Origin of the sequence: Rhizobium sp. Leaf321 (genome assembly GCF_001423215.1) — a bacterium.
In the GTDB taxonomy this organism is placed as follows: domain Bacteria; phylum Pseudomonadota; class Alphaproteobacteria; order Rhizobiales; family Rhizobiaceae; genus Neorhizobium; species Neorhizobium soli.
Window position 1 is genome coordinate 222 of sequence record NZ_LMOF01000001.1, and the last position, 56661, is coordinate 56882.

At 60.0% G+C, this 56661-nt stretch carries 55 protein-coding genes (1 of these 55 cut by a window edge); 27 read left to right on the top strand and 28 right to left on the bottom strand.

The features are described from left to right. Positions 1–96: 96 nt before the first annotated feature. Positions 97–1446, bottom strand: coding sequence for an LLM class flavin-dependent oxidoreductase (locus ASF70_RS00005; RefSeq protein WP_062576387.1), 1350 nt, complete (start codon positions 1444–1446; stop codon positions 97–99). 211 nt (positions 1447–1657) lie between these two features. Next, complete coding sequence (locus tag ASF70_RS00010) at positions 1658–2761, bottom strand: aldo/keto reductase (RefSeq protein WP_062576389.1); 1104 nt, start codon at positions 2759–2761, stop codon at positions 1658–1660. Positions 2762–2859: 98 nt separating this feature from the next. Here ASF70_RS00010 and ASF70_RS00015 point away from each other — a divergent pair, with 98 nt between their 5' ends. The 17 genes from ASF70_RS00015 (at position 2860) to ASF70_RS00090 (ending at position 21620) form a co-directional block, all read left to right on the top strand. Continuing rightward, positions 2860–3750, top strand: coding sequence for a LysR family transcriptional regulator (locus ASF70_RS00015; protein ID WP_062576391.1), 891 nt, complete (start codon positions 2860–2862; stop codon positions 3748–3750). A gap of 91 nt (positions 3751–3841) precedes the next feature. Then, entirely contained in the window at positions 3842–4630 is a 789-nt protein-coding gene (locus tag ASF70_RS00020; protein ID WP_062576393.1) for a potassium channel family protein, read from the top strand. A gap of 158 nt (positions 4631–4788) precedes the next feature. Then, positions 4789–5934, top strand: coding sequence for an ABC transporter ATP-binding protein (locus ASF70_RS00025; protein ID WP_062576829.1), 1146 nt, complete (start codon positions 4789–4791; stop codon positions 5932–5934). A gap of 2 nt (positions 5935–5936) precedes the next feature. Continuing rightward, positions 5937–6857, top strand: coding sequence for a sugar ABC transporter permease (locus ASF70_RS00030; RefSeq protein WP_062459086.1), 921 nt, complete (start codon positions 5937–5939; stop codon positions 6855–6857). Further along, on the top strand, positions 6857–7678 hold the full coding sequence (locus ASF70_RS00035; RefSeq protein WP_062576395.1) for a carbohydrate ABC transporter permease: 822 nt from the start codon (positions 6857–6859) through the stop codon (positions 7676–7678). Before ASF70_RS00030 ends, ASF70_RS00035 begins: the two co-directional genes overlap by 1 nt. Before the next feature lie 44 nt (positions 7679–7722). Then, positions 7723–9015 carry an ABC transporter substrate-binding protein gene (locus ASF70_RS00040; protein WP_062576397.1) on the top strand — a complete coding sequence of 431 codons (1293 nt, stop codon included), beginning with the start codon at positions 7723–7725 and terminating at the stop codon, positions 9013–9015. Positions 9016–9081: 66 nt separating this feature from the next. Then, a complete protein-coding gene (locus ASF70_RS00045; protein WP_062576400.1) occupies positions 9082–9882 on the top strand; it encodes a phosphodiesterase in 801 nt (266 codons plus the stop codon). 239 nt (positions 9883–10121) lie between these two features. Beyond that, complete coding sequence (locus ASF70_RS00050; protein ID WP_244473904.1) at positions 10122–11126, top strand: TRAP transporter substrate-binding protein; 1005 nt, start codon at positions 10122–10124, stop codon at positions 11124–11126. 90 nt (positions 11127–11216) lie between these two features. Then, the gene (locus ASF70_RS00055; RefSeq protein ID WP_062576401.1) at positions 11217–11726 is read left to right on the top strand and encodes a TRAP transporter small permease; all 510 of its coding nucleotides are present in this window, start codon (positions 11217–11219) and stop codon (positions 11724–11726) included. 2 nt (positions 11727–11728) lie between these two features. Next, on the top strand, positions 11729–13015 hold the full coding sequence (locus ASF70_RS00060; protein WP_244473905.1) for a TRAP transporter large permease: 1287 nt from the start codon (positions 11729–11731) through the stop codon (positions 13013–13015). 152 nt (positions 13016–13167) lie between these two features. Continuing rightward, positions 13168–13776 carry a J domain-containing protein gene (locus tag ASF70_RS00065; protein ID WP_062459068.1) on the top strand — a complete coding sequence of 203 codons (609 nt, stop codon included), beginning with the start codon at positions 13168–13170 and terminating at the stop codon, positions 13774–13776. A gap of 237 nt (positions 13777–14013) precedes the next feature. After that, the gene (locus ASF70_RS00070) at positions 14014–14493 is read left to right on the top strand and encodes a formate dehydrogenase subunit gamma (RefSeq protein WP_062576402.1); all 480 of its coding nucleotides are present in this window, start codon (positions 14014–14016) and stop codon (positions 14491–14493) included. After that, complete coding sequence (locus ASF70_RS00075; protein ID WP_062576404.1) at positions 14490–16046, top strand: NADH-quinone oxidoreductase subunit NuoF; 1557 nt, start codon at positions 14490–14492, stop codon at positions 16044–16046. Before ASF70_RS00070 ends, ASF70_RS00075 begins: the two co-directional genes overlap by 4 nt. A 288-nt stretch (positions 16047–16334) precedes the next feature. After that, complete coding sequence (gene fdhF, locus ASF70_RS00080) at positions 16335–19214, top strand: formate dehydrogenase subunit alpha (protein WP_062576407.1); 2880 nt, start codon at positions 16335–16337, stop codon at positions 19212–19214. Positions 19215–19317: 103 nt separating this feature from the next. Further along, a complete protein-coding gene (locus tag ASF70_RS23820) occupies positions 19318–19530 on the top strand; it encodes a hypothetical protein (protein ID WP_156461707.1) in 213 nt (70 codons plus the stop codon). A 55-nt stretch (positions 19531–19585) separates the two neighbouring features. Beyond that, positions 19586–19837 (top strand): formate dehydrogenase subunit delta, encoded by a 252-nt coding sequence (locus ASF70_RS00085; RefSeq protein ID WP_244473916.1) that lies wholly within the window; start codon positions 19586–19588, stop codon positions 19835–19837. A gap of 127 nt (positions 19838–19964) precedes the next feature. Beyond that, positions 19965–21620 carry an OFA family MFS transporter gene (locus ASF70_RS00090; RefSeq protein ID WP_062576409.1) on the top strand — a complete coding sequence of 552 codons (1656 nt, stop codon included), beginning with the start codon at positions 19965–19967 and terminating at the stop codon, positions 21618–21620. Positions 21621–21685: 65 nt separating this feature from the next. On the opposite strand, the gene ASF70_RS00095 is transcribed toward ASF70_RS00090, so the two are convergent. The 9 genes from ASF70_RS00095 to ASF70_RS00135 form a co-directional block, all read right to left on the bottom strand. Then, positions 21686–23575, bottom strand: coding sequence for a sugar phosphate isomerase/epimerase and 4-hydroxyphenylpyruvate domain-containing protein (locus ASF70_RS00095; RefSeq protein ID WP_062576410.1), 1890 nt, complete (start codon positions 23573–23575; stop codon positions 21686–21688). An 81-nt stretch (positions 23576–23656) separates the two neighbouring features. Then, positions 23657–24436, bottom strand: coding sequence for an amino acid ABC transporter ATP-binding protein (locus tag ASF70_RS00100; RefSeq protein ID WP_280136580.1), 780 nt, complete (start codon positions 24434–24436; stop codon positions 23657–23659). 16 nt (positions 24437–24452) lie between these two features. Next, on the bottom strand, positions 24453–25097 hold the full coding sequence (locus ASF70_RS00105) for an amino acid ABC transporter permease (RefSeq protein WP_062459043.1): 645 nt from the start codon (positions 25095–25097) through the stop codon (positions 24453–24455). 13 nt (positions 25098–25110) lie between these two features. Then, positions 25111–25773 carry an amino acid ABC transporter permease gene (locus tag ASF70_RS00110; protein WP_062576412.1) on the bottom strand — a complete coding sequence of 221 codons (663 nt, stop codon included), beginning with the start codon at positions 25771–25773 and terminating at the stop codon, positions 25111–25113. 37 nt (positions 25774–25810) lie between these two features. Next, on the bottom strand, positions 25811–26638 hold the full coding sequence (locus ASF70_RS00115) for an aldo/keto reductase (RefSeq protein WP_062576414.1): 828 nt from the start codon (positions 26636–26638) through the stop codon (positions 25811–25813). Next, complete coding sequence (locus ASF70_RS00120) at positions 26635–27459, bottom strand: TIM barrel protein (RefSeq protein WP_062576415.1); 825 nt, start codon at positions 27457–27459, stop codon at positions 26635–26637. The genes ASF70_RS00115 and ASF70_RS00120 overlap by 4 nt, the downstream gene beginning before the upstream one ends. Further along, positions 27456–28517, bottom strand: a complete 1062-nt coding sequence (locus ASF70_RS00125) for a Gfo/Idh/MocA family oxidoreductase (protein WP_062576417.1) — start codon at positions 28515–28517, stop codon at positions 27456–27458. Before ASF70_RS00125 ends, ASF70_RS00120 begins: the two co-directional genes overlap by 4 nt. After that, a complete protein-coding gene (gene aroQ, locus ASF70_RS00130; protein WP_174197518.1) occupies positions 28514–28954 on the bottom strand; it encodes a type II 3-dehydroquinate dehydratase in 441 nt (146 codons plus the stop codon). The genes ASF70_RS00125 and aroQ overlap by 4 nt, the downstream gene beginning before the upstream one ends. Before the next feature lie 87 nt (positions 28955–29041). Beyond that, positions 29042–29875 (bottom strand): transporter substrate-binding domain-containing protein, encoded by an 834-nt coding sequence (locus ASF70_RS00135; protein WP_082471667.1) that lies wholly within the window; start codon positions 29873–29875, stop codon positions 29042–29044. Between the two features lie 288 nt (positions 29876–30163). Between ASF70_RS00135 and ASF70_RS00140 the strand changes: the two genes are divergently transcribed. Then, positions 30164–30775, top strand: a complete 612-nt coding sequence (locus tag ASF70_RS00140; protein ID WP_162237931.1) for a TetR family transcriptional regulator — start codon at positions 30164–30166, stop codon at positions 30773–30775. On the opposite strand, the gene ASF70_RS00145 is transcribed toward ASF70_RS00140, so the two are convergent. Further along, on the bottom strand, positions 30748–31653 hold the full coding sequence (locus ASF70_RS00145) for an NAD(P)-dependent oxidoreductase (RefSeq protein WP_062576419.1): 906 nt from the start codon (positions 31651–31653) through the stop codon (positions 30748–30750). The genes ASF70_RS00140 and ASF70_RS00145 overlap by 28 nt on opposite strands. Next, positions 31650–32348 (bottom strand): hypothetical protein, encoded by a 699-nt coding sequence (locus ASF70_RS00150; RefSeq protein ID WP_062576421.1) that lies wholly within the window; start codon positions 32346–32348, stop codon positions 31650–31652. The genes ASF70_RS00145 and ASF70_RS00150 overlap by 4 nt, the downstream gene beginning before the upstream one ends. Positions 32349–32546: 198 nt before the next feature. Here ASF70_RS00150 and ASF70_RS00155 point away from each other — a divergent pair, with 198 nt between their 5' ends. The 3 genes from ASF70_RS00155 (at position 32547) to ASF70_RS00165 (ending at position 34935) form a co-directional block, all read left to right on the top strand. Beyond that, complete coding sequence (locus ASF70_RS00155) at positions 32547–33287, top strand: SDR family NAD(P)-dependent oxidoreductase (protein WP_062576423.1); 741 nt, start codon at positions 32547–32549, stop codon at positions 33285–33287. A gap of 9 nt (positions 33288–33296) precedes the next feature. Next, complete coding sequence (locus ASF70_RS00160; RefSeq protein ID WP_062576425.1) at positions 33297–34115, top strand: TIM barrel protein; 819 nt, start codon at positions 33297–33299, stop codon at positions 34113–34115. Positions 34116–34221: 106 nt separating this feature from the next. Continuing rightward, on the top strand, positions 34222–34935 hold the full coding sequence (locus ASF70_RS00165) for a GntR family transcriptional regulator (RefSeq protein ID WP_062576427.1): 714 nt from the start codon (positions 34222–34224) through the stop codon (positions 34933–34935). Between the two features lie 36 nt (positions 34936–34971). Here ASF70_RS00165 and mnhG read toward each other — a convergent pair whose 3' ends face one another. From mnhG to ASF70_RS00195, 6 genes are read right to left on the bottom strand one after another with little or no spacing between them, the layout of a single operon-like run. Beyond that, complete coding sequence (gene mnhG, locus ASF70_RS00170) at positions 34972–35340, bottom strand: monovalent cation/H(+) antiporter subunit G (RefSeq protein WP_062459008.1); 369 nt, start codon at positions 35338–35340, stop codon at positions 34972–34974. Next, positions 35337–35618, bottom strand: coding sequence for a K+/H+ antiporter subunit F (locus ASF70_RS00175; RefSeq protein ID WP_062459005.1), 282 nt, complete (start codon positions 35616–35618; stop codon positions 35337–35339). The genes mnhG and ASF70_RS00175 overlap by 4 nt, the downstream gene beginning before the upstream one ends. Continuing rightward, complete coding sequence (locus ASF70_RS00180) at positions 35615–36091, bottom strand: Na+/H+ antiporter subunit E (RefSeq protein ID WP_062459002.1); 477 nt, start codon at positions 36089–36091, stop codon at positions 35615–35617. The genes ASF70_RS00175 and ASF70_RS00180 overlap by 4 nt, the downstream gene beginning before the upstream one ends. After that, a complete protein-coding gene (locus tag ASF70_RS00185) occupies positions 36091–37716 on the bottom strand; it encodes a monovalent cation/H+ antiporter subunit D (RefSeq protein WP_062576429.1) in 1626 nt (541 codons plus the stop codon). Before ASF70_RS00185 ends, ASF70_RS00180 begins: the two co-directional genes overlap by 1 nt. Continuing rightward, positions 37713–38051, bottom strand: a complete 339-nt coding sequence (locus tag ASF70_RS00190; protein WP_062458996.1) for a Na+/H+ antiporter subunit C — start codon at positions 38049–38051, stop codon at positions 37713–37715. Before ASF70_RS00190 ends, ASF70_RS00185 begins: the two co-directional genes overlap by 4 nt. Then, positions 38051–40972 (bottom strand): monovalent cation/H+ antiporter subunit A, encoded by a 2922-nt coding sequence (locus ASF70_RS00195; protein ID WP_062576836.1) that lies wholly within the window; start codon positions 40970–40972, stop codon positions 38051–38053. Before ASF70_RS00195 ends, ASF70_RS00190 begins: the two co-directional genes overlap by 1 nt. A gap of 75 nt (positions 40973–41047) precedes the next feature. Here ASF70_RS00195 and ASF70_RS00200 point away from each other — a divergent pair, with 75 nt between their 5' ends. Further along, positions 41048–41356: a helix-turn-helix transcriptional regulator gene (locus ASF70_RS00200; RefSeq protein ID WP_062458994.1), complete on the top strand. Its 309-nt coding sequence runs from the start codon at positions 41048–41050 to the stop codon at positions 41354–41356. Positions 41357–41448: 92 nt separating this feature from the next. Then, positions 41449–41574 carry a hypothetical protein gene (locus ASF70_RS24705; protein WP_256413830.1) on the top strand — a complete coding sequence of 42 codons (126 nt, stop codon included), beginning with the start codon at positions 41449–41451 and terminating at the stop codon, positions 41572–41574. A gap of 104 nt (positions 41575–41678) precedes the next feature. On the opposite strand, the gene ASF70_RS00205 is transcribed toward ASF70_RS24705, so the two are convergent. The 5 genes from ASF70_RS00205 to ASF70_RS00225 form a co-directional block, all read right to left on the bottom strand. Further along, positions 41679–42716, bottom strand: coding sequence for a dipeptidase (locus ASF70_RS00205; RefSeq protein ID WP_062576431.1), 1038 nt, complete (start codon positions 42714–42716; stop codon positions 41679–41681). Between the two features lie 109 nt (positions 42717–42825). After that, the gene (locus tag ASF70_RS00210) at positions 42826–44184 is read right to left on the bottom strand and encodes a lipopolysaccharide biosynthesis protein (protein WP_062576432.1); all 1359 of its coding nucleotides are present in this window, start codon (positions 44182–44184) and stop codon (positions 42826–42828) included. Then, positions 44174–45253, bottom strand: coding sequence for a GNAT family N-acetyltransferase (locus ASF70_RS00215; protein ID WP_062576434.1), 1080 nt, complete (start codon positions 45251–45253; stop codon positions 44174–44176). Before ASF70_RS00215 ends, ASF70_RS00210 begins: the two co-directional genes overlap by 11 nt. Before the next feature lie 63 nt (positions 45254–45316). Beyond that, positions 45317–46252: a hypothetical protein gene (locus tag ASF70_RS00220; protein ID WP_062576436.1), complete on the bottom strand. Its 936-nt coding sequence runs from the start codon at positions 46250–46252 to the stop codon at positions 45317–45319. A 229-nt stretch (positions 46253–46481) separates the two neighbouring features. Continuing rightward, a complete protein-coding gene (locus ASF70_RS00225) occupies positions 46482–48017 on the bottom strand; it encodes a GumC family protein (RefSeq protein WP_062458979.1) in 1536 nt (511 codons plus the stop codon). Between the two features lie 208 nt (positions 48018–48225). Here ASF70_RS00225 and ASF70_RS00230 point away from each other — a divergent pair, with 208 nt between their 5' ends. From ASF70_RS00230 to ASF70_RS00245, 4 genes are all read left to right on the top strand, one after another. Further along, positions 48226–49521, top strand: coding sequence for an O-antigen ligase family protein (locus ASF70_RS00230; protein ID WP_062576437.1), 1296 nt, complete (start codon positions 48226–48228; stop codon positions 49519–49521). 148 nt (positions 49522–49669) lie between these two features. Further along, positions 49670–50824: a glycosyltransferase family 4 protein gene (locus ASF70_RS00235; RefSeq protein ID WP_244473906.1), complete on the top strand. Its 1155-nt coding sequence runs from the start codon at positions 49670–49672 to the stop codon at positions 50822–50824. A gap of 149 nt (positions 50825–50973) precedes the next feature. Then, entirely contained in the window at positions 50974–52158 is a 1185-nt protein-coding gene (locus ASF70_RS00240; RefSeq protein WP_062576439.1) for a glycosyltransferase family 4 protein, read from the top strand. 6 nt (positions 52159–52164) lie between these two features. Next, entirely contained in the window at positions 52165–53748 is a 1584-nt protein-coding gene (locus ASF70_RS00245; RefSeq protein ID WP_156461708.1) for a hypothetical protein, read from the top strand. A 55-nt stretch (positions 53749–53803) separates the two neighbouring features. Here ASF70_RS00245 and ASF70_RS00250 read toward each other — a convergent pair whose 3' ends face one another. From ASF70_RS00250 to rutC, 4 genes are all read right to left on the bottom strand, one after another. Beyond that, entirely contained in the window at positions 53804–54562 is a 759-nt protein-coding gene (locus ASF70_RS00250) for a WecB/TagA/CpsF family glycosyltransferase (protein ID WP_062576443.1), read from the bottom strand. A gap of 686 nt (positions 54563–55248) precedes the next feature. Continuing rightward, positions 55249–55770, bottom strand: coding sequence for a flavin reductase (locus ASF70_RS00255; protein WP_062576445.1), 522 nt, complete (start codon positions 55768–55770; stop codon positions 55249–55251). A 39-nt stretch (positions 55771–55809) separates the two neighbouring features. Next, positions 55810–56589 carry a pyrimidine utilization protein D gene (rutD, locus tag ASF70_RS00260; protein WP_062576447.1) on the bottom strand — a complete coding sequence of 260 codons (780 nt, stop codon included), beginning with the start codon at positions 56587–56589 and terminating at the stop codon, positions 55810–55812. A gap of 4 nt (positions 56590–56593) precedes the next feature. After that, a protein-coding gene (rutC, locus tag ASF70_RS00265) for a pyrimidine utilization protein C (protein ID WP_062576448.1) crosses the window boundary here: on the bottom strand, positions 56594–56661 show its final stretch. It continues 319 nt past the right edge of the window; the window shows 68 of its 387 coding nt (coding positions 320–387); its start codon lies off the right edge, out of view; the stop codon is at positions 56594–56596.

Consider the following 56661-nt stretch of genomic DNA (forward strand, 5'->3'; position numbering starts at 1 on the left):
CCTAGTCGCAAAAACTTCAAGAAAAATTTAAGTTGTTGGATTAACATGATAATTCGCCGTTTCACGCGCAAGGAGGCTGTCAGCACCGTTTCACGCTCATGATTCACGCGCGGCGGTGAAGCGATTGGCCGGCATGGAGAGACCAAGGTTGTCGCGCAGCGTCTTTCCTTCGTACTCGTCACGGAAGAGACCGCGGCGGCGCAGTTCCGGGAGCACCAGTTTGACGAAATCATCGAGGCTGGACGGCAGGGTCGGGAACATCAGGATAAAGCCGTCGGCTGCCCGGGTCTCGAACCATTCCTCCATGAAGTCGGCAATCTGGGTGGGCGTCCCGGTGATACCATTGCCGGTGTGCTTTTCCGCATAGTGACGGATCAGCTCGCCGACCGTCCGGCCGCTTTTGACGAAATCCACAAGCTCGTCGAACAGCGCCCGCGAACCGCGTGGCGTCTCGGGCAGACGGTCCATGGGGAACGGCTGGTCGAGAGGAACGCCTGCGAGATCCGCCTCAAGAAATTCCGACAGCATCAGCCGACCGACATCGGGATGCAGCTTGTCGATCATGAAATCGACCTTGGCCTGCGCTTCGGCTTCGGTCTCTCCGACGTTGATGACAATGCCCGGCATGATCTTGAGATCGTCAGGATCCCGACCGTATGCGGGCATGCGATCCTTGACGTTCTTATAGAAGGCCCGGTTGCGATCGATGTTGGAGGCGAGACTGAAGACGATCTCCGAGGTGCGCGCGGCAAGATCCATGCCGGGCTCCGACCCACCGGCCTGAGCAATCACCGGGCGGCCCTGGGGCGACCGGGCGATATTGAGGGGACCCCGGACCTGAAAATGCTTGCCCACATGGTTGAGCGTATGCAGCTTATCCTTGTCATAATAGATCCCGGTCTCGCGATCGAGCTTGAGCGCGTCCGCCTCGAAACTGTCCCACAAACCGAAAACGACATCGACGAATTCCGCACCCCGCTCGTAGCGCAGGGCGTGGGGATCGAGTCCGTCGCGGTTGAAGTTATAGCCCGTCTCGTTGTGATCTGATGTCACGACATTCCAGCAGGCGCGGCCGCCGCTCAAATGATCGATCGAGGCAAAGATGCGCGCGACGTTGTAGGGTTCGTAATAACTGGTCGAAACGGTCGCGACCAGACCGAGCTTTTCGGTGGAAACCGCGAGCGCCGAGAGAAGCGAAAGCGGCTCGAAACGGTTCATCTTGGTCGGCTGTCGCGCCAGCGCTGCTGGATCGCCGACAGCGGCCGCGGGAGAATCCGCCATGAACATGAAATCGAACTTGGCCGCCTCGGACTGTTTCGCGACGTTCAGGAGATGAGCGAAATCATTGGCGCCGTTCACATCGCTATCAGGATGCAGCCATGAAGCGGGATGAAAGCCGAAGGTATAGACGAATGTGCCAAGCTTGAGTTTGTCGCGACGCGCCATGCTGTTATTTCGAACTCCCGATTGATGCCGATCGGTGCGCGGTATCGATCCGCTCTGCGCACACTTGCCCGAAGCTTAGCAGCAGCCTCCCGGTCGGCAAGAACCGACCGGTTGTTTTCGCGCAAATACCGCACGCAATCTGAGGGCAAGGGGATCAGCCCGCTCGATATCCCGGCCGACAACGGTAAAACATCGGCAAGGGTCCTGCCCGTCAGGACGGTGCGAAGGGTTGAACCGCCTGACCGCCGAACAATGTTTCCCGTGGGATTTGGAAGATGAAATACGGATTGAGGAGCGGCAGCATCGTTGCCTGTTCCAGCCGTTGCAAATGATCATCACTCAGTGTGATCCCGAGCGACGCGACGTTCTCCGTGAGTTGGGCGACTCGGCTCGCACCGATCAGAACCGAGGACACGCCGGGTCGGTTGACAACCCAGGCAAGCGCAACTTCCGCCGGGGAACGGCCGATCTCGTCTGCGACCGTCTTCACCACATCGACCACGTCGAAGTTGCGCTCGGTAAACAACATGCCCCCAAACGGATTGTCCCCGTTCAACCGGCCGTCGCTGTCTCCCTCGCTCGTCGGTGCACCGCTATCGGGCATCGCTGTGGCGCGCCCCGCATCGGCAATCTTGTCGCGACCATACTTGCCGGACAGCAAGCCGGCAGCGAGCGGGCTCCAGGGAACGAGCCCCAAGCCGAACTCGGCACCTGCCGGGATAACATCGAGCTCGACGCCTCTGTCGATGAGCGAATAACTGTACTGCAGGCCGATCGGCTTCGGAAGGCCGTGCGCTTCCGCAAGTGTTGCAATCTTGGCGACATACCAGGCCGGCGTGTTGGAAAAGCCGTAATGCAGGATCTTTCCGGCGTGCACCGCGTCCGCCAGGGTCTGCAGCACCTCCTCGGCGGGCGTCGTACGATCCCAGACATGGATCCAGTACATGTCGATATAATCGGTTTTCATCCGCCGCAGCGAACCCTCCATCCCGAGCCGGATGTTTTTCGCGCCATTCCCACCCCAGAGCGGCGTGCCCCGCGCGCGGGAAAAACCGGACTTGGTGGCGATCACCAGACGATCCCGGTTGCCTTTGTCCTTCATGAACGTGCCGAGCATGGTTTCGCTTTCGCCACCCGAATAGATGTCGGCGGTATCGACGAAGTTGCCGCCGGCGTCGGTATAGGTATCGAACAAATCACGCGACGTCTTTTCACCGGCGCCCCACCGACCGGCGCCGAACGTCATCGTTCCGAGCGCGAGCGGGCTGACGATCAGTCCGGATTTGCCGAGTGTGCGGTAATGCGTGAGATCCATGCGTCTTCTCCATGCTGTTGATGACGAAGAACCTAGCAACACCTGCTCCTGCCGATTAGAGGTTGCGGGCGGCATGAACTTGTGAGCAGCTTGCAGCAATGGAGCGCAACCACCTCAATGATCTCATGGCGTTCGCGACGGTCGCAAGAGAGTGCAGCTTTACCCGTGCGGCCGCGATCCTCGCCATGTCGCCATCGGCACTCAGCCATGCGATGCGCGGGTTGGAAGAAAGGCTGGGCGTTCGGCTTCTGGCGCGCACGACACGCAGCGTGTCTCCGACGGAAGCGGGCGAGCGGCTGCTTCGATCACTGAACCCGGCGCTGACGGAGATAGAAGACGGCCTGCAGGCAATGGCTGAATGGCGCGACAACCCGTCTGGCACAGTGCGGATCACCACCTTTGCCTATGCGGCCAGGATCGTGCTTCTCCCGAAACTGCCGGGTTTCCTGCTTGCAAACCCGGATGTGCGCGTGGAGGTCAACATTGACGACGGTTTGACCGACATCGTCGCGGCTGGTTTCGATGCGGGCATCCGGCTGGGAGAAACGGTCGACAAGGACATGATCGCAGTCAAGATCGGCCCGGACCTGAGGACGGTGGTCGTCGGCACGCCCTCCTATTTCGAGAGATACCCGCCTCCCCTGACACCCTATGATCTCGACCGTCATGCCTGCATCGGTTATCGGCTGAAGACATCGGGCGGACTTCTTCCCTGGGAATTCCAGAGGGGTGACAAGGAAATCAAGATCCGCACCCGCGGGCCTCTGGTCGCCAACGACGGCGATCTTCCGGCTGCAGCCGTACGAGCGGGCGCCGGACTCGGTTACATTATGGAGCATGACGTGGCGGAGGATATTGCGTCGGGCAAGCTCATCCAGGTCCTCGCCGAGTGGTGCCCAAGATTCCCAGGTTTTCATCTTTATCACCCGAGCCGGCGACAATCCCCGCCGGCGTTGCGGGCGCTGATCGCTGCCTTGAAAACCAGTTGAGCAAGGCCTCCGCAATTTGCTACTGGCGCGGTCAGCAACGTGTTTTTGTGCGTACGCTTGATGACATCTCCTTTCGATCTATCTGGACCTCATGAAAATTGTCGAAAAAAGAAGCGACCGGATGAAGTTCAGGGACTGCGTGCGGTTGCTCGAGCGCCCTACGGGTCGGAACGCCATCGCCATGCAGGCTGCATTTGCGGTCGTCGATCTGGCGATCTTGGCATTCTTCCTGCTCGGCCCGTATCTTCGGTCCAGCCCGTCCTATCTGATCGTCGATTACATCATCGCAGCCTGGATCGGCTTGGAGCTCATGGTCCGCGCCGTCGCAGCGCCGTCACTGCGACATTGGCTCGCAAGGCCGTTGACGTGGATCGATCTCGTCCTCCTGGTGACGCTGCTTTTCCCCGACGCGCTGTTCAACTTTGCCTTTCTTCGCGTCATGCGCCTTTGGGCCATCGGACAAAGCCCCTTGCTGAAGGAGGTTCTGCGGCGTGCGGGCTGCGTGTCCTATCTGGACGTCGTGCGCGCCGTGCTGAACTTCCTGGTGTTCCTGTTTCTGATGACCGGGTTCGTTTACACCACGTTCTTCTACAATCGTGACGGAAGCGAAGGTTTCATCGACGCGCTCTACTTCACGGTGGCAACGGTCACCACGACCGGTTTCGGAGATATCACGCTTCCGGGAACGGTCGGCAAGCTGACATCCGTCTTCACCATGATCATCGGCATCTCGCTGTTCGTCCGGCTGGCGCAGGCGATCGTCAGGCCGCACAAGGTCACGTTTCCCTGCCCGCGCTGCGCTCTGCAACGCCATGACGCAGACGCGGTGCATTGCAAGGCCTGTGGAGAGGTGTTGAACATTCCGGATGAGGGCAGCTGAACGAATGACCGGCGAGGTCTCTAACCGCCGTCGACCCTGAGGGGCAGGCGTAGCACCCAACAGTCCACGTCCCACCCTCCTCCGTTACATAACCTTCTCAAAACTGTCGCAACACCGTCATGTCGCGGCTGCATAGCCCCTTCGAAAAGGAGCTCAGAATGCAGCCTCAATCGCTTAACATTGCCAGCATCGGGAAAGGCTTCGGGGCCGACGACGTCCTGAAGGGCATCGACCTATCCATCCGTCCTGGCGAGTTTCTATCGCTCGTGGGCATGTCCGGCTGCGGCAAATCCACGTTGCTCCGGATCATCGCAGGCCTTGAGACCGCGGATCGCGGAACGGTGTCGATCGGCAGCCGCGATGTCACCGATGTGGATCCGTCCGACCGCAATCTGGCAATGGTGTTCCAGTCCTACGCGCTCTATCCTCATATGACCGTGCGCGACAATATCGCGACGCCGCTGCGCATGCGCCGCCTTTCGGTCTGGTCGAGGTTGCCGCTGATCGGGCGCATGATCGCGAATGCCGAAATGCTCCGCGAGATCGATGCTTCGGTAAAGGAAGCAGCCGACGTGCTGCAGATCGGCCATCTGCTCGATCGAAGGCCGGCACAGCTTTCCGGCGGCCAGCGCCAGCGCGTGGCGCTTGCCCGCGCCCTGGTCCGTTCGCCTTCCGCCTTCCTGATGGATGAGCCGCTGTCCAATCTAGACGCGAAACTGCGCGCACATATGCGTGGCGAACTGACCAACCTGCACAGCCGCCTTGGCGCCACCTTCATCTATGTCACCCATGACCAGATCGAAGCGATGACCATGTCGGACCGCATTGCCCTGATGTCGGAAGGCCGCATCGAGCAGCTCGGCACACCGGACGAACTTTACCGGCGCCCTTCGACCCTGACCGTTGCACGTTTCATCGGATCGCCATCGATCAATCTTCTGCCCGTCGAGCTGGACGCATCGGGAGAGATCGTTCTGTTTGGACAAAAGCTCGGCATCACCGCGCGCAACGCATGGCCGGGACCTGCGACACTCGGCATCCGCGCCGAAGACGTTTTTCCCGCAGCTGATGGCATCGAGGCAAGCCTCGTACGGACTGAAACGCAGGGTGCCGACCGTTTCGTCACCTACACTCTGGCCTGCGACAGATCCATTTCCATCGTCATGCGGCAGCGGGTCGGCGACGAGCTCGGCGCGGATGCGGATGGCAATGTCCGGCTGGGTTTCGCAAAGGCCGGCGTCCATCTTTTCGGGTCCGACGAGAAGCGCCGCGAGATCACCGTTCACGAACAGGTGCCGGCGTGAGTATGGCGGCTTCAACGGTAGAGGCAATTTCAGAGGCCCGGCCACGCAAATCGTCGACTGCACGCCGCATGGCGCGGCGGGGGCTTTTCTTCGTTGCTCCGGCTGTGCTGCTGATGCTCGCCATCTACATCATTCCGATGCTTGTTCTCGCCGTCTTCTCGGTCACGGACTATCAGCTCGGCGCCATGTCCACCAGCTTCGTTGGCCTCGACAACTTTCGCAAGGCGTTCAGCGATCCGGTATTCTTGCGGGCATTGTGGAACACGGTGCTTTACGCGGTCATCGTCATTCCGGCGGGTGTCATCCTGGCGCTCGGGGTGGCACTTCTCGTCTATAACCGCAAGCGCAGCCGCGGCTTCTGGGAGATCGCCTATTTCCTGCCGGTGACGGCGACGCTCGTTGCGATGGCAACCGTGTTCCAGTTCCTGCTGCACCCCTCGCTCGGCCCGGTCAATGCCGCGATCAAGTGGTTCGGCTTCGAGCCGGTCGGCTTTCTGTCCAACCCGTCGCTGCTGATCCCGACCATGGCGATCATTGGCATCTGGCAGGTGCTGGGCTTCAACATGGTGCTCTTCCTGGCCGGTCTGACCGCGATCCCGAAGGATCTGCACGAGGCCGTCCGGCTCGACGGCGCGAAGAACCCGATCGACCGTTTCCTGACGGTCACATTGCCGATGCTGGGACCGACCATGATGTTCGTCATCGTCACCACGTCGATATCCGCATTCAAGGTTTTCGAAACCGTCGCGGTTCTGACCAAAGGTCGCTCAGGCTCGGAAGTGCTGCTGTTCGCGCTTTACCTTGAAGGCTTCGAATATTCCAACACCGGCTATGCGGCCGCCCTCACCCTGATTTTCCTTGCCATCGTCCTGGTGCTCTCGATCGGCCAGACGGTGCATATGGACCGGAAGGTACATTACTGATGGCCGCGCTCCGCAGATATTTGCCGCATGTCGTTCTGGCCGCCGGGGCCTTCGTGATGCTGCTGCCGTTCTACTGGATGTTTCTGACCTCCATCCGTTCGCCCGCCGAGATCTTCAGCGTCTCGCTTTGGCCGATCCCGGAGAAATTTGCAGCCGTCGACAACTATTCACGCGCGGCCAGTCAGGTACCGATGCTCCGCTTCATGCTGAACGGTGTGATCGTCTGCTTCGGCATCCTGTTCGTGCAGGTGCTGACAGCCGTGCCTGCAGCCTACGCGCTCGCAAAGCTTCGCTTTCCGGGCCGCAAACTGCTGCTGACGCTGGTCATTGCCGCACTCACCGTGCCGATCCAGGCGCTGGCATTGCCCCTCTTCGTGGGGCTCGCAAAAGCGCAGCTGCTGAACACCTATTTCGCGATGATGATGCCGTTTCTTCTCTCGGTCTTTGCGATTTTCCTCTTCAATCAGTCGTTCCGCAGCTATCCCGACGAGATCATCGAAGCCGCACGCATGGACGGTTTTTCGGAACTGGAAATCTGCTTCCGGCTGGTGCTGCGCGGCTCGCTGCCTTCGCTTGCGGCCTTCTCGGTGTTCTCGCTGGTTGCCCACTGGAACGACCTCTACTGGCCGATGATCGTTGTCACCGACACCAATCTGGCGCCGCCGCCGCTCGGCATGCTGTTCTTCGCGGACGTCGAATCCGGAGCGAACTACGGCGCACTGATGGCGGGCGCGACGATCATCACAGCCCCGATGGTTGTCTGCTTTCTTCTTGCCAGAAAACATTTCATCGCCGGCATCACCATGACTGGCGTGAAGTAACTGCTCTCCTCTCCTTCCCCCAACCGAACTCTTCGGAGACCAAAATGCATATCACCAGACGGACCGCGCTCGGCGGACTGGCTCTCGGCCTCGCGCTGACAGGCTTTTCCACCCAAGCATCTGCAGCGGATGTCACTCTGAACGTCCTCTACAACCTGCCGGGCTTCACCAAATTCCATCAGCCGCTGGCCGATGAGTTCATGAAGAACAATCCGGACGTCAAGATCAACTTCCTGGCGCCAGCGCCTGGCTATAACGATGGCCAGCAGCAGGTTCTGCGCGCAGCCGTTACCGGCAACCTGCCGGACGTCTATTTCTCGGGCTACAATCTGACGGCAGAACTGGTCCACACACTGGCACCGCGCAAGCAGATCACCGATCTCGCTCCGTTCATTGAAAAGGACGGCGGCCAGGCCTTCCTAGACAAGAACTATTCGCCGAAGATGTCTGCGCTGGGCATGGTCGACGGCAAGCAGTACGGCCTGCCGGTCAACGCCTCTTCGCCGATCATCTACGTCAACGCCGAACTGGTGCGCAAAGCCGGCGGCGATCCGGACAACATGCCGAAGACGTTCGACGGCCTGATCCAGCTTGCCAACAGGATCCATGCGCAGGACGCCAAGGTGTCCGGCATGGGTTACGATATCAACCTGTGGCCGGACGACTGGTTGTGGCAGGCGCTCATCACCAATCAAGGCGGCAAGCTGGTCGACGAGACCACCAAGACCGTCGGCTTCGACAACGAGATCGGCCTCAATGCTCTGAAGCTCGCTCGTCGCTTCGTCACCGAAGGCGGCCAGAACCTGCTTGACTGGGACCAGTCGCGTCAGCAGTTCGGCGCTGGCCTGACCGGCTTCATCTTCTCGACGCCTGCCCATGTGCAGACGATCGAAGCCTTGGTCGGTGACCGCTTCAAGCTGGTGACCTCGACCTTCCCGCTGGATAACCCTGAAAAGGGCGGCGTGCCGACCGGCGGAAACTCGGCCGTGATGCTGACCCAGGACAAGGAAAAGCAGGACGCAGCCTGGAAGTATATGAAGTGGGTGACAGGCCCGGAAGCGCAGAACGTCATCGTTCGCATCACCGGCTACCTGCCGACCAACAAGCTCGCCACCGGTCCGGAATTCCTGGCGCCTTACTATGCCGAGCATCCGAACGTCAAAACCGCTTCGCTCCAGGCTGAGCGCTCACTGCCATGGGCCGGTTATCCGGGTGGTGATTCCGTGCGCATCTGGCGCACCCAGCGCGACATCATCGGCACCGTCATGCGCGGCGAAGTCACGCCCGAGGCCGGTCTGAAACAGATCGTCGAGCAGACCAACGCGTTGATGAAGTAATCACTGACCAATGCCTACGGCCGCGGGGAGCCTCTCCGCGGCCTCTTCATTCTTGAGAGAACGACGATGAAAATTCTGCAGATCACCGATACGCACCTGATGCTGTCAGGCCAGTCCGTGAACGGTGTCGACCCCGAGAAACAGCTGCGCGCAGCCGTGGCTGATGTCCTCGAGAAGCACGCCGATGCGGACCTGTTGGTGATGACCGGCGACCTCTGCAATCACGGTGATCCCGAAGCCTATGACATCCTCAAGGATATTCTGGCGCCCGTACCGTTCGAAGTGCGCCTGATGCTCGGCAACCATGACGACCGGCCGAATTTCAGGGCGGCCTTCCCTGCCCATCCCCTCGATGCAAACGGATATGTCCAGTCCTTCCTCGATACGGAGTTCGGAAGGCTTGTCTTTCTCGACAGCCATGAGGCGGGTGTCATCGGCGGTATCTTTGGCGAAGACCGGATGGCGTTTCTGGACGAGGCGCTTGAAGGTGCCGGCCAGCACCCGGTGACAGTCTTTATCCATCACCCGCCGATCGACTGCGGCATTGCCCATTTCGATCACATCGGCATGCATGACGACGGGCGGATCATGCGCCGGCTTGCCGGCCACGAAGCGGGCATCCGTCATATCGTGTTCGGCCATATCCACGTTCCGATGTCAGGAACGAGCGCCGAGGGCATTGCCTATAGCTCGGGTCAGGCCTGCGCCCATCGGTTCGTCACCGACCTTGCCAATCCGAAGCCGTTCTGGACGGGAGGCAATCCCTGCTACCGGATCATCAACCTCGATGGACATGGCCTGCGCGCCTACGCCGTGGAAGTGGGCGAGACGATCACCGGCCAGGCGCCGATCTGCGAAGGCCCTTGATTTGGGACGGTCGAGGCGAAGTCGTGCGCCTCGACCAAAGCCTGCGTCTTGCAGAGCCTGAAAGCAGGCGATGCGTCTTTTCCACCACAGACATCAGCCGTCGATCAGACTGCAACCGAAATACCCCCGGCGAGGCTCTTGTATCGGCCTTGGATGAACTTGACGTCTATCAGGTTTTCGCGGATGGAGGTCGTCCACATGCGCGGATGAGGACGACGCGCTCTACGGGAGGAAAACACGTGTTTCATGCGTTGAACAGACGGACGTTCGCTGGCGCCTTTGCGGCTGCCACCCTTGCAGCGACCTGGGCAACCGGTGCCTTGGCACAGGCAACCGAGGTGAAGATCGCCTACGCGCTGGCGCGCGATTCCCATTACGGTGCCGCCGCCGATGGCTGGGACAAATACGTTACCGAAACCAGCCAGGGCAAATTCAAGTTCACCCATTTCCCGTCCTCCGCACAGGGTGGCGAGCGCGAAGTCATCGAAGGCCTGCAGCTTGGAACCGGCGTCCAGGCCGTCGTGGTTTCCTCCGGTGCTCTCTCCAACTTCGTGCCCGAGATCGGCGTGACCGATATCCCTTTCCTGTTCCGCGACCTGACGCATGCGCGCGCCGTACTGGACGGACCGATCGGTGAAGGCATCCTTGAAAAGTTCCGCGATCGCGAGCTGATCGCCCTTGCCTGGGGCGAGCAGGGCTTTCGCCACATCACCAACAACCGCCAGCCGATCGAAAAGCCGGAGGATCTGGCCGGGCTGAAGATCCGCACCATGGAAAATCCGGTCCATATCGCGGCCTTCAAGACGGCTGGTGCCGCACCGACGCCAATGTCCTGGCCGGAAGTCATTCCAGCCCTGCAGCAGGGCGCGATCGACGGACAGGAAAACCCGCTTTCGGTCATCGTCTCCGCCAAGCTCTGGGAAGTTCAGAAGTATCTGACGGTGTCCGGACACGTCTATTCGCCGGCAATGCTGATCGTGGCGCCATCGTTCTGGGAAAGCCTTTCCGAGGACGAACAGAAGATCTTCGCGGACGGTGCGCTGAAGGGCAAAGAAGCCATGCGCGCCTTTGTCGACGCCTCCGAAAAGAACGGCGTGGAAAAGGCGAAGGCTTCAGGCATGCAGGTCAACGTGCTCAGTGACGAGCAGAAGGCCGCGTTCCAGAAGTCGATCCAGTCCGCCTATGACGGTTACTACAAGACCTATACCAAGGAACTTGTCGACCAGATCATCGCCACGAAATAAGCGCGTCAACACTTCGACGGGCGCCCTCTTCAGGTGGACGCCCGTCAGCGGATCGATCCGAGGGGCGGCGCTTCGAGCGCCGGGGGTGCAATGCAGAAATTCGAACGTATTTTCGTCGATCTCAATCGCTGGCTGCTGATCGCTATACTGTCTGCGATGGCGATACTGGTGTTTCTCAACGTCTGCCTTCGGTTTCTCACCAATCAGTCGATCACCTGGTCGGACGAAGTTGCCCGCCACCTGATGATCTGGCTGACATTCATCGGAGCCGGCATTACGCTCAGGCACGGTTCGTTGACGGCGATCGACAACGTCCAGATCGCGGTCAGAGATCGCAAAGCCCGCATCCTTCGCATCATCTCGGCGATCATCATGTTCGCGTTCTTCGCGGTGATGATCTGGGCCGGCAAAACCTACGTTGGCCGCACGATGCTGCAGACGACGCCGTCCACGCAGATCCCCTTCGGCTATATCTATCTCGCGATCCCGATCGGCTTCACCCTTTTGACCATCCATCTTCTCCTGGTTCTGCGCACCTACGTCATCGGCGGCATGAGCGCGCTGCAGGGCGAAGACGACCTCCCGCCGGTTGCTGCCTGACCATGATGATTTTCATTCTCTTCGTTTCGTTTTTCATCCTGATGGCCGTCGGCGTGCCGATAGCCTTCACGCTGGCGATTTCGACCTGGCTCGCCGTCATTCTCGGCAGCCGCTATCCGCAGATCGTCGTGATCAAGGAAATGTTCTCAGGGGTGGACAGCTTCCCTCTGCTCGCCGTCCCGTTCTTTATCCTGGCGGCCGAACTGATGACGGGCGGTGCGCTTACCCATCACCTTCTGCGCCTTGCGGCGCAATTCGTCGGCCGTGCCCGCGGCGGGCTCGGTTATGCCAGCATCATCTCGACAACGCTGTTTGCCGGCATTTCCGGCTCGGCACTTGCAGCAGCGGCCGGACCGGGCGCGATGACGATCCGGATGATGGAGAAAAGCGGTTACGAGAAGCGCTACGCATCCGCTTTGGCTGCGGCTGTGGCGATCGTCGATCCGATCATCCCGCCGTCGATCACCATGATCATCTATGCCCTGCAGGACAATCGCGTTTCGGTCGGCGGCCTGTTCGTTGCGGGCGTCATTCCTGGTCTCCTGATCTCCGCCGCGATGTGCCTGGTGAACTTCTACATTTCCCGCAAGCGCAACTACCGCTCGATGGATCTGCGGCCGACGCTTGCCGAGATGGTAAGGACGACGGTCTACGCGATGCCGGCAGTTGCCCTGATTGTCATCGTCGTCGGCGGCATCCGCGCCGGGTATTTCACCCCGACCGAAGCATCCGTCATCGCGGTATTCTACTCGCTGTTCTGCGGCATGTTCATCTACCGCTCCCTGCACATGCGGGATCTGCCTGATATCATCTTCCGCTCGGCGATGATCACCGTCGGCATTCTGCTCATCCTCGCTGCCGCACGAGCCTTTGCCTGGGTGCTGATCATTGAAGGCGTGCCGCAATATATGGCGGACCTGATCATATCGTGGAACCTCAGCCCGATCATGTTCCTTCTCGCCGTCAACGTCCTTTTGCTGCTGTTCGGCACATTCATGGATCCCCTTCCCGGCGTCATGATCCTGGTGCCGATCCTGGCGCCGATCGCCTTCAGCCTCGGTATCGATCCGATCCACTTTGCGATGATCGTTATTCTCAACCTGACGATCGGGCTGATTACTCCGCCCGTCGGCCAGCTTCTCTATGTCGTGTCGGCCGCGGTCAGGATCAGGGTCAGCGAGATCTCGCGGGAAATGACACCGTTCCTCATCGCCTATGTCGTGATCCTGCTTGTGATCACCTTCATTCCGGCGCTGTCGACCTGGCTGCCCCGTCTCACCGGTTTTTGATTTGAAGCGCCCGGACATGACTGCGGCGACAGTCGGTAACCAAGGCCGGATATCGCCGCTAAAAGCACAGTTGTTTTCTGAAAAACACGGATAAATGTGGAACGCAGGTTCCCCGCTTGCTGTCATCGCATGTTGCCGCCATATAGACACCCATGACAGTCGATTCGAAGATATTTGTGGGCCTGAAGTCCATCCGCAAAAAGCCTGCGCCGCAGAGCGACACATCCGGGCCGAGATGCCAGTGGGATGGCTGCGAGAAGAAGGGTTCTCACCGCGCGCCGGTCGGCCAGGGCGGCGAAGGCCTGTATCTTCTATTCTGTCTCGAGCACATCAAGGACTACAACAAGGGCTACAACTTTTCCCCGGCCCAGTCGGATCCTGTGGTCGCCCGCTACCAGAAGGAAGCGGTCGCTGGCCAGCGCTCGACATTGGGCACCGGCGTCAAGCAGCCGACCGAGATCCCGATGCCGCTGACGACCCGCTCCGGGTCGGCAAAGGCGCTCAACGCGCGAAAGAGCGCGGAGCAGCGCAAGGCGCAAAAGGCGGAACAGCAGGCAAGAAAGCTCAAGGTTCTCGAAGCAAAGGCGTTCGAGACACTCGGACTTCCGCAAGACGCAACGCCCGCGCAGATCAGGCTCCGCTACAAGGAGCGCCTCAAGATGCACCATCCCGATGCAAACCAGGGCAGCCGAACATCAGAAGACGAGCTTCGCGCATCGATCGAGGCGCACAAGATCCTTAAGCTGAACGGCTTCTGCTGAGAATTCGTGCATCGCTATAGTTGCGGGTCTTGCAGTTAAGACTCGGACGCGTCCGAATGGCGGCAGGTTGTGCGATAGCTTTGTTCTATTGCGTAACCGTTCTGCACTATTGACCAAAAATCATGAGATGAGACACTTTCCTGCATCGTGAAGCTGGGTTCGCCCAGCTTGTACGTGTTTTGACCCCGTTGGCTGTCGTGGAGGGCGGCTTGCGGGATCAGCGGGGAGGCCGCTCATATGAACATGCATATTTCCGCCGGTGAGTTCACCGCGCGGTCGCTGAGCATTATCGCAAGCCTGAAGCATCTCGAGGGGCCGATGCTGCCCATCCTGCATGCCATTCAGGCGGAGTTCGGTTACGTGCCGGATGAGGTCAAGCAGGTGATCGCGACCGAACTCAACCTGTCTCGCGCCGAGGTGCACGGCGTCGTCACCTTCTATCACGAATTCCGCGATCATCCGGCGGGCCGTCATGTGCTGAAGCTCTGTCGGGCCGAGGCCTGCCAGTCGATGGGCAGCGACCATATCGCGGATCGCGCCCGGCAGGTTCTCGGGATCGACTTTCACGAGACGACGCTCGATGGCGCGGTGACGCTGGAGCCGGTCTACTGTCTCGGTCTCTGCGCCTGCGCACCGGCCGCAATGATGGACGGCGAACTCTATGGTCGGGTCGACGAGCAGTGTCTCGGCGACATGGTACGGGAGGCAAGGCGATGACGGTTACGATCTTCGTTCCGCGCGATGCCGCAGCTCTGGCGCTTGGCGCAGACAGGGTGGCAAAGGCCATCGCGCAGGAAATCGACAGGCGCGGGCTGGATGCAAGACTGGTGCGCAACGGCTCGCGCGGCATGGTCTGGCTGGAGCCGCTGGTCGAAGTGGAGACGGAGCGCGGGCGCATCGCCTACGGGCCCGTCAAGGCCGGCGACGTGGCCGGGTTGTTCGATGCCGGGCTGCTGCATGGCGGAGGTCACGACCTCTGTCTCGAGCTGACGGAGGAAATTCCTTTCCTTCGTCAGCAGACCCGGCTGACCTTTGCCCGCTGCGGCATCACCGATCCCCTGTCGCTCGAGGATTACCAGCGGCACAACGGACTTGTGGGTCTTCGGAACGCCATCGCGATGTCGAAGGCGGAGATCGTCGCAAAGATTACCGACAGCGGTCTTCGCGGCCGCGGCGGTGCCGGTTTTCCGACCGGCATCAAGTGGAAGGCGGTGATGGACGCGCCGGGCGACCAGAAATACATCGTCTGCAATGCCGACGAGGGCGACAGCGGCACGTTTGCCGACCGGATGATCATGGAGGGCGACCCCTTCGTTTTGATCGAGGGGATGGCGATCGCAGGCATCGCGACCGGCGCCACCAAGGGCTACGTCTATACCCGCTCGGAATATCCGCATGCCATTGCCACGATGAGCGAGGCGGTCGAGATCGCCCGCGCGGCTGGCATCCTCGGGCGTTCAGTGATGGGCTCGGCGCATGCCTTCGACATCGAGATCCGCTCCGGCGCCGGCGCCTATGTCTGCGGCGAGGAGACGTCTCTTCTGAACTCGCTGGAAGGAAAGCGCGGCACGGTGCGGGCAAAACCGCCGCTACCGGCTCTGCAGGGATTTCTCGGCCGGCCGACGGTGGTCAACAACGTCATCTCGCTCGCCTCTGTGCCTGTGATCATGGAGCGCGGCGCAGAATTCTACCGGGATTTCGGCATGGGCCGCTCGCGCGGCACGATCCCGATCCAGATCGCCGGCAACGTCAAGCATGGCGGCCTGTTCGAGACGGCTTTCGGGCTGACCCTCGGCCAGATCATCGATGATATCGGTGGCGGCACGGCGACCGGGCGTCCGGTCAAGGCGGTACAGGTCGGTGGTCCGCTCGGCGCCTACTTCCCTAGGCAACTGTTTGATACACCCTTCGACTACGAGGCATTTGCCGAAAGAGGCGGGCTGATCGGCCATGCGGGCATCTCGGTGTTCGACGATAGCGCCGACATGCTGAAACAGGCCCGTTTCGCGATGGAATTTTGCGCCATCGAAAGCTGCGGCAAGTGCACCCCCTGCCGGATCGGTTCCACCCGCGGCGTCGAAACCGTCGACAAGATCCGCGCCGGCATCGAGCCTGATAAGAACAAGGTGCTGCTGGAGGATCTCTGCAACACGATGAAGTTCGGCTCGCTCTGCGCGCTCGGCGGGTTCACGCCCTATCCTGTCATGAGCGCGATGAACCATTTTCCGGAGGATTTTGCGCCGGCACCGATGGTGGAGGCGGCGGAATGATGAGGAGTGCTCTGCTTAGCAGACGAAAAGCCAACGATTTGGCTTTTCGAATGACGAATGCCCGCAGCTATAGCGAAGGGCGGGCAGCAAGTCCCCTCCCGCTCGCTTTGCTCGCCGCCCTCGCCACAGGTGGGAGGGCTCAACCTGCCGCGCGGCTTGCTTTCCGATTGGGTGAAGTCGGCGCGGCATCTGTTCGCCCCCCTTGTGGGGGAGATGGCCGGCAGGCCAGAGGGGGACTTTCTCCCCGCCGCCCAGTCCGCACCCCCATGTTCAAACAGGAGACGCATCATGTCCCTCGTTCATGAAATCGACTACGGCACACCAGTTTCGAAATCCACCGAGACGGTGACGCTGACCATCGACGGTCGCCAGATCACCGTTCCCGCCGGCACCTCGATCATGCGCGCCTCGATGGCGGCCGGCATTCAGGTGCCCAAGCTCTGTGCCACGGATATGGTCGACGCCTTCGGGTCCTGCCGGCTCTGTCTCATCGAGGTCGAAGGTCGCAACGGCACGCCGGCCTCCTGCACCACGCCGGTTGCGCCCGGGATCGTCGTCCACACGCACACGGAGCGGCTGAAACAGATCCGCAAGGGTGTGATGGAGCTCTATATCTCCGACCACCCGCTCGATTGCCTCACCTGCGCCGCCAATGGCGACTGCGAGCTGCAGGACATGGCGGGTGCCGTCGGCCTTCGCGACGTTCGCTATGGCTACGAGGGCGACAACCATGTGAGGGCCCGGACCGACGGCGCCATCAATGCCAAGTGGATGCCGAAGGACGAGTCGAACCCTTACTTCACCTATGACCCTTCCAAATGCATCGTCTGTTCGCGCTGCGTCCGCGCCTGCGAGGAAGTGCAGGGCACGTTCGCGCTGACAATCGAAGGCCGCGGTTTCGAAAGCCGCGTCTCTCCCGGCGCGCACGAACATTTTCTCGAGTCCGAATGCGTTTCCTGCGGTGCCTGCGTGCAGGCATGCCCGACCGCGACACTGACCGAGAAGTCGGTGATCGCAATCGGCCAGCCAGAGCATTCGACGGTGACGACCTGCGCCTATTGCGGCGTCGGCTGTTCGTTCAAGGCTGAAATGCGCGGCGAAGAACTGGTACGGATGGTACCGTGGAAGGACGGCCAGGCCAATCGCGGCCATTCCTGCGTCAAGGGACGGTTCGCCTATGGCTATGCGAGCCACAAGGACCGCATCCTCAATCCGATGATCCGCGAGAAAATTTCCGATCCGTGGCGGGAAGTCAGCTGGGAAGAAGCGTTCAGCCATGTCGCCTCGGAGTTCCGGCGCATCCAGTATCAGTATGGCCGCGAATCGATCGGCGGCATCACCTCGTCGCGTTGCACCAACGAAGAGACATTCCTCGTCCAGAAGCTGATCCGGGCCGGTTTCGGCAACAACAATGTCGATACCTGTGCCCGCGTCTGCCATTCGCCGACCGGTTATGGGCTCGGCCAGGCTTTCGGAACCTCGGCCGGAACGCAGAATTTCGACAGCGTCGAGCACACCGACGTGGTCATGATCATCGGCGCCAACCCGACCGACGGTCATCCGGTATTCGGGTCGCGGCTGAAGAAGCGGTTGCGGCAGGGTGCGAAACTCATCGTCATCGATCCGCGCCGCACCGATATCGTCCGCTCGCCCCATGTCGAGGCAGCGTTTCACCTCCCCTTAAAGCCAGGCACCAATGTGGCTGTCCTGACCGCGCTGGCGCATGTCATCGTCACCGAGGGGCTGTTTGCCGAAGCGTTCATCCGCGAGCGCTGCGACTGGTCGGAATTCGAGGATTGGGCGGCGTTTGTTTCGGAAGACGCGCATAGCCCGGAAGCGACGGAGGCCTATACCGGCGTTCCCGCCGATCTGCTGCGCGGTGCAGCCCGGCTGTTTGCGACCGGCGGCAATGGCTCGATCTATTACGGCCTCGGCGTCACCGAGCACAGCCAGGGCTCGACGACGGTGATGGCGATCGCCAACCTTGCCATGGTCACCGGCAATCTCGGCCGGCCCGGCGTCGGCGTCAATCCGCTGCGAGGACAGAACAACGTCCAGGGCGCCTGCGACATGGGCTCCTTCCCGCACGAACTGCCGGGCTATCGCCACATCTCCGACGATGCCACCCGCGAGACATTCGAGAAACTGTGGGGCGTGACGCTCAACAACGAGCCGGGCCTGCGCATACCGAACATGCTGGATGCCGCAGTCGAAGGCACGTTCAGGGGCATCTACATCCAGGGCGAGGATATCCTGCAGTCCGACCCGGATACCAAGCATGTGTCCGCCGGTCTCGAAGCGATGGAATGCGTCGTCGTGCACGACCTCTTCCTCAACGAAACCGCCAACTACGCGCATGTCTTTCTGCCGGGCTCGACCTTCCTCGAAAAGGACGGCACGTTCACCAATGCTGAGCGGCGCATCAACCGCGTTCGCAAGGTGATGAGCCCGAAGAACGGCTTGGCCGACTGGGAAGTGACGCAGAAACTGGCGCAGGCAATGGGGCTCGCCTGGAACTACACCCATCCGTCGCAGGTGATGGACGAGATCGCCGCGACGACGCCGAGCTTTGCCAAGGTCTCCTACGACTATCTGGAAAAGATGGGCTCGGTGCAGTGGCCCTGCAACGAAGCGCATCCGCTCGGTTCGCCGATCATGCATGTCGACGGCTTCGTGCGCGGCAAGGGCAAGTTCATCCGCACCGAATATGTCGCGACCGACGAACGCACAGGGCCGCGTTTCCCGCTTCTGCTCACCACCGGCCGTATTCTCAGCCAGTATAACGTCGGCGCGCAGACACGGCGCACCGACAACGTCGTCTGGCATGCGGAGGACCGTCTGGAGATTCATCCGCACGACGCCGAGCAACGCGGCATCAAGGACGGCGACTGGATCAAGCTTGCGAGCCGAGCCGGCGATACGACGCTGCGGACTCTGATCACCGACCGCGTGGCGCCGGGTGTCGTCTATACCACCTTCCACCATCCCGATACGCAGGCGAATGTGATCACCACCGACTACTCGGACTGGGCCACCAACTGCCCGGAATACAAGGTCACGGCGGTGCAGGTTTCGCCGTCGAATGGCCCGACGGAGTGGCAGCAGGACTACGGCGACCTGTCGCGCAGATCGCGACGCATCGCAGGTCGAATGGAGGCTGCGGAGTAATCGGAATTATCAATTGCAAATAGGCAATCGGTGAGGCCGCAGGGCTCTTGCAAACAGGTCAAGAACCAGATTAAGGGGGAGTGCCAATTTGTCGCAGAGTCCTATGACGCCACTGTTCGTCGCAAGTGCAGTTCTTGAAACTAGCCGTCGTAACGGAAACAGTGCAACTCGCTCAATCTCGGTACAAGCCAATCGTACGATAGGTTTCAGCTATCACGGCAGCCGCGCTTCAACTGCGCGGATCTCCGGACCGTATCCGGCTGCTGCAATGACGGGTCGCCTGATCGCCATCGGAGCTTTTTCCGATGGTGCATGATCAGTTGGACGACACAGTGCCACATGAAACCCACGGCCACGAAAAGCTGGTCCGGATGGCAAACCAGATCGCCACGTTTTTCTTATCCCAGCCGGAGAGCGTGCGAACCAATGGCGTTGCGACGCATATCAACAAATTCTGGGAGCCGCGCATGCGCCGGCACCTATTCGAACATCTCGATGCCGGCGGCGCAGGATTGCTGCCGCTTGTCGTCGAGGCTTCGACACTGATCCGCCGACCGGCAGAACCGAGCGGGACGGGTATGGGAACCAAAGAGGGAACGACCGGGGGTGTTTCCGGACGTTAGGGAACGGGGCCAGATGAAACCGCTTTTCGGGAGATCACACCGGAAAGCAAAGCGTAAGCTCGCCTTCAGCTGGAGGGCGGTGGTGAGCTCACGTTGAAAGCCATTACTCAGAGAGGGATCTTCTTTTATGGCAATTGCAGGAACAGCAGGAGGCCGCGCCGAAAGCGCCGGTCTCCTGGAGAAGGAACGTATTATCGCAAAACCGGGCTTCAACCGTTGGCTTGTGCCGCCGGCAGCCCTCGCTATCCACCTTTGCATCGGCATGGCCTACGGCTTCAGCGTCTTCTGGCTGCCGCTTTCGCGCGCCATTCCAGGTGCAGCCGACCCGTCATGCACCGGAATGAGCCTGCTGACGGCCCTGGTTACAACAAGCTGCAACTGGCGCGTTGCCGATCTCGGCTGGATCTACACGCTGTTCTTCGTGTTGCTGGGCTGCTCGGCTGCCATTTGGGGCGGCTGGCTTGAAAAGGTCGGTCCACGCAAGGCTGGTTTCGTCTCCGCCTGCTGCTGGTGCGGTGGCATTCTCGTCGCAGCCATGGGCGTCATGACCCACCAGCTGTGGATGATGTGGGTCGGCGCCGGCGTTATCGGCGGCATCGGTCTCGGTCTCGGCTATATCTCGCCGGTTTCAACGCTGATCAAGTGGTTCCCGGACCGTCGCGGCATGGCGACAGGCATGGCGATCATGGGCTTCGGCGGCGGCGCAATGATCGGCGCTCCGCTTGCCAACCTCCTGATGAACTTCTTCAAGACCGACGTGTCTGTCGGTGTGTGGCAGACTTTCATCGCCATGGCGGCGATCTATTTCTGCTTCATGATGGGCGGCGCCTTTGGCTACCGCATCCCGCCGGCAGGATGGCGTCCTGAAGGCTGGACACCGCCGGCTTCCAAGTCGACGATGATCACCACGAAGCACGTTCACCTGCGTGACGCGCACAAGACAAAGCAGTTCTGGCTCATCTGGGCCGTGCTTTGCCTCAACGTCTCGGCTGGTATCGGCGTTATCGGCATGGCATCGCCGATGCTGCAGGAAATCTTCGCCGGTTCGCTGATCGGTCTGCCTGACGTCGCGTTCGCGCAGCTCGACGCTGGACAGAAGGCACAGATCGCAGCAATCGCTGCAGGCTTCACCGGCCTTCTGTCGCTCTTCAACATCGGCGGACGCTTTGTCTGGGCCTCGCTTTCGGACAAGCTCGGCCGCAAGAACACCTACTACACGTTCTTCATCCTCGGCATTATCCTCTATGCAACCGCACCGACACTTGCCAACCTCGGCAACAAGGGTCTGTTCGTTCTGGCATTCGGCATCATCCTGTCCATGTATGGCGGCGGCTTCGCAACCATCCCGGCCTATCTTGCCGATATCTTCGGAACCCAGTTCGTCGGCGCGATCCACGGTCGTCTTCTGACGGCCTGGGCGACTGCCGGCATCGTCGGTCCGGTCGTGGTGAACTACATTCGTGAAGCGCAGATTGCTGCAGGCGTTGCGCCGGGACCGGCTCTCTACACCGGCACGATGTATATTCTTGCGGGCATGCTTGTGCTTGGCCTCATCGCCAACTCGCTGGTGCGGCCGCTTGCCGACAAGTGGTTTATGTCCGACGCAGAGGTTGCCTCGCTGCAGGCAAAGACTGCCGCTGCAAATGCTGGCCCGACCGGTTCATTCGGCATCGGCAAGGGTGGCTTCTCCGCTCAGGCCGCTCTCGCCTGGGCCGTCGTCGGCATCCCCATGATCTGGGGCATCTGGGTCACGCTGAAAAGCAGCCTGGTTCTGTTCGGCTAAGCCAAAAACGCATGAGGGGCCGGCCTACCCGGCCGGCCCCTCATCACCAAAGGCTCCCGCGAAGCCTAAAGCCGTGGCACACCTTCCGGCCTGATCTGTTTCTTCAGGGCCGCAATGCGGAAGATCGCATTGGCTGCGCCATAACCGCGATAATCGCGCCGCTGGACGATCTCGAAGAAGAAGCCTTCCCCAAACGTGCCGCTATAGAGCTGGAAGTATTCGCCGTTCTCGTCGCGGTCGTAGAGAATGTTCTCCGCCTTTAGCCTCTCCGTCAGGTCCGGATCGAGACCGAAGCGGGTTTCCACGTCGCCATAATAGTTTGGCGAGATCGGCAAGGGCCGGAAGCCGTTCGCCTTCAGGGCCGCGGCCGTCGCAAAGATATCCGCAGTTTCGAATGCCAGATGCTGGATGCCGGACCCGAATGTCTCCGCAATAAAATGCCCAGCAAGCGTTCGCCGGTTTTCCGCACCATTGAGGGTAATGCGAAGGTAGCCTTGCGGCGCTTCGACAACCTGGCTGCGCACCACGCCCGATGGGTCGATGATATCGACCATCGGCGTCTTCTGCATCTCGAAGATCGAGGTGTAGAAAAGCACCCAGGTGAGCATCTCCTCATACGCTACCGTCTGGGCGATATGATCGACGCTCAGGAGGTGGGCATCCTGCTTCTTATGCTCATCATCGACTGGGGCGAAATCGATATCCCAGATGCGGGAAAGATCCGTCTTGTCATCGAGCAGGTAGATCAGACCTCCGCCGACACCGCGGATAGAGGGGATCGTCACCTCGCCCGTCTCGACGGGTTGATTGAACACTTCGGCGCCCAATGCCACCGCACGATCCATCGCATCGCGCGCGTCGTCCACCTTCAAAGCCATTGCATAGGCCGAGGTGCCGTGCACGGCGTAGGATGCACTCGCAAAGCCCATCTCGTCCGTATTCAGAAGCAGTTTGATATTGCCCTGCGAAAACACGCTGACTTTCTTGCTGCGGTGTTGTGCGGTCTTGGAAAAACCGAGCGTGCGCAAGATGCCGGCCAGTTCTCCGGCGTCGGCCTCGCTTGCCGAAAATTCGACGAAGCCGACCCCTTGCACGGCGCTGCGGTCCGGCATGACCGGGAGCGTCAGGCCCGACGCATTCGGATTGCGACGCACCCGATCTCCAAGCGTGATCAGTGATCGGTGACCATCTGCCGCGATAGCCTTTGCCGAGCCGCCGCGGAACTGGTCATTGAATATCTCCAGCGAGAAATAGCCATCATAGCCGGTTTCGGCGACGGCGCTGGTAAATGCTTCGACCGGCAGATCTCCCTCGCCCGGCATGTTGCGGAAGTGTCGGCTCCAGTAAAGCAGATCCATGTCGATCAATGGCGCATCGGCCAGCTGGACGATGAAGATCTTTTCCTTCGGGATAGAGCGGATCGAATTGATGTCGATCTGTCGCGACAGCGTGTGGAAACTGTCGAGGATGATGCCGATATTCGGGTGGTTGGTGCGCCGCACGACCTCCCAGGCATCGCGGTGGTCGGAAATGTGCTTGCCCCAGGCAAGCGCCTCGTACCCGACTTTCAGGCCACGCTTGGCAGCGCGTTCCCCGAGTTCGTGAAAATCCGCCACCGCCCGGTCGATACCGCCGAGCGCGAGCGGCGAGACGTTCGAGCACACGAGTACCAGATCGGTGCCCAGCTCCTGCATGATGTCGAACTTGCGCTCCGCCCGGTCGAACAGCCGCGAGCGGTGCGGTTCCGGCATGCCCTCGAAATCGCGGAAGGGCTGGAACAGGGTAATCTCCAACCCGTGATCGCGGACCATGCGCCCGACATCGGCAGGAGTCCCGTCGAAGGCCAGGAAGTCGTTTTCGAAGATCTCGACACCGCTGAACCCCGCCTGCGCAATGGCTGCAAGCTTTTCCGGAAGTTCACCGCTGATCGATACGGTCGCTATGGACGTCTTCATGACTTGCCCTCGTTTGCTTCAGCCTCGTTTACGGTGTGCCTTAAGCGCTTACGCATGCAGATACGCGCCTTGTACGCGGGTTCAATGATGCGACAGGATCTCGCCCAGGAATGCCCGGCTCCGGGGATGGGCGGGCGCGCTGAAGAAACTTTCGGGATCGTTTTCCTCAACGATCTCGCCATCGGCCATGAAGATAACGCGGTCGGCGACCTGGCGGGCGAAACCCATTTCGTGCGTGACGCAGATCATCGTCATGCCGTCACGGGCGAGCGACACCATCGTATCGAGCACTTCCTTGACCATTTCAGGGTCGAGCGCCGAGGTTGGTTCGTCAAACAGCATCGCCTTGGGTTCCATGCAGAGGGCGCGCGCAATCGCAACGCGCTGCTGCTGGCCGCCGGAAAGCTGGGCCGGGTATTTGTCCGCCTGATCGCCGATGCGGACCCGTTCCAGATATTTCCGGGCCGTCTTTTCCGCCTCGGGACGCGACAGTTTACGCACCCGCATGGGGGCGAGAATGCAGTTTTCGAGCACCGTCTTGTGCGGGAACAGGTTGAACTGCTGAAAGACCATTCCGACTTCGCGACGCACCGCATCGATCGCCTTCTGGTCGTCCTTCACGGTATGGCCTGATACGACGATCTCGCCGCCCTGGCTTGCTTCGAGCCGATTGATGCAGCGGATCAGCGTCGACTTGCCCGATCCCGACGGACCGCAGAGAACGATCTTTTCGCCCTTCGCCACGGTCAGGTTGACTTTCTTGAGGGCGTAGAATGCGCCGTACCACTTTTCCACGTCGCGCATCATGATCATCGGCTCTTTGCCGGTCGACTGGGCGTTGGTGTTGGTCACAATTGCCATGGTCATTTTCCCTACTCTATCTTGCCAAACCGGCGGACATACGCCGCTCGATGCGTCGTCCCCACAGGGACAGCGGCCAACACATTGCGAAATACATGGCGCCGACGACGCCGAACACGAGAAGCGGTTGGTAGATCTGGTTGGAGACGATCGAACCTGCACGCGTCAGCTCGATGAAGCCGACGATGGCAGCAAGCGACGTGCCTTTCAGAAGCTGGACCAGGAAGCCGACGGTTGCCGGCAGCGATAGCTTGAAGGCCTGCGGCATGATGACGTCGAACATCAGGCTGCGGGTGTGGAGGCCGAGCGCATCGGCAGCTTCAGTCTGGCCCTTCGGCACCGCCTCGATCGCGCCACGCCAGATTTCGCCCAGAAATGCCGAAGCATGTGCGGTCAGCGCGATGCCGACGGCGGCCCAACCGGGTAGATCGAAGCCCAGAAGCGGCAGGCCGAAATAGGCGACGAAGAGCTGCATCAGAAGCGGTGTGCCCTGGAAGAGCCCGATCCAGCCGATTGCGATATAACGGACCAAGGCGATCCTCGACACCCGCATCAGCGCCACGATGACGCCCGAGATGATGCCGCCGACAAAGGCCATCGCGGTCAGGACAAGCGTCCAGCCAAGGCCTTGCAGCAGGTAGGTCAGTTCTTGGTATCCCATATCCTGGTCCTCCTCAGCGCTGCGGATAGTTGAAGGCACGCCGGCCAATGGCGGCAAGCGTCCACATGGTCACCGTCGAAATGACGAGATAGATGCCGGTCAGGGTGAAGTAGGTCTCGAAACTGCGGAAGGTTTCAGCCTCGATACGCTGACCCACCGATGTCAGTTCGTAAGCCGAAATCGAGGTGCAGATCGCGGTCGTCAGCGTCAAAAGGATGAACTGGCTCGACAGCGACGGATAGATGGCCCGCAGCGCCGGCTTCAGCACGATCATCCGGAAGACTTCATGATTGTGGAGGCCGAGAGCCAGACCGGCCTCGGTCTGCCCCTTGGGAATGCTTTCCACACCACCGCGAATAATCTCGATCGCATAGGCGCCACCGTTCAACCCCAGTGCCAGAACCGCGGTCATGGTGGGGTTGAGCCGGACGCCGGCGAGTGGCAGCGCAAAGAAGATGAAGTAGATCTGCACGAGGAAAGGCGTGTTGCGGATCACCTCGACGAAAGCTGTGACGAGAAAGGACGGGATGACCATGTTCGTTCTGAGGATCGCCACGCCCAGCACGCCGATAACAGTCGCAATCATCATGCCGGCTACGGCCAGGAACAGGGTTCCCAACGTGCCATAGACCAGCGATTGCCAAGCATCGGTGACGACGCTGAAATCAAGTGTCATGTTCTACCTCCCTCATTGCCTTCACCATCGCCGCGTCTCAGTCCCAGTCGGGTTCCCACTCGAAACGGGAATAGCGCTCGCCACGCGCCAGCGCATGAATGGCAGCCATGTCTTCCGACGACAGTTCAAAATCGAAAATGTCCATGTTGGACCGGATGTTTTCGGCCTTCGCGGAGCGCGGAATGGCACCGACATGGTCTTGCTGGACATGCCAGCGCAACGCGATCTGACCCGCCGATTTGCCGTACTTCGCTCCGAGCTCGGTCAGCAGCTTGGAGCTGAACACCTTGCCGCGCGCAATCGGCTGATAGGCATTAAGCAGCATGTCGGCCCGGCGCATGCGCTCGAGCAGTTTTTCCTGCGACAGGAAGGGATGGTATTCGACCTGATTGCAGAACAGCTCGGCCTTGTGAACGTCGAGCGCCTCGTCGAGCAATGCCACGGTGAAGTTGCTCACACCGATCAGCCTTGTCTTACCCTTGGATTTCGCCTGCGCGAATGCGTCGAGCGTTTCGCCAAGGGGCACGTCTTTGGTCGGCCAGTGAACGAGGAGCAGATCGACATAGTCGAAACCCAGCCGTTCCAAGCTCTCATCAACGCGGGCGGCGACCGTTTCCGGGTCAAGATCGTTGAACCAGATCTTGGTGGTGACGAAGAGCTCTCCCCGTGCCACGCCGCTTTCGCGAATGGCTTTGCCGACTTCGACTTCGTTTCCATAGCGTATCGCGGTATCGATCTGGCGGTAACCGAGTTCGATAGCGGTCCGGATCGCCGCCTCGCCTTCCGGTCCCTTCAGTTCGAAGGTGCCGAGCCCGAGGCTCGGGATATCCACGCCCTGGATGGTCTTTATTTGCAAGCCGGTCATTGGGCCTCTTCGGATTCGGGTTCGAGAATTCTGCGCGACGCGATCAGCGTTCGCTTCGCCCATTCGGCGGCGGAAAGGCCCGCCGACTGCTCATCGTTGGGTATCTCCACGGCGACAGGCAGATCCGCCAGCATGGCGGCAAACATGCCGGCAAGGTCGAGTTCCCCCTCGCCCGGCAGAAGCCGAGCATGGCGGGCGGTGTAGTTCAGTTCTTCCCGCGTCTCCGGGATCTTGGCCGGAGCGTCGCAGATCTGCACGTAGTTCAGCCACTTGCGCGGCACAGCAGTGATCTCTTCGATGGTCGTGCGGGCCCGCGAGACATGCAGCGTATCGATGATGACGCCCTGGTTCGGTTGGTCTGCCGCAGTCAGGACGCGGGTGGCGGCTGCGAGATCCCGCAGCTCCGATTGCGGCATGAATTCGAGATCCATCGAGAGGCCGAACGGACGTGCCGCCTCGCAGAGTTTGACAAAGGAGGCTGTCAGACGACCCTCGTCCGCATCGTCACCGGCAACAAGAATGGCGCGGGCGCCGAGCTGGCCGGCACATTCGAGAAACGGCAGCAGCGGTTCCGGATCGAAGTCCGGCGAAATCCGGATCATCTCGACATCGAAGACAGCGACGCCGCTGTCGCCCATCAGGCTGATCAGCGATTTCACCCGCGCCGGTTCATCCATCAGCGGATAGGCAAGACCGCCGGGAAATGCCGGCATCAGGCGCAGGCCGAGATAGTCGTATCCGGCCTCAGCTGCCGCACGCACGGCCTCTTCGGGCGCGACGCCGAGTCCGGTCAAGAAAGAGAGGGACCACTTACGTTTCATGCCGCCACCTTTGCCGGTGAAAGCATTTCAGCGAGCGTCACGGTGCGATCCTCGCGGCCTGCGAGATCGACCGCAAGCGTCGCGGCAAGCGTCGACATCCCGTCTCGCGCGCTGATCAGCGGCTGCGAATCGCCACGGATCACATCGACGAAGTGGTCGAGCTGGTTGACATAGGTCAGCGAGCCATCGCCGGGGCGGTATTCGCGAACCAGCGGATGCTGCCAGTGATCGTTTTCCTCCGCGTGCCGCCACAGATACATGTCGGAGACAGACAGTGCTGCCTTTCGTCCGGCGAGGAAAAGGCAGGGACCGGGCTGCGCCGGATGATAGAGCGCCTGCCCGGACGTATACTCCCAGGCCCAGGGGCTGACGGCTGCGTCCGAGATCAGGAACGTGCCGAGCACGCCGTTGACGAAGCGGATCGAAATGCTTGCCGTGTCTTCGACCTCAAAACCGCGGCGGGCCGAAGATGTGAAGGCGCGGATGCTTTCGATCTCGCCCACCAGATAGCGCAGGACGTCGATGTCGTGGATGAGGTTGATCAGCAACACGCCGCCGCCGCGCTTGCGGCGCCATTCGGTGTTGAAATAGTCGTCCGGCTTGTCGAACAGGGTCATGCCGCTGACAGCGACCAGCGGTCCGAGCTCTCCGGCGTCGATGGCGCGTTTGGCGGAACGGATGTCGGGGCTGTGGCGGCGCTGATGACCGACAAGGACGGCCACGCCGCTTCGTTCCGACGCCTCGACGATGCGGGCAGCCGAGGCGATGCTTTCGGCGATCGGCTTTTCGATCATGCAGGGTACCCCGCGCTCGATACAGGCGAGAGCGGCCGGCGTATGAAGATTGTTCGGCAGCGCGATGATGGCGCCGTCGGGCTTGGCCTCATCGAGCATGGTGTCGTAGTCGGTAAAGTACGGGACGGAGAGCCGCGCGGCGAGTTCGGCTGCAGCGGGAGAAGGATCGCAGATCGCAGCGATTTCGGCGCGGCGGTTGGACACCAAGAGGTCGGCATGTTCGCGGCCGATCAGACCGGCACCCATCAGACCGATGCGGGTCATTGCGTCATCTCCGCCATGGCCCGCAGAGCGAGGCGATAGCCGTAGGCACCGAAGCCCGCCATGACTGCCGTCGCGGTCTTGGAGACGAGCGACTTGTGATAGATTTCCTCACGCTGATGCACGTTGGAAATGTGCAATTCGATCTTCGGCTTGTCGAAGGTCTTCAGCGCGTCGAGGATGGCAATCGAGGTGAACGTGTAGGCGGCCGGATTGATGATGATACCGGCGGCATCATGGCGGGCCGCATGAATGGATTCGATGATCTCGCCTTCGAAATTCGACTGGCGGAAATCGATCGCGACGCCGAGTTCGGCAGCATCCGCTTCCAACCAGCCACGGATTTCGTCAAGCGTCGTGCGGCCGTAGATATCCGGCTCGCGCTGACCGAGAAGATTAAGATTGGGTCCGTTCAGGATAAAGATCGTGCGCATGTCCATGCCTTTTGCTGCAGATCGGGGCGCGCTTTTCCAATCGCGGCTGCGCGCCCCGTTTCGTCATGCGGTCGTGGAATTGACGCTAACTATTTACTGTACGGTGAAGGGGATGCCTTCGAGCTTTTCCGGGAAATTAGGAAGCGCGTCTGCTGCCAGCCACTTCTTGTTGATCGCTTCGAGACGGCCATCGGCCTTGATCTTGTCGATGAACTTGTTCAGCCAGTCGTTGATTTCCTTGTCGCCAAGCTTGGTGGTAACGCCCATCCACTGTTCGTTGAAGACCAGCTTCTGTTCGTAGTCGTTGCCTGGCGATGCGCGGTCGAGGTTGATCTTGTAGGTCGTGTTGCCACCGATCGCATCGACCTGACCGGAGACGAGAGCCTGGATGTTGGAGCTGTCGTCGTCGAAGCGGCGGATGTTGGGAACGTCACCCAGAAGGGTGGTGATCGCCTTGTCCTGTGCCGCGCCGCGCGGCACGCCGATGCGCAGGCTCTTTGCGTCCTCGATCGCGGTGATCTTGTTCTTGGCGCTCGACAGAAGAATGATCTTCAGGCCTGCATAAGGCTTGCTGAACTGCACGGCCTTGGCGCGATCCGGATACATGCCCATGACGGCCATCTGCAGATCGACCTTGCCGGTCAGAAGGTTCGGGATGCGGGCCGAGACAGCGTTCGGTACGAACTCGACCTTGACGCCCATTTCCTCGCCGATCAGCTTGGCCACATCGACGTCATAGCCGATGTTCTGGCCGCTGGCGTCGATCGAGCCCCATGGTGCCTGTTCGCCCATGACGCCGACCCGGATGACGCCGGCGCTCTTGATCTTCTCAAGAGCCTGCGCATGGGCGGCTGACGCGCCGAGCGCCATGCTGACGCCCGCAACCAGCGTCAATGCGAGTGTGCGGAATGAAAATTTGCCTGGCATGAAATGTCCTCCTCAGGGTTGATGCCTTTTGATGCCTGGGCGGCGACTCCTCTTCGCAACCCAAACGGAAATACCCGTAATTCAATTAACCAACCAGTTGGTTGATGTCAATCGACGTGCTATTCCTGCTCGCGGATTGATTGCTTACACTTAAGCCGCTGCTCCCTGTTGCCTGCTGTGGTAACGGGGCCGAGAGGCCGAGGAATTGAGATGACGACCACCGAAAACATGTCCACTGATACGAGTCTTGACCCGGGCCAAAGATCGCCGGAAAGGCGCAGACGCTTTTTGCTGGAATCGGCAATCACGGAATTTTCGACCTACGGTATCGGTGGCGCACGGGTCGATCGCATCGCTCAGCGCGCGAATTCCAACAAGGCCATGGTCTACCACTACTTCGGCAGCAAGGAGGATCTCTACCTTGCCGCGATGGAGCATCTTTACACCGGCATCCGCAGTGCCGAAGACGCGCTCGTGCTCGATCCGGAAGATCCCGTCGGTGCGATGAAGGCGCTGATCGGCTTTACCTTCCGGTATTATATCGACAACCCCGCCTTCGTCCGAATGATCAACACCGAAAACCTGCACGGCGCAGCGCATCTGCAGTCGGCCGGCGACATGAAGGGGCTTAACAGCTCGGTCGTGACGAAGGTCTCGACGATCCTCGATATCGGGGTCGCAAAGGGCCTTTTCCGACGCGTGGACCCTCTCGATCTCTACATCTCGATTTCCGCCCTCGGCTTTACCTATGTTTCCAATCGCCACACGCTGAAGGTTCTGTTCGGACGCGACCTCATGGCTGCAGACGCGGTCGAGGCACGCCTGGAAACCATGACCGACATGATCCTGCGATATGTCGCTGCGGACGGTCATCAGCCCCTCCCCGCGATCGATCGGTAATGGGCGATGGTCTGTGATATTCCCTGCCGGAGCAGCGTAACGGGGATCGGGCCCAGCAGAGCCTGATTGTCGGTGGCTTTGATATCCGGCGCCATCGGCACGGCTGGGCCGCCAAAATCAATGTTTGCGCCGGGGATCTCGGCCCTGATCGCTGCGATCACGTCCGGGACGTCCTCGCAGGCACCGCCAACCGAAAACGCATGCGCGCCCTCGAACGGTCTTGTTGCCGCCGCCGCGAAGGCCGCTGCAACATCGGCGACGAAAACGAGATCCTGCGGGCCGGAATATCCGATCGTGTAGGCATTGCCGAGAACCGCTTCGCGGCAGGCAAGCGTTGGGCCCGCCGTCAGCCCGCTTTCGCGCCCAGGCCCGTAGACCACCGTCGGGCGAAGGCCAATGCTTGAGATACCAGCATCCGCCCAATACGCGCGGGCGCTCCCTTCGCAGGCAAGCTTGAAGGCGCCGTAATGCGTGACCGGATGTGGCGTCGAGCCGTCATCGGGGCCAAAGACGGCAGCGCTGCTGGCATAGGCAATCCGCGCAATGCCGTTAGCCTTGGCCGCTTCGAACGCATTCAGCGTGCCGATCAGGTTCACCGTCGCGCCTAGGACCGGGTCGTTCTTGCAGGCTGGGGTCAGCAGAGCGGCGAGATGAATAATGGATGCGCAATCTTTGGCGGCGGATTTGACGGCGGCGCCATCGGTAATATCGCCCTCAAACCACTCGACGTGATCCGCTTCGTCGCCAGCGATGTCCCGCAATATGCGGCGGTCGGGCGAGCGATCGAAAATCCGCACGTCATGGCCTTCGGCTTTCAACGCCTTGAGGATCCAGCCGCCCAGAAAGCCGGCGCCGCCGGTCATCAGAATCCGGGTCATGGCGCGCCCCGCATATCTTCCGAGGTAATCGAGAAGGCGGTCTCATAGATATCAGTGACCGGCGCTTGAAGGATGCCGCTTTCAACTGCCAGCCGCTCCACCTCGGGCAAGGCCGCCCGCAGTCCTGCGCTCGACGACCCCTCGACCAGAACGACGACGTCGAAGACAGTCTCGTTCATTACAGCCCGCAGCTCGGTTTCCTTGGTGCGGACGCTCGAAACCTCGTTGCGGGAAACACCGACGTGGACGCAGGAGACACCACGCACCGCGAGCATCGTGTCCGCGAGTGCCTGAGCATTTGCCCGCAGCCGGGTCTCGCCATCGTCGCCCGAAAGATCGAAGCGGATCGTCGCCATGCTGCCACCGTCACCATGGCCTGCCTCAGCAATGCGTTCGCAGGCGACGCGCAGAAAATTACGGAAACTCGGCGCAACAGCCGTCGTCCAGGGTGTCGGGTTGTTCAAACGCTCGAGGTAGTCGGGGGAACGGAATGTCTCCAGTGTCTCGCCGGAATAGACGGTGCCGAAAACATAGCGTGAGGCAGAAGGAGCATGCAGCCGCTTGCCGGTCCTGAAACCCGGGATCGAAAGGCGCTCCGGCATATGTTCACGGGTATGCCATTCGATATATTCGGCATGCCCGCCCTCTTCGATGTCGTGCCAGATCGCCAGAAAGGCGTTGCCGTTCATTCCCATCGTCTTCTCCTCCCATTCACTCGCCCTGCATCCTCAGCGCTTGACAAGCCGGTCATTTGCGACCCATGTAGGCCACTAGAATGTTAGTATGCTACAAATGTCAAGCGCTAGGTTCCAACCAAACGGATGCGTGATGACAACGAACGAAAAGAAAGCGGCTCTTGGGAAACGGGTCGTAATGCCAGGGAGGAGATACACATGGCGAACCAGGAAACACCTCGCGTTGCGATCGTCACAGGGGGGGCCGGCGGGCTCGGATTTCCGATCGCAGCAAGACTTGCGGCCAAGGGCCACAAGGTCGCGCTATGGGACATCAACAAGGAACGGGTCGAAGAGGCTGCTGCCAAACTTCCGGGCGCCAAGGGTTATGTGGTCAACGTCATGGACCCCGCAGCCGTCGAGGACGCTACGGTGCAAGCGGTCGCGGATCTCGGGCCGCTCGGCATTCTCGTGACCTGCGCCGGTCACAACGGCCCGCTCGAAAAATTCGTCGATTACCCGCATGACGGCTGGCGTTTTGTGATGTCGCTCAATCTCGATGCGGTATTCTACTGCTGCCAATCGGCGGTTCGGCAAATGCTGAAGACCGGCTATGGCCGCATCGTCAATATCGCCTCGATCGCCGGCAAGGAAGGCAATCCCAACGCGGTCGCCTACTCCGCTTCGAAGGCGGGTGTTATCGGCCTGACGAAATCGATCGGCAAGGAACTCGCAACGACGCAGATCCGCGTCAACTGCGTCACTCCGGCCGCGATCGAGACGGAAATGATGAACCAGCTGACACCCGAATTCAAAGCCTATGTGACAGCGAAGATCCCTGTCGGTCGCCTCGGCGAAGCGGAGGAAGTCGCATCGCTCGTCAACTGGCTGGCGTCTGAGGAATGCTCGTTCTCGACCGGCGCCGTGTTCGACGTTTCCGGCGGGCGCGCGACGTATTGAGGTCGCGCAATGTATAAGCAACATCCCCTTTCGCTCGCCTATCTGACCGTGTTCGGTTGTCCTCCGGTCGAGAACGTCAGGATCGCAGCCGCCTGCGGTTACGATCTCGTCAGCCTGCGGCTGATTGCTCCACACGGGCTGGAGCTTGCCCATCCAATCGTTGGAAACCAGAAGCTGATCCGCGAAATCAACGCCGCGGCGTCGGACACGGGCATCTCGTTCTACGACGGCGAGGTGTTCACCCTCCTGCCGGAGACGGACATCAAAACCTGGCTTCCGGTGATCGAGACTGCCGGTGAATTCGCAATGCCGGTCATGCAGATCACCTGCGAGGACCCGGATCTTTCCCGTGCAGTGGACAATCTTGGCCGCATTGCCGACGCGGCTTCGCAATACGGCATCAAGATGGCGATCGAGTTCATGCGCTGGCGTTCCACTGCCAACATCCATGATGCAAGCCGCCTGGCGAGTGCGACGGGCCGGAACAATGTCGGCCTTCTGATAGACGCGCTGCACCTGTCACGCTCCGGCGGAAGCCCCGCTGATGTCGTGCGCCTGCCGAAGGGCCAGGCGCTGTATCTCCAGCTTTGCGACGCGCCAGCCGAGCAACCGGCAGACAACGCCGGTTGCATTGCCGAGGCACGCACTGCCCGGATGTTTCCAGGCGACGGCGGCCTGTGGTTGAAGGATCTGATGGCCGCCCTGCCCGCAGATGTCGTAATCAGCGTCGAGACCCCGCATAAAGGAGACGCGGCGCTCAGCTTCATGCAGCGCGCCGAAATAGGAATGGCTGCCACGCGGCGCTTCCTCGACGAGATCTCCACCTGACAAGCGCCCTCAGGGAATGTTGCCTCACTCCCTGAGGGCGCGTACAGAATTCGGTTATGCCGCGTCGGAGCGTATGATCCGCTCCGGGAAGGAAGGGACCGTAGGAATGGATGCAAAACCACGATCCTCGCTGGGCGCAAGGGTGACCGAGAGGCTGAGACGAGCCATCATCGATGGCGAGCTCGAGCTGGGTGACGCACTGTCGGAAGACAAGCTGGCGACCACGCTTGGCGTCAGTCGGAGCCCCGTGAAAGAAGCCTTCGCTACCCTTGAACAGCAGGGCCTCATCGATGTGCGTCCGCAAAGGGGAAGCTTCGTCTTCCTGCCGACCCGCGAAGACACGGAAAACCTGTGCGAATTCCGCAAGACGATCGAGATCGAGGCAGTTCGCCTCGCCATGTCGCGTCGTCGCGATGAAACGTTAAAGGCGATGCGGGCAGCTGCCGAAGACATGATGGCGGCGTGCGAGGCGGGCGACAACCATCGATCCGCCCGCGCTGATGATCATTTCCACGATGCATCGCTGGAGAATTGCGGCAACCCGTATCTGTTCAACGCCTACCAGCTCGTGTCGAGCAAGGTCGCAGCACTTCGATCGCACCGTTCCACGCTGCCCACGCGCAAAAATGCGAGTGCTGAACATATCGCCATCGTGGAGCTTCTGGAAAGCAATCGGATCACCGAAGGACTGGACATGCTTGGGACCCATGTCCTGATGATGGCGGTTCGGTACGGTATTGAGGAAGAGCCGCTACGACTTCCCGGTGGACGAGCCGCACGCAGCGCGAAACTCGACCATATCGGCCTTCTGCCGGACTAATCCCGCAACCGGACCGGACCACAGGACAGATCCGTCTCAATCGTTGTTTACGATATCGGCGCGGTGTTTCTCCGGCACGCCTTTCGTCTTCTCAACTCTGTCTCGATGCAGCGCGGCGCGTGCGAGGAGAAGGAAGGTGGCCGGCGTCGTAACCGTGACGAAGATCCCGATGAGGATCTCGTGCATCATTGGTCGGCCTGATGTCACGGAGAAAAAGATCATCGACGCGACCATGACGCCGCCCACACCCCAGCTGGTGCCGAGGGTTGGCGCATGGATGCGCTCGTAAAACGTCGGCAGCCGGAGAAAGCCGATCGCGCCGATCAGCGCCAGCGCTGCACCGACAAGCAGGAAGACCGCGACCGCGATGGCGGCCCAGAGCGGGAGATCTGTGGCTTCACTCATTCGATCACCTCGCCCCGCATCAGAAATTTGGCGAGCGCAACGGTTGCCACGAAACCCAGCATGCCGATCACCAGCGCCGCTTCGAAATAGATGACCCGACCCGTGCCGATCCCGAACGTGACGAGCATCAGCATCGCGTTGATGTAGAGCGTGTCCAAGGCAATGATCCTGTCCTGCGCCCTCGGGCCGCCGAACATGCGCACAGAGGCGATAGCCATGGCCGCAGCCAGCATCAATTGTGCGACAGCCACAGCTGTGAAGACGATGATGGCACTCATACGAAGATCTCCATCAAGAGCTTTTCATAGCGGTTCTTGACCATATCGCGCCACTTCGCCTCGTCGTCGAGATCGAGGACATGCAACAGCACGGTATTGTCGTTGGAATCGTATTCCAGCCAGGCTGAGCCGGGCGTGCTCGTCAGAACGATCGCGAGCACCGCCAGCGAGAAATGGTTGTGCGTCTGCAGCTGGATCGTCAGGAAGGCCGGATTATGCCGCCGCGAACCGCTCCTCAGGATGACTGCGGCAACCTGCGCGTTCGACTTTGCAACGTCGTAGAGCACCATCCCCAATAGCTTCGGGAGAAGGTACCATTTGCCGAGTCTCGGCTTTTCCGGTCTCAGGGAAGCCATAGCCCAGCAGGCGAAGACTGCGACCATTGTGCCGATAATCAGGTGGCCGAGCGTGAACCCGTTCAGCAGCAGCCACATGAGGACCAGGAAGACGGCAAGGATCGGGAAGGGAAACATCAATCGCCTCCCTGTCCGTTGCTGTCGGCGACGCCCTTCAGGACTGTCGCGTTTCTGACGGCGTTGATGTAATTTTCCGGGCTGGCGAGGGTCCGTATCGTCGTGTCCATGTACTGCATCGCGGGTCCAGCCTGAACCGTCAGCACAAGGGTAAGGCTCAGAAGGAACATGACTGGTACGATCTCGATGACCAGCACCCGCGGCACGGTGCCCTCGATCGAGCTCCAGAACGTCCTGATGCCAACACGCGTCATCGCGATAAGCGCTGCGACGCCTGACAGGATGACGAGAACGATGAGCGTCCAGACCGCAGCAGTCGGCGGCACGCCAATGGCGCCGGTGCCCATCATCGCGGACAACATCGCGAATTTGGCGATAAAGCCAGACAGTGGCGGCAGACCGGACAGAAGGATCGCACAGGCTGCAAAGCATATGCCGAGGATCGCCATCGTCCCGGGCATCGTGACCCCGTCGCCCTCTTGCGGCTCATCGTCGTCGGCGTCGCCGTAAGCTTCCATCGTCACGGTGAGGACGCTAGCGCCCGCATCCTGACCACGCTCGACAAGTTCGATCAGCATGAAGAAGGCGCTGATCGTCAGGGTCGAGCTCACGAGATAGAGGAGTGCGCCGGACGAGACCGCACCATCGTTGATGCCGAGCACCATCAGAAGCGTGCCGGACGACACCAGAACCGAATATCCGGCCAACCGGCCCAAGGCCTGCGACGCGAGCACGCCGATCGTTCCAAACACCACTGTCGCGATACCGCCGATGAGCAGGAATGTCGATCCGAACCCGGCCGATGGCCCGGTTTCAAACAGCAGCATGATCAGACGCAAGATGACATAGATGCCGAGCTTGCTGAGGATCGCGAAAACGCCGGCGACGGGCGCCGAGGCAGCGCTATAGGCTGTCGGAAGCCAGAAGCAGAGGGGCCACATGCCAGCCTTGATGAGAAATGCGATCCCGAGGACGCCGGCGCCGGCTTCCATCAGCATGCGTCGGTCCGGCTCGATCTGCGGAATGCGCGCGGCAAGGTCGGCCATATTCAGCGTGCCGGCTGTTCCGTAAATCAGGCTGACACCGATCAGGAAGAGAAGTGCGGCCGCAAGATTGACGGCGATGTAATGGAGGCCGGCCTTTACCCGCAGCGGACCCGAGCCGTGGAGAAGCAGACCATAGGATGCAGCCAGCATCACCTCGAAGAAAACAAAGAGGTTGAAGAGATCGCCGGTGAGGAATGCACCATCCACCCCCATCAGCAGCAGCTGGAACATGGTGTGGAAATGGGCGCCGACCGTATGCCAGCGGGCCATCGAATAGACGAGCGACGCAAGCGCCACCAGCGCCGTCAGAAGCAGCATCATCGCCGACAGGCCGTCGAGCACCAGCACGATCCCGAACGGGGCTGCCCAGTTACCGAGCAGGTAGACACCTTCGAAATCGCTCGGACCGCTCTCGATACGAAACAGCACGAACGAAACGCAGACGAGGATCACCACCGACGTCAGGCTGACCATCGCCTTGGCAACGCGCTGTCGTTCGTCGATGAACAACAGCACTGCCGCCGCAAGCAGCGGGACCAGGATCGGTGCTATGATGAGGTGATGCGCCCAGCCGTTCATGACGGGTCGCTCCTGCCGTCAACATGGTCGGAGCCGGTCAGGCCGCGGGAGGCGAGAAGCACGACCAGAAACAGTGCCGTCGTGGCAAATCCGATGACAATTGCCGTCAGCACCAGTGCCTGGGGCACCGGATCCGCAAGGCTTGCGGTGGCCGTGCCGTCCACGAGAACCGGCGGCACATTGGTCTTCACCCCGCCGACGCTGAAGATGAACAGGTTGACGGCATAGGCCAGAAGGGAAAGCCCGACGATGACCTGATAGGTCCGTGGGCGCAGGATGAGCCACACGCCGCAAAAGGTCATGACGCCGATGGCGATGGAGAGAATGATTTCCATCAGGTTTCCTTCGTCTTTGCTGCATCGATTGCCCGCAGGCGATTGATGCGGATCGACTGGTGCGCCAACGCCACCATGATCAGAACCGTCGAGCCAACGACGAGCGAGAAGACGCCGAGATCAAACAGCAATGCCGTTGCCGCCGGCATTTTCCCGACAAGCGGAAGCTCGACATACTGGAAGTGCGAGGTGAGGAACGGGTAGCCGAAAGCCCAGGCTCCGATACCGGTTAAGGCCGCAGTCAGAAGGCCAGCACCCATCCAGCGCAGCGGCAGAATTCGGATCCGATCTTCTGCCCAGCGTGTTCCGCCGGCCAGATACTGCAGCAGGAAGGCGAGCGACAGCGTCAGGCCTGCCGAGAACCCGCCGCCCGGCATGTCGTGACCACGCAGGAACAGATAGACAGCGAACATGATGATGACAGGGAAGAGCCACTGCATGATGACCGACGGGATCAGCATGTAGTCCCGAGCCGTATCGCCCGCAGACCGATCCGGCCGCTCTTCGTCGAAGCGGTTCTGTGCCCGCTGCTGTTCGGGCATCGCCATCGTATCGTCGGCCGGCCGGAAACGGCGAAGCAGCGCATAGACGGTGAGCGCCACCACGCCGAGAACTGCGATTTCGCCAAACGTATCGAAGCCGCGGAAGTCCACCAGGATCACGTTGACGACGTTGCGGCCTCCGCCCTGCGAATAAGCGTTTTCCAGGAAGTAAGTAGCGATAGCGTCCGGCACCGGCATCGTCATCACCGCATAGGATATGAAGGTCATGCCGACACCGCAGAAAACGGCGAGCGCAAGATCCCGGAAGCGTCTCAGCCGGGCGCGGACGGTAATCGGTGCATCATTGATTTCGTTCCGCTTCGGCAACCAGCGTAGGCCGAGAAGGATCAGTACCGTCGTGATGATCTCGACCAGAAGCTGCGTGATCGCGAGATCAGGCGCCGACAACCAAACGAACGTGACGCAGACGATCAGCCCGACGCCGCCAAGCATGACGAGCGCCGCCAAACGGTGATATTTCGCAAGAAACGCGGTGCCGAGCGCCAGACAAATACCAATCAGCCAGATGGCCGCGAAGGCCTTGTCGACCCCGGAGAACACGAACGGCCGCGGCTCGAACCCGGAGAGCCAGAGCGGCAGGAGACCTGCGACAAAGCCGGTGAACACGACCCAGCGCAACTGCGGCTGCAGCTTGCGGGTACCGATCCGCCGCTCCGCGAGCCTTGCCCAGCGCCATGAGACTTCGACGAGGATACGCTCGAAGATGCGCTGTCCGCGGAAGCGTCTGAACACGGGCGCACCGTCTTTGCACTGCGCAAGATAATTTCGAAGGAGGATGTAGATCAGCGCGCCGGCGACAAGAGCAACGATGCTCATAACGAGCGGAAGGTTGAAGCCGTGCCAGATCGAAAGGCTGTATTCAGGCGTATCCGGCCCGAGTACGCCCATCGCGGCCGCCTGCAGGATCGGTCCAACGGCGATCGCCGGAATGACGCCGACGACCAGACACGCGACGACCAGAAGTTCGATCGGGAACAGCATCCAGTGCGGCGGCTCGTGCGGCTTTTCCTTGGGAAGACCAACTGGCTTCGGCCCGAAAAAGACCGTGTGGATGAACCGAAGCGAATAGGCGACGCTGAACGCACCGGCGAGAGTGGCGACGTAAGGAAGGATGCGGTCCAGGAACGAGTCCGCGTGGGTCTCGACCGCTTCTGCGAAGAACATCTCCTTCGACAGGAAGCCGTTCAAAAGCGGGACGCCCGCCATCGCCGCACTGGCGACCATGGCAAGTGTGCCGGTAATCGGCATGAACCGGAACAGTCCGCTCAATTTTCGCATATCACGCGTACCGGTCTCGTGGTCGATGATACCGGCTGCCATGAACAGCGACGCCTTGAACGTCGCATGGTTCAGCATGTGAAAGATCGCAGCGACCGTTGCCAGCGGGCTCCCGAGGCTGAGCAGCGTGGTGATCAGGCCGAGATGGCTGATCGTGGAATAGGCGAGCAGACCCTTCAGATCCTGCTGGAACATCGCGAAGTATGCGCCCAGCAGAAGCGTGATCATGCCGGCCGCACCGACGAGAATGAACCATTCGTAACTGCCGGACAGCGCCGGAGACATGCGCGCCAGGAGAAAGACCCCGGCCTTTACCATGGTCGCAGAATGGAGATAGGCCGATACCGGCGTCGGCGCTGCCATCGCGTTCGGCAGCCAGAAATGGAACGGAAACTGCGCGCTTTTTGTCAGAGCGCCGAGCAGGACGAAGACGAGTGCCGGGACATAGAGGGAATGCGCACGAATGACGTCGCCTGCCTCCAGGATCTTGTCGAGGTCGTAGCTTCCGACGATATTGCCGAGAAGCAGGAGGCCGACGAGAAGGCAGAACCCACCGATGCCGGTCACCGTCAGGGCCATACGCGCACCATCGCGGGCAGCGGAACTGTTGTGCCAGTAACTGATCAACAGGAACGAGAAGATGCTCGTCAGTTCCCAGAAGATCGAGAGGAGGATGACGTTGCCGGAAAGCACGATCCCCATCATGGCCCCCATGAACGCCAGCAGGAACGAGAAGAAGCGCGGAACCGAGTCCTCTTCGGACATGTAGTATCGCGCATAGATGACGACCAGCAGTCCGATGCCGGCGATCAGAAGCGCGAACATCCACGCAAAGCCATCAAGCCGTAACTTGAACTCAAGCCCAAGCTGGGGGATCCACTCGAACGTCAAGCGGACAACCTGGCCCTCCGTGATCGAAGGGTAGGAGGCAATGACGATTAGAAGGCATGCAAGCGATACCCCACCGGCAGTCCAGGAGGGGAGTACACGCGACGATGTCTTCAGAAAAAATGCCGAAGCAAGACTGCCGACAAACGGCAGAACCAGAAGAACAAGCAGGAAATATGGGCCCAGCGTTATCCCAATGTGTCTGTTCCTCGTGCGTTTCGATGGCCTGAGAGCGCACAATACGCGCCACTAGCAATCTATCGAAAATTGACCTATATGATTTGTATTGACCAATATGGGCAGAATAGAGCGATGGGTCAAGCCGCGCAAACTTGTATATTGTCTCCAGCGCTTTGCCGGGCGGCCCGAGGGTTCCTCGACTGGACCCAGTCGGACCTTGCCGATCGCTCAGGCGTGTCGCGCAGCACCGTACGCGACTACGAGGGCCAGCGACACGATATTCACAGATCAACCGAGGCTCAGCTGCGCCAGGCGTTCGAAGGCGCGGGCCTTGCATTCGTCGTGACCGAGAATGGAATTGGGATCTGTCCCGGCGAACAGAAGCAAGAATGCTGAGGCTGCCGATCGGCACCGCAAACCATTTCTGACCCCGGGAACCAAATTCGCGCCAAGAGCTTTCTCCCTACATGTGAGGGAGGGATTATCTCATGAAAATTGCTCTGCTTTCCGCATCGTTCGCCGTCGTGAGCCTAGCCGTCGCGGCTTCCTACGTCCTGCCGTCGGGCAGCACCCTGGAACGCGGCCAACCCTACAAATACGCGATGGCACGCTAACGCATCTCTCAGGCGTTTGAGAAACTAGCGGCTCGCGCTGGCGTCTGACGCCGGGTCAGGTCGCTTTCAACGTTTCGCACATCTGGCTGGCGGCCTTGTGCCGCTCATGCAGCCCAGCTTCGGCCCAGCACGTCGATCCAGTTTTCGAATGCGATCTTCGCAATGTCTTCGCTAGAGAAGCCGTGTTTACGCAGGGCTTCGATCAGGCGCGGAAGGCCGCTTGCATCTTTCAATTCCGAAGGCACGGTCGTACCGTCGAAATCCGAGCCTAGCGCGACGTGATTGATTCCGATCCGCTCTGCGATATAGGCAATGTGCCGCACAAGCACATCGAGGCTCGTGCTTTCGTCTCTGCGCCCGTCGTCGCGCAAGAACAGGACACCGAAATTGATGCCGACGAGCCCGCCTGTATCACGGATCGCGTCAAGCTGGCGGTCCGTGAGGTTTCGGCTGTGCGCAGAGAGCGCGTGCGCATTGGAATGGGATGCGACAAGCGGCGCCTTCGAGATTTTTGCGACGTCCCAGAAACCGGCCTCGTTCAAATGCGACAGATCGACCATAATCCTGAGGTCGTTGCACGCACGAATCAGGTCTCGTCCGGCGTCACTCAAGCCCGGGCCGATATCCGGCGTTGACGGGAACTTGAACGGAATGCCATAGGCAAAGATGTTCGGACGGCTCCAGACGGGACCAAGAGTTCGCAAGCCCGCTTGGTGAAGCACGTAAAGCGCATCGAGATCCCCGGCAATTGCTTCGGCGCCCTCGATATGCATCACAGCGGCAAAGCTGCCCATTGCCATCGAGCGGCGGAGATCGTCCGCAGTCCGACAGACCGTGACCCCGCCGTTGGAACAGCGCTCGATATCCAACAGGATCCGGGCCATGGCGATCGTCTGGTTCAGCGCCTCGGGTTGAGCCGGGGTCGGAAAATCGCCGTTCTGGTCCTTTGCCATGGACGGCGACGGCACGTAGATGGCGCAGAGACCGCCGGCCAATCCACCCTCGCGGGCGCGCGGCAGATCGATATGACCATCCTTCCGCCCGTCCAGAAAGTCACCGACAGGATCCTTCGCGTCGCTGAGGCGCAAACGCAAAAGCACGTCGTTATGACCGTCGAAAACCGGAACGGGAGAGTTCGTCATCTGTGGAAAAGTCCTGGGGAATCATGATGCGGAAGACTTCTAGATAGGATCTCCGGCTCCGAAATACACCCGCGAGACACAGCGGAAAGAATTCGCTGCAGCTCTTTTATCATGCCCGCCTCAGGATAAGCCGGAACATCGACGAATCGAACCCGGTCAGGGCTTTGTCCGCAATGCGCAAGACGATCGACTGAAGCGCGAAAGCGGCAGCGGTCGTCGCAACGGCGCCCATCACCCCGAAATGCGGGACGAACAGGAAGAAGCCGGCAATCCGCACCACGACGCACACGGCCATGATCTGGAGATAGCGTCCTTCGTGGCCTGCCAGAAGCAGCATGATCACAGAGGGCCTCGTCGTTCCGAGCGCCGCAGTGCCGAGGCAGAGGACCAGCAGTTCCGGGAAATACGCAGCATAGGGCTCGTTTATCAGCAGAAGGGCGAAATAGCCGCCGACCAGAATGCCGATCAGGCCGATCGCGCTGAAGGCAAGGGTTATCCAGGCAAGGCTATCGAGCATCTTGTTGAGGGCCCGCTGTTCTCCGCGATAGTAGAGCCCCGGGAGATGGCGCGTTCCGAAAAGATTGACCGAGTCCGCAGCGGCCGCGAACAAATTGGCGAGGCGAACCGTCACGAAATAGGCCCCTGCGATTACCGGGTCCATCAGATAGCCGATGATGATCACGTCTATGTACTGATTAGTAGCTTCGAGAGACGTCGCAAGCCAGAAGCGGACCGATCGCGGAAGCCATAGCCGGTAGTCCGCAACCGCACGGATACGGTTAAAGTCCGGAAAACGATGCAGGATTCGTCCGCGGATGAGATAGAGCTGCAGAAGGAGAGCAAGACCTGCTCCGACCGCCAAGGCCAGGAAGAGATGGGCCGTATCCGGGCGTGTCCCGCTGAAGAGACAGGCGAGCAGATAGAGGACGGGCACGCTCCCGACAATGGCGTTGCCCGCGCCGTCTCCCGAGGCAACGCCGATCTCGGTTCGCACAAGATGCATGCAGATCTGCAGCACGGAGACGATCATCATATAGATGACGCAGGTTATCGCTGTCTGGCCATCGACCAATGCGGAAGCCCAGAAATACTGACCGATCGCGACGATAACGGTGCCGCTGAGCGACAGAAGCAGCGTGAAGTAGAGCGCGCCTTTCAGCTTGGCGGCATTGCCTGCCGCCGTCATCTCGTTCCACATCCGCAGCACGAACGGCTCCTGTCCGGCGGCTGCCACGATGCAAAGCAGCCCCGCTGCGGAGTAGAGGATCGAGTAATGTCCGAACGCTTCGGGATCGAGAAGCCGAGCAGCAAGCGTGATCAGCGTGAAGTTGAGCAACACCATGCCGATCTTGACGCCGACGACGACAGCCATCCCGCCGATATCCGGCCGGCGGATAAGCGCGCCGATCCGACCGGCAAAGGTGCGGTGGGCAGCGGGCGCCACGTGGTCGGATGCATCACCGGACATTGGCGACCCCTTTTCTCAGGAAGTTTTTGAGCGGTTTCGCATGGTGATAAATGGCGGCGACCGCAGCACCCTTGAGTGACAGGGCTACGGTGATATTGCGCATCGTCGTTTCCGTCGGGCGAAAATGCGTTTTGTACCCGGGATCGCCGAGGCAGAGATCCATTACTCTGTGGCCGTCCTGGTGGCGCAGCTGTGCGACGCGGTAAAGGATCTGCATTCCGGCCGAGATTTTCTGATGCTTCTTGATGTCGGATGCAAGCAGCGTTGCGTGAAACTCGCCGTCGCCTGCCAGCCCGAACAGGGCAGCGACAGGTTCTCCAGCGAGATAGCTGACGTAGAGCACAGCTTCTCCTGAAGCCGCCGCTGCGACGGCATAATCACGATAGAGATCGAAATATTCATGGCGATCCAGCAGGTTCTCCGAATAACGGTCCTGTCGCGCCTCCCGAAGGAAGTCGAAGACCGCGCGGATTTCCTGCTCGTGCGTAATGGCTTTGTGCAGGTAGGGGCCGTAGGCTGCTTCCGTCTGTCGGTGCAACCTGCCAAGGTTCTTGGTGAAGTTGCGGTTCATCACCTTCAGGCGCCAATGGTCGAAATCGTCGCCGATATCGAACGCGTAGGCAGAGTTCTCTCCCCGGCTTTCGCGAGCCCCCTTGAACAGACGCTGGATGTCGAAGCCATCGGCACGAACCTTGCGGAACATCAGCAGGTCGGCACCGCGAAGCGTTTCGCGCAACGCCTTTAGAACGGCCGGTGATGCGGCGATCTGCTCGAAACGCTCCGCGTCGCAGACGATCGTGTTGTAGTCGCTGATACCGAAATCCGCAGGCTGGATTATCATCACCCCGGATGAGCGCTGCATCACGAGGGGAAGCACGGCAAGGAGACTGTCGTCGGCTTCGTTGCGGAACGTCACCGTCCGCTGCTTCGCGCCCAGGGAAGGACCGAGGCGCCGGTGCAGCATGTCGAGCCACATCGGCTCCTGAAAGGCAGTGCCCTTCCCTTCCGAATAGAGGCGGCGATATTCCGGCCCTGAAAAATCGAACGTCTCTTCTACGGTGACTTTCATGGATTCAGGGCTTTTCTCGATCGTACTCTGGCGGGGAATTGTCTTCAGCAGTTTGTCCTGTTCTCAGCTCAGTGCGACCCGACCGCCTTCGGCCGATGCATCAAGCTTGAAATCGCGCTTGATGACGACATCACCCTTTTTCTGCTTCCCAGCCTTCTTCCAGGCAAAGGCCGCCGCCGCCTTCGGATAGACATGCAGGCCCGAATTTTCGGTCGACAGTCCCTTCACGCCGAGCGTGCGGCGAAACACGCCGTTGCCATAATGGACCGCGTAGGAATTCCAGATCTGCTTCGTCCAATGCTCCATCGTCACGGAGATGTTCATGCAATCATGGTTCTGTACGCGATGCGGTGCATAAAGCGGCCATGTCACCATTTCTCCCGGATGCAGATCGACAGCCGTTGCGTATTCGTCGAACCACGTCTCGTAGGGCATTTTTTCATCGGTCTCGCGCAGCAGGATCTTCTCCACCTGCATCGGGCGCAGAAACACTTCCGAGCGCGGATAAAGATAGACGCGCTTGCTGCCCTCGATCTGCCAAAGCGACTGGCCCTGGATATCGGCGTGGTAAAAGACGTTGGCGTTGGGAGACGAGACCAGCACACCCAGGTTGCGCTTGAACGTCTCGAATCCCGGCATGCGGCCTGCGAATTCGGAAAAGATCGTGTCGAGCAAACGGCCATATTCCGGCGCCCAGTCCATCACGCGGCGAATGTTCATCCACATGCGGCCCTTTTCGACTGCAGCGAGTGCCTCAGCGCCCGAAATGCCGTTGCGGACGCCATAAAGTCGCGATGGGTTGGTGATGTCGTCGGACATGGATTCCAGCCCGAACTCGCTATCCGGGCAGCGTTCGATCAACTTGCCAACAGCCTCCCTCGAGAACACACCCGTTTCAAGGAGGCGATGATTGAGCTTGACGATCTCATTGCCGAACAAACGCGCGTGGCGGTCTTCCCAGTTGGCAATGATGTCCTTGTTCATGAGCATAGAATTCATTGAAATCCACTCCCTAACATCCGTTCGTCACCAAGGGTCGACAATCGGTCTTGATACTTTCAGGATATCTTCGCTGGAACAGATAAAGCGAAGGGCTGACCTTGCTCTCAGATACAGCACTCCGGCCAGCGATGAGTAAACGCGGGCTTTGTTCTTTCTAAATCGGTTAACATGGAGTGAGGCCGACCATTAAAATCCGCCCTATTCTCTCGGGCAGAACTGCGACTCATCAGGCGTCCGGGTTCCACCGATACGAGCGCGGCGCAGGCGATGGCTCGTCCGGGAGCATCGACAACAACGAACCGGTGCGTGGTGCAGGCTTGCGCTCGATCTCTTTCGGATAGTCTTCGTCCAGCGTCTCGGTGCGGGCGTGTTCCGGCCCCCGTTGCGGATGATTGACATCCATCGCGATGCCGAAAGCGAGCACGCCGAGTGCACCCAATGTCAGTCCGACTGCGGCGCCGAAAACGGCCGCCTGCGCGATGCTCGGCGGCCAGCTCCGCTCTCTTGGAGCGATGGGAGCAGAGATTACACGGAGATTGGTCGTATCGAGCTGTTGCCGTTCGGCTGCCATTCGCGCCCGTCCGAGAAAGGCTTCGTAGACTGCGGCTCTCGCAGATGCCTCTCTCGACAATTCCCTCAGACGCACCTGCGCATCGTTATCCGAGAACACACTGGTAGAAACGGTCTTCGATTCACCTTCGAGCTTTTCGACAACGGCCTTTGCCTGATCGTATTCGTTGCGGGCAGCAAGCGTCAGCCGGGACATTTCCCGGGCGATTTCCTGGTCGAGCGACTGCAGCCGCGACTGAACCGCGGCCCTCCTCGGATGCCTTGTACCGAACGTCAGCAACTGCTCGTCGGCTTCCTGCTTGAGGGTCGAATACTGGGCCCGCAGCGCGGCAAGCGTTGCGGACTGCATCGCCAAGGAATCGTTGCCACCAGCAAGCATCTGCTTGTAGCGCGAGTCAGCGGCGATCAGACGTTCGCGAGCCTCGCGCAACTGGGTGTCGACCTGGACCATGGAACGGCTGCTAGAAAGCTCGCCTTGCGAAGAGCGAAGGCCGCTTTCGCGCCGAAATGTTTCGACGGCCTCTTCGGCCTCGATGACACCCTTCTTCAGCTCGGTGAGCCGTGCAAGAAGCGAGTCTGTCGTTCTCTTCGCGCCGTCGACATCGCCGGCATTGAGTTCGGCCTTGAATTCCTCGATCAGCGCTTGCGAAATCCGAATGGATTTCTCGGCATCCCATGTCCAGACCGACATGAACAGCACGAAGGATTTCTCATCCCGCTGGGCTGCAAGTCTCTTGTTGAGAGATTCCAGCGCGATGATTCTCGGATCGACCGGCGTCGCGGGTCCACCGAAGCTGAACAGACTAAAACCGCCAGCTGGAACGAATTCGATGTCGTTGGTAAGATCGAGCTTTTCGATCACCCGGAGAAGCACGTTGCGCGACAGCAGGGTTTGAAGCTTGCTGTCGGCGTTGAGGAGCAGCGTTTCGCGCATGTCGTTGCGCGAACCCGTCTCTTCGCCCACGATCTGCAGACCGGCGGGATCGATGACGAGTTCGCTCGTCACCGTATAACGCGGCTTGGAAATGACCGTGTAGGAAACTGCAAGTACCAATCCGATGAGGGCAGCTGCGACGATCCAGCGGAATTTTTGGCGCAGCCAATAGGCCAGCCGCCCCAGATCGATCTGAAGGTAGTTTGTCAGCCCTTCAGGTGCGGAGCTGTTCGACCGAGCTGGATATGGAGGCTGCATTCGGTTCACGTCTCACGGCTAATGGCAGAGCACCGGCTCTCTCATTCCACCGCATTTATCACAGCCTGTGCTTAAGATTGTTTTAAGCCAAGCCTGACCGATCGAACGGATAACCTTGCCGACGACCCGCCGCTTAATGCCGGTTTAAGGGTTTCAGGAGTAGGGACTTTGAGGCATTTGGATTAACGGATACGAGGCGGATTTTGAAATGGCGCATCGCTATATCGCACCGGCCATGTTCCTGCTTCTGCTTCTTTCCATGTGGGTGCCGGCCGAAGAGCTGAAGCTGCCCTCCTGGACGGAGCAGGCCCGTTATCTCGTCTTCCTGATGCTCTCCGGCTGGATCGTCGTGGTGGCGTTTATCAAGGTGGGGCTCAGGATCCCCTCCGGCATAGAATGCACCCTGCTTGCAGCGTTCCTACTCTATGTCAGTTTTTCCGCGGTGTGGGGCGTGCAAAGTGCCGATAGCTACATCAAGGCAATCCTGATCTTCAACGCGCTGGTGACGTCGCTTGCGATCGCCAACACGCTGACGCTCGAACAGTCGCTACGGGTCATGTTCGCGGCGCTCTCCACCTTCGTTGTCGTCTGCGTTCTGGTCGCGCTGCTGGTCCCTTCGATCGGTGTCGACAGCAGCTGGGAGCATGCGGGAAAGTGGCGCGGCATTGCCGGGCAAAAGAACGGGCTCGCAGCATATGCGGCCTACGCGCTGATCGCGGGCGTTGGTCTTCCCCTGCGCCAACGCGTCACGCCGCTCGCGCAATGGGGCGCGCTTGTCGGTCGTATCGCAATGGTCGGGATCGCCTTGCTCGCGGTCTATATGGCAGGGTCGCGCGGCGGCCAGCTTATTTCAGTTCTGGGCGTCGCATCGATTGTGATTTCCAGACTGCCAAAGCTCCTCCAGAGACTAGCACTGCTCACCGGTCTCCTGTTCGCGATACCGATCATCAATCTCGTCTCCACGACGTTCGTGGTCGATGCCGACAAGATCGGCGTTGCAGGCATCACTGTCGATACCAACAGCCGCATGAAGATCTGGAGCTACGGCTTCCGTGAATTGCAGGGACGCGAGATCTTCGGCTTCGGCCTTGACAGCTTCTGGACTCCGGAACGCCTGACGAGCTTCAAAAGCGTCTATGGCTGGGTGCTCGACAACTTCCACAACGGCTATATCACGCTCATCATCGAAGGCGGCATCGCCGGCTTCCTGCTGTTTCTCGCAGCACTGTCAGCGACCTATCTTCTGCTCGTCGTATCGGTCGGAAATGTCAGAGACAAGTTCATCGGCCTGTCGTTTGCCTACGTCAACATGTACACCGTCAACAACCTCGTCGAGAACGAAATCGGTCGGTCGACGTCTCTCCTGATCTTCATCTTTCTCATCCTTGTCTTCTCGATCAGGCGACAAGTGTACCAGCACTATCCAGGACTTCAGAAAGCAGACGCAGCCTATCTGCATGGCGGCGTCCGAGTTCATCGCGGTCGTTTGCCGGCATCAATTTAAGAAGTGAAATAATACGTTTACGATACCCGCACAAATCATCGTTACTGTTGGAAACGATGCTGTTAGCCTATTGTTTAGACGAACAATCTACTATTGCCCCACCAATTAGGAGTTGAAATTGTCCAACCGAGCCAGGCAGCCGAGGCGTGTGCTTTTTCTGCAAACTCAGGCGGAATTGGCGGGCGCGCAGGAGATCTCGCGGCTTCTCGGCCAGGAGCTTTCGCGTGGGCAACTGACGGGCGTGCCGGAATACGAAACGCACCATCTTTTCCTGTACCGGAAGACCGATGGCTGCGATCACTTCCCCAATGTCCATTTTGCAGCACCCCGCAGGCCTCAAAGCCTTGGCGAATGTCTCGCCTTCGCGCGTAATTTTTTCTCCATCGTGCGCAAGATCAAGCCGGATACGATGTTGACCTTTCAGCACTACGGCAATGTGCTCGGTGCACTTGTCGGGCGGGCAATGGGCATTCCCTATATCGTCGCAAATCAGGTGTCCTCGCCCGCAACCGTGAACCGCTTTGTTGGCTTGGCCGATCGCATCCTCGGCACACTTGGTTTCTATGACGTGATAACCGTCAACTCCCATGCGACCTGGAATTACTTCCAGTCCTATGCACGAAGCTACCGCAAACGGCTGGTCCATATTCCGCATGGCTTTGCGCAGAAAACCACGTCGTTATCGAAAGAGAAGGCAAGGGACTGTTTCGATCTGCCCAAGGATGTGACGATCATGGGAACGGTCGCCCGGTTGCATCCTCTGAAGCGCATTGATCTGGCAATCTCAACGCTGCCGCATGTGCCAAGTCTGCACCTGGCCATTGCCGGCCAAGGCCCACACAGAGAATGCCTCGAGGCTCTCGCCCATACGCTTGGCGTTGCAGACCGTGTCCATTTCGCAGGAGAGGTCAACCCGGAGCAAATCGGGACTTTCCTTGCGTGTCTCGACGTCTTCGCGTTTCCGACGGCCGCAGAGACATTCGGGCTTGCAGCCGTTGAGGCTGCGCAGGCAGGCGTGCCTGTCATCGCGAACGACCTGCCGGTGCTGCGCGAAGTCCTGCAGGTGGAGCGATCCGCCTGTGCCCTCTTCGTCGATGCCGAAAACACTGATAAATTCGTCAGCTGCATCGAGTTGCTGCTTGCAGACAAGGCGCTGTACGACCGGCTCTCCGCATCGGGACGCGAACTCGCCGAACGTTACTCTCTCAATCTGATGGTCAGCGAGTATACAAAGATCATCATCAAGAGCAACGCTGAAAAAGGGGCTCCCCGCCGCTCTTCTGCGTTCAAGACGTCGAGTTGAGGTCATGCGCCGCGCAAAACGTCCGCGCCTCACGACTCCCAAGAAAATCCCAGTAATACGCAGTATCGTTCGAATGCTAAGTATCGTGTTTAGCCTCTCTTGAGCTTTCGCTGTCTTTATCGTCACTATACGAGTGAACCGGAAAACCTATGGCCGAGAGCGCGCAGCGACGTCCGACACGTCTTCTCTTTATCCAGACGCAAGCTGAAGCAGCGGGCGCTCAGGAGATCACGCGCCTTCTCGCCGAACAGCTGTCGAAACCAGCGATTTCCGGACAGCCCGAATTCGAGGCGCATCACCTGTTCCTCTATCGCAAGACCAGCGGCTGCGACCACTTCGAAAATGCGCATTTTGCGGCCGATCCGAGACCGCAGGGGATTTCGCAGAACCTTGCCATGCTTCGTCGTCTGTCGCAGCTCGTGCGCACGATAAAGCCCGACGTGATGCTGACCTTTCAGCATTTCGGCAATGTTGTCGCAGCTCCGGTCGGTCGCTTGCTCGGCGTACCACTGATCATTGCCAACCACGTCTCACCGCAGGCGACGATTTCCCGGCCGGTCGCCCTTGTCGATAAGGTGCTTGGCATTGCCGGCTGCTACGACGAGATCACTGTAAATTCGAAGGCCACCTGGCTGGACTACCAAGGACACCCGGCATCCTACAAGCGTCGACTGACCTATGTTCCGCACGGCTTTGCCGACAGAACCGTTTCGATGACGCAGCAGGAAGCGCGGGCAAAATTCGGCCTTCCAGCCGACGTCCCGATCATCGGAAGCGTCGCCCGTCTCAACGCCATCAAACGAATTGATCTCGCCATCAGATTGTTGCCGGTCATGCCGGATGTCCATCTGGCACTGGCAGGTCAGGGACCGGAAGCGCCACGACTGCGAGCTCTCGGCGCAGAACTCGGCGTTTCGGATCGGCTTCATTTCGCAGGCGAGATGCCGTCCAGCGAAATCGGCGCCTTCCTGAAAAGCCTCGACGTCTTCGTTTTCCCGACGTCTGGAGAGACGTTCGGCCTCGCGCCGGTGGAAGCCGCTCAGGCCGGCATTCCGGTTGTGAGTTCCGACCTGTCCGTCATGCGAGAAGTCTTGCAGGTCAGGGGAGAGCCCTGTGCCCTTTTCGTCGATACGACCGATACGGCGTCATTTGCAAAAGTAGTTCGCGCTGTACTTTCCGATCCCCTTCTGCGGCAAAGGCTATCGGAGTGCGGGCAGCGGCTGCGCGAACAACACTCGCTCGATGCAATGGTCGACGGCTACCGTCGCCTGATCCGCCGACAGCCGAAAACATCGGAAGACAGGTTGCACGCGTCCGGACAGCTTCAGAAATAAATGACGATGGACAGCGTTTCAAACTCCGTCCCTCCGCTGACCATCGAGATTGTGGCGGAGCGCTCCTCCACATCGGCGTGGATACAGTGGCTCTGCCGTCGGCTTGAGCAGCGCGCCGCCGGTACCACGGTGCGCCTTCAATTGGTCCAAGGGGCTGATCAGGCAGCGCAGCCTGCCCTCGAAAGCCTTTTGCAGCTTGAGAAGATGGTGCTTCGACGCCACCAGCCGTGCCTCTGCGACCGTATTGAGCCGGATGCGTTGGCGGACTGGCGAACCCGGTCGGACAACGCAGCTCCGGATATTGTCATCGACCTCACATCGAACCGGAGCGCATCCCCCCGATCGACACGGATCTATCGGCCGTTGTTCAACGGCCACGCCGGTGAATTCAGTCTCGCTTCGGCGCTGTTTTTCGAGGGAACACCGCATATCGAGATTGAGTGCACCCTGCCTTCCGGCGAGCGCTGGATTGTTGCCGATGGCTTTGCGTCCCTCGAAGCTGCGGCTGGTATCGGTGGCGCGATGGAAGCCGTTTGGTCACGGACAGCCATCCTTCTCATCAAGTCTTTGCCGGAAGAACCGCGTGCGCCGCGTATTGCAGACAACACGGCCCAGCCACACGCACGCGCTATCAGCCGCAAAGCGGTGACTGTTCGTAGCGCCAAGATGCTGGCATCTGCCGCGGCCCGCGCTGCCTATCGGCTATGCTGCCACGCTCCCCACTGGCGCATCGGCTGGCGTCGGGTCGCCTCTGACAATGACGTTTGGCAACGACGCGACCTCGGCGGGACACCCTGGGAGGTTCTCGCGGACCCGATCGACCATTTTTACGCAGACCCGTTTCCGTTTCGTTGGCAGGGCAAGGACTATCTCTTCTTCGAGGATCTTGATCAGAAGACCCAAAAGGGCATCATCAGCGTCGTCGAGTTTGACGAACAAGGACGGCCGGGCCCAGCCATCCCTGTTCTGGAAGAGACCTGGCACCTGTCTTATCCGTTCCTCATCGAAGCGGATGGTGAGATCTGGATGGTTCCGGAGGCGTCTCTCAGCGGCGAGATTTCCATCTACAGGGCAACGCGCTTTCCGTTCGGCTGGGAAAAACACGCGACACTTGTTTCCGGCAGCGAGGCCGCCGATGCGACGATCATCCAGCACGCGGGAAAGTTCTGGATGTTCGCTGTGACAAGGGATGGTATCGGCGGCTATTCCGATACGCTGTGCTTATGGTCGGCGGAAACGCTTCTCGGCCCCTGGCGACCGCACGCCGTGAACCCGCTTGTCATCAACGACCGATCCGCGAGACCCGCGGGCAACATGATATGGCGCGACGGCAAACTGCTGCGTCCCGTGCAGGATTGCCGCAACGGCTATGGGGCAGCTTTGAGCCTTGCCGAAGTGACGCGCCTGGATGACGAACGGTTCGATCAGGTGATCGTAAAGCACTTGAGCCCCGGCAAGCACTGGCCCGGCCGAAAGCTGCATACGTTGAATGGCAATGGTTACATGGAAGCGATTGACGGAAGCATTATCCGCCCAAAATGGTCGTTCGCGGCCGGCATCGTCGACAATTTCTACAAACCTGGCGAGTGACTCGGCTCGTAATGAGCGCATCAATGACCTGCCTTTATCGGAAGGCAGCACCCGATCAATTCGAGTGGGTGAACAGCGCGCGAATGGCAGCCGGGTTTGACAGCAGATACCGCATCGTCAGCCGGCGCGGCTCATTATACATCCGGTAGGCCCACTCCAACCCGTACCGCTGCATCCACAACGGCGCGCGGGCGTTTTTCCCCGAGACGAAGTCGAACAGACCGCCTGAGGTCTTGATCACACCGACAGATCGCAACCGGTCGATGTTCCGGCTGACAAAGGCCTGCTCAAGTGGAAAGCCCAACCCGATCCATAGAATATCGGGCTTGCTTGCCTGGATGTCGGCGATCACCGCATCCTCTTCGCCACGCTTGAAGTAGCCGTTTCTGCGCCCAGCGAAGGTTAGGTTTGGATACCTGGTCCGCATTGCGGCGACTGCCTTGGCGTTGACCTCTTCGGTTCCGCCGAGAAAATAGAAACTGACACCTGCCCGCTCTGCCTTGAGTGCCACTGACTGCACGAGATCGGTCGTCGCGATCCGTTCGGATACAGGATGCGACGAAAACATTCTGGAATACATGATCATGGGCATGCCATCGGCGTGGATCTGGTCGGCTTCCAGCATCAACTCCTGGAAGTCGGCCTTCTTCGCGCACATCGCGATCACCTGTCCGTTTGCCGAGGTGGAATAGAACGGCTTGGCACTGCTGCCCCGGTGAAGGAGCGCTTCATCGATGAAACCCTGCGCCGCCTCATCCATGCTGCAGCGGACAACGGGAAGACCGCCAAGCAGCGTCGTGGGCCACTGGCCCATCGTGCTTTCCTGTGCGTAAACGTCGCCAGGATGTAGTGATGGCTTACCCATATCTGCCTCGTTTGGAAGGTCAGACCACGGCTTGCGGGGACCTTTCTACGATGAGATATAGCCCTCGCCGTCCATCACTCAATTGATATGTAGTGCGATAGTTAATTCTGAAACAATGTCAGAACTCGTTGAAAAACAACGCGAATGAGGTGGTTGATATTCACTCAGATGCTTACCAAAAAGGACCATGCACGTGGGTGTGCGTTCCAATTCGGGACAACCTCGCCGTTCACCTGAAAAGCGTCGATCCATGAGAATCAGAGTGCTTGAACGCTGACCATACGGGGCCCCGAGACATATTCGCGCGGCATTCTCGGGAACCCGGTCGGTCGCAGGAGATCTCGATGACCGGATCGGTTTAAAGTCTGCCGGTGAACATCGATTTTCTACCGCAGAAGAAACGTCTTAACGGTTGCCGTTTCTGTACGCGTTTCGGCGGCTTTTCCGCTGCTGCTTCCGGCGGTCACGCGCGGTATAGACGACGGCCGCGACGACAATCGCGATTTCCGCGACAGCTGCCAGGCACCACATTGTGCTTCCCATGAACTCCTGCCCTTACGTTCAGACCATGCGCTTTGACCTCGGGCGATCATCCGAGCATTGCTCGTCTGAACAAACCCCAATGTCACTCCCCACTAAAGCGCGTGATACTTTCGATCGAGATAGATAAGCGACTGACCAACCTTTGGCTGCACCGTGGTGAGCACTTCGCAGATCAGGATGTCATGCGTGTGACCGTCGGCAACGGACACAACGCGGCAATCGAAACAGACGAGAGCGTCGTCGAGTGCCGGGCTGCCCGTTGTTAGTGGCGCCCACGTTGCTCCGGCAAACCGTTCATCGACGGGCGTCTTGCCCCCGAAAAGCTGGCTGAGGTCTGCATGGTCGGCCGAGAGGACGTTGACGCAGAGGACGCCGTTTTCCTTAAGCGGCAAATAGGCGCTCGAGGTTCGGTTGAGGCAAACGAGAAGCGTCGGGGGACTGTCGGAAACGCTGCAAACTGCGGTGGCGGCAAATCCGGCACGGCCACCCGGTCCATCCGTGGTGACGATATGAACGGCGGCGCCGAGGCGCGACATCGCGTTTCGGAAGTTCATCCGTGCGTCAACGACTTCTGGATTAACGTCGAGCGCAGGGGCAGATGCATTCACGGACATGGCTATCTCAAAACTTTCAGCTCGAGCGTACAGATGAAATCAAACCCGGCTTAGAAAATCTACCACGAGTTTGTTGAATTTCGGTGCATCAACGATATTCACCGCATGTGCGCCGAAATCCAGCAAAGCGAGTTCGGCATTGGGCATCATGTTCGAAAGCCGTACCGAGCGGGTGTAGGGCACAAGGAGATCATCCTTCGTGGCGACCAGCAAGGTCTGATGGGTGATTTCGGCAAGCCGGTCGCCGATGTCGAAGCTTCTCAGAGCTGCAATGCGCCTCATGATGTTCTGCTCGCCCTGAAAATGGGCCGCTGCATGCGCCTCCTCGGCATTCATGCGTTCGGCGTTTTCAGACATCCAGACGGCCGGATAGAGAAACAGCGGTTGCGCCTTCACGAAGGCCGGGACGCCGGAGTTTTTGAGAAGCGCAATCCGCACGTCGAAACAGCGGCCGGAATGCGGATCGGCCTTGTCCCATGCATTGATCAGCACAAGCCTGTCGATCACCTCCGGCTGGCGTGCGGCGATCTCGAGCCCGATTAGACCACCAAGCGCATGGCCCATGAAGCTGAATGTCTTGAGGCCGAGCTCTTCCGCGAGCTTCATGACGTCATCCGCCATGGCCGCGATGCCGCCTTGCTCGGGCACCTCGCCAGGGGAACGGCCAGTTCCCAAGTGATCGTAGGTGATCACCCGGAAATGCTCGGAAAGCGCCTCGATCTGCGGCGTCCAGTAGGTGCCGCTGCCGCCGAGGCCGGAGGACAGAATGATGGTCGGCGCGTCCTCTCCCGACGCGCCAAAAATATCGTAATGAACCATGCCGTTACTTGCCGATGTGGGCGACTGTGGCGATCTCAACGAGAGCGTCCGGCTTCACCAGGCCGCACTGAA

What these genes read in the sequence shown, in the direction of transcription:
- ASF70_RS00240 (WP_062576439.1), top strand. Translation starts at nt 50,974, where the DNA reads ATGGCCGAGAGCGCGCAGCGACGTCCGACACGTCTTCTCTTTATCCAG.
- ASF70_RS00040 (WP_062576397.1), top strand. Translation starts at nt 7,723, where the DNA reads ATGCATATCACCAGACGGACCGCGCTCGGCGGACTGGCTCTCGGCCTC.
- mnhG (WP_062459008.1), bottom strand. Translation starts at nt 35,340, where the DNA reads ATGAGTGAAGCCACAGATCTCCCGCTCTGGGCCGCCATCGCGGTCGCG.
- ASF70_RS00115 (WP_062576414.1), bottom strand. Translation starts at nt 26,638, where the DNA reads ATGACCGGCTTGCAAATAAAGACCATCCAGGGCGTGGATATCCCGAGC.
- ASF70_RS00100 (WP_280136580.1), bottom strand. Translation starts at nt 24,436, where the DNA reads ATGGCAATTGTGACCAACACCAACGCCCAGTCGACCGGCAAAGAGCCG.
- ASF70_RS00120 (WP_062576415.1), bottom strand. Translation starts at nt 27,459, where the DNA reads ATGAAACGTAAGTGGTCCCTCTCTTTCTTGACCGGACTCGGCGTCGCG.
- ASF70_RS00185 (WP_062576429.1), bottom strand. Translation starts at nt 37,716, where the DNA reads ATGAACGGCTGGGCGCATCACCTCATCATAGCACCGATCCTGGTCCCG.
- ASF70_RS00090 (WP_062576409.1), top strand. Translation starts at nt 19,965, where the DNA reads ATGGCAATTGCAGGAACAGCAGGAGGCCGCGCCGAAAGCGCCGGTCTC.
- rutD (WP_062576447.1), bottom strand. Translation starts at nt 56,589, where the DNA reads ATGGTTCATTACGATATTTTTGGCGCGTCGGGAGAGGACGCGCCGACC.
- ASF70_RS00030 (WP_062459086.1), top strand. Translation starts at nt 5,937, where the DNA reads ATGGCGGCTTCAACGGTAGAGGCAATTTCAGAGGCCCGGCCACGCAAA.
- ASF70_RS00245 (WP_156461708.1), top strand. Translation starts at nt 52,165, where the DNA reads ATGGACAGCGTTTCAAACTCCGTCCCTCCGCTGACCATCGAGATTGTG.
- ASF70_RS00250 (WP_062576443.1), bottom strand. Translation starts at nt 54,562, where the DNA reads ATGGGCCAGTGGCCCACGACGCTGCTTGGCGGTCTTCCCGTTGTCCGC.
- ASF70_RS00175 (WP_062459005.1), bottom strand. Translation starts at nt 35,618, where the DNA reads ATGAGTGCCATCATCGTCTTCACAGCTGTGGCTGTCGCACAATTGATG.
- ASF70_RS00230 (WP_062576437.1), top strand. Translation starts at nt 48,226, where the DNA reads ATGGCGCATCGCTATATCGCACCGGCCATGTTCCTGCTTCTGCTTCTT.
- ASF70_RS00155 (WP_062576423.1), top strand. Translation starts at nt 32,547, where the DNA reads ATGGCGAACCAGGAAACACCTCGCGTTGCGATCGTCACAGGGGGGGCC.
- ASF70_RS00035 (WP_062576395.1), top strand. Translation starts at nt 6,857, where the DNA reads ATGGCCGCGCTCCGCAGATATTTGCCGCATGTCGTTCTGGCCGCCGGG.
- ASF70_RS00015 (WP_062576391.1), top strand. Translation starts at nt 2,860, where the DNA reads ATGGAGCGCAACCACCTCAATGATCTCATGGCGTTCGCGACGGTCGCA.
- ASF70_RS00255 (WP_062576445.1), bottom strand. Translation starts at nt 55,770, where the DNA reads ATGTCCGTGAATGCATCTGCCCCTGCGCTCGACGTTAATCCAGAAGTC.
- ASF70_RS00125 (WP_062576417.1), bottom strand. Translation starts at nt 28,517, where the DNA reads ATGACCCGCATCGGTCTGATGGGTGCCGGTCTGATCGGCCGCGAACAT.
- ASF70_RS00205 (WP_062576431.1), bottom strand. Translation starts at nt 42,716, where the DNA reads ATGACGAACTCTCCCGTTCCGGTTTTCGACGGTCATAACGACGTGCTT.
- ASF70_RS00010 (WP_062576389.1), bottom strand. Translation starts at nt 2,761, where the DNA reads ATGGATCTCACGCATTACCGCACACTCGGCAAATCCGGACTGATCGTC.
- ASF70_RS00085 (WP_244473916.1), top strand. Translation starts at nt 19,586, where the DNA reads ATGGCAAACCAGATCGCCACGTTTTTCTTATCCCAGCCGGAGAGCGTG.
- ASF70_RS00020 (WP_062576393.1), top strand. Translation starts at nt 3,842, where the DNA reads ATGAAAATTGTCGAAAAAAGAAGCGACCGGATGAAGTTCAGGGACTGC.
- ASF70_RS00180 (WP_062459002.1), bottom strand. Translation starts at nt 36,091, where the DNA reads ATGTTTCCCTTCCCGATCCTTGCCGTCTTCCTGGTCCTCATGTGGCTG.
- ASF70_RS00110 (WP_062576412.1), bottom strand. Translation starts at nt 25,773, where the DNA reads ATGACACTTGATTTCAGCGTCGTCACCGATGCTTGGCAATCGCTGGTC.
- ASF70_RS00145 (WP_062576419.1), bottom strand. Translation starts at nt 31,653, where the DNA reads ATGACCCGGATTCTGATGACCGGCGGCGCCGGCTTTCTGGGCGGCTGG.
- ASF70_RS00210 (WP_062576432.1), bottom strand. Translation starts at nt 44,184, where the DNA reads ATGTCCGGTGATGCATCCGACCACGTGGCGCCCGCTGCCCACCGCACC.
- ASF70_RS00060 (WP_244473905.1), top strand. Translation starts at nt 11,729, where the DNA reads ATGATGATTTTCATTCTCTTCGTTTCGTTTTTCATCCTGATGGCCGTC.
- ASF70_RS00135 (WP_082471667.1), bottom strand. Translation starts at nt 29,875, where the DNA reads ATGCCAGGCAAATTTTCATTCCGCACACTCGCATTGACGCTGGTTGCG.
- ASF70_RS00225 (WP_062458979.1), bottom strand. Translation starts at nt 48,017, where the DNA reads ATGCAGCCTCCATATCCAGCTCGGTCGAACAGCTCCGCACCTGAAGGG.
- ASF70_RS00025 (WP_062576829.1), top strand. Translation starts at nt 4,789, where the DNA reads ATGCAGCCTCAATCGCTTAACATTGCCAGCATCGGGAAAGGCTTCGGG.
- ASF70_RS00070 (WP_062576402.1), top strand. Translation starts at nt 14,014, where the DNA reads ATGAACATGCATATTTCCGCCGGTGAGTTCACCGCGCGGTCGCTGAGC.
- ASF70_RS00045 (WP_062576400.1), top strand. Translation starts at nt 9,082, where the DNA reads ATGAAAATTCTGCAGATCACCGATACGCACCTGATGCTGTCAGGCCAG.
- ASF70_RS00075 (WP_062576404.1), top strand. Translation starts at nt 14,490, where the DNA reads ATGACGGTTACGATCTTCGTTCCGCGCGATGCCGCAGCTCTGGCGCTT.
- ASF70_RS00055 (WP_062576401.1), top strand. Translation starts at nt 11,217, where the DNA reads ATGCAGAAATTCGAACGTATTTTCGTCGATCTCAATCGCTGGCTGCTG.
- ASF70_RS00215 (WP_062576434.1), bottom strand. Translation starts at nt 45,253, where the DNA reads ATGAAAGTCACCGTAGAAGAGACGTTCGATTTTTCAGGGCCGGAATAT.
- ASF70_RS00105 (WP_062459043.1), bottom strand. Translation starts at nt 25,097, where the DNA reads ATGGGATACCAAGAACTGACCTACCTGCTGCAAGGCCTTGGCTGGACG.
- ASF70_RS23820 (WP_156461707.1), top strand. Translation starts at nt 19,318, where the DNA reads ATGACGCCACTGTTCGTCGCAAGTGCAGTTCTTGAAACTAGCCGTCGT.
- ASF70_RS00095 (WP_062576410.1), bottom strand. Translation starts at nt 23,575, where the DNA reads ATGAAGACGTCCATAGCGACCGTATCGATCAGCGGTGAACTTCCGGAA.
- ASF70_RS00005 (WP_062576387.1), bottom strand. Translation starts at nt 1,446, where the DNA reads ATGGCGCGTCGCGACAAACTCAAGCTTGGCACATTCGTCTATACCTTC.
- ASF70_RS00150 (WP_062576421.1), bottom strand. Translation starts at nt 32,348, where the DNA reads ATGGGAATGAACGGCAACGCCTTTCTGGCGATCTGGCACGACATCGAA.
- ASF70_RS00160 (WP_062576425.1), top strand. Translation starts at nt 33,297, where the DNA reads ATGTATAAGCAACATCCCCTTTCGCTCGCCTATCTGACCGTGTTCGGT.
- ASF70_RS24705 (WP_256413830.1), top strand. Translation starts at nt 41,449, where the DNA reads ATGAAAATTGCTCTGCTTTCCGCATCGTTCGCCGTCGTGAGCCTAGCC.
- ASF70_RS00190 (WP_062458996.1), bottom strand. Translation starts at nt 38,051, where the DNA reads ATGGAAATCATTCTCTCCATCGCCATCGGCGTCATGACCTTTTGCGGC.
- ASF70_RS00065 (WP_062459068.1), top strand. Translation starts at nt 13,168, where the DNA reads ATGACAGTCGATTCGAAGATATTTGTGGGCCTGAAGTCCATCCGCAAA.
- fdhF (WP_062576407.1), top strand. Translation starts at nt 16,335, where the DNA reads ATGTCCCTCGTTCATGAAATCGACTACGGCACACCAGTTTCGAAATCC.
- ASF70_RS00220 (WP_062576436.1), bottom strand. Translation starts at nt 46,252, where the DNA reads ATGAATTCTATGCTCATGAACAAGGACATCATTGCCAACTGGGAAGAC.
- aroQ (WP_174197518.1), bottom strand. Translation starts at nt 28,954, where the DNA reads ATGGACATGCGCACGATCTTTATCCTGAACGGACCCAATCTTAATCTT.
- ASF70_RS00165 (WP_062576427.1), top strand. Translation starts at nt 34,222, where the DNA reads ATGGATGCAAAACCACGATCCTCGCTGGGCGCAAGGGTGACCGAGAGG.